Annotated in this window: 55 protein-coding genes (2 of these 55 only partly in view); 34 read left to right on the forward strand and 21 right to left on the reverse strand. The window is 72.6% G+C overall.

The window, feature by feature from the left end:
• Positions 1-386, reverse strand: the 5' end (the start) of a protein-coding gene (locus tag E0493_RS06370; protein ID WP_160936094.1) for an ArnT family glycosyltransferase. It extends 1,288 nt beyond the left edge of the window; only the first 386 of its 1,674 coding nucleotides appear in the window; the start codon lies at positions 384-386; its stop codon lies beyond the left edge, outside the window.
• Between the two features lie 101 nt (positions 387-487).
• Between E0493_RS06370 and E0493_RS06375 the strand changes: the two genes are divergently transcribed.
• The 13 genes from E0493_RS06375 to E0493_RS06435 all read left to right on the forward strand — a co-directional run bounded on the left by E0493_RS06375 (position 488) and on the right by E0493_RS06435 (position 14,013).
• Complete coding sequence (locus E0493_RS06375; RefSeq protein ID WP_160936095.1) at positions 488-1,069, forward strand: chromate transporter; 582 nt, start codon at positions 488-490, stop codon at positions 1,067-1,069.
• Positions 1,069-1,596 (forward strand): chromate transporter, encoded by a 528-nt coding sequence (locus tag E0493_RS06380; RefSeq protein ID WP_160936096.1) that lies wholly within the window; start codon positions 1,069-1,071, stop codon positions 1,594-1,596. Before E0493_RS06375 ends, E0493_RS06380 begins: the two co-directional genes overlap by 1 nt.
• A gap of 68 nt (positions 1,597-1,664) precedes the next feature.
• Complete coding sequence (locus tag E0493_RS06385; RefSeq protein WP_160936097.1) at positions 1,665-2,984, forward strand: RsmB/NOP family class I SAM-dependent RNA methyltransferase; 1,320 nt, start codon at positions 1,665-1,667, stop codon at positions 2,982-2,984.
• Between the two features lie 172 nt (positions 2,985-3,156).
• Positions 3,157-3,819, forward strand: a complete 663-nt coding sequence (rpe, locus tag E0493_RS06390; RefSeq protein WP_160936098.1) for a ribulose-phosphate 3-epimerase — start codon at positions 3,157-3,159, stop codon at positions 3,817-3,819.
• A complete protein-coding gene (locus E0493_RS06395; RefSeq protein WP_202396949.1) occupies positions 3,819-5,462 on the forward strand; it encodes a heparinase II/III family protein in 1,644 nt (547 codons plus the stop codon). The genes rpe and E0493_RS06395 overlap by 1 nt, the downstream gene beginning before the upstream one ends.
• 147 nt (positions 5,463-5,609) lie before the next feature.
• The gene (locus E0493_RS06400; RefSeq protein WP_160936099.1) at positions 5,610-6,719 is read left to right on the forward strand and encodes a glycosyltransferase family 4 protein; all 1,110 of its coding nucleotides are present in this window, start codon (positions 5,610-5,612) and stop codon (positions 6,717-6,719) included.
• A gap of 251 nt (positions 6,720-6,970) precedes the next feature.
• Positions 6,971-7,555, forward strand: a complete 585-nt coding sequence (gene rfbC, locus E0493_RS06405; RefSeq protein ID WP_160936100.1) for a dTDP-4-dehydrorhamnose 3,5-epimerase — start codon at positions 6,971-6,973, stop codon at positions 7,553-7,555.
• A gap of 61 nt (positions 7,556-7,616) precedes the next feature.
• Complete coding sequence (rfbB, locus tag E0493_RS06410) at positions 7,617-8,672, forward strand: dTDP-glucose 4,6-dehydratase (RefSeq protein WP_160936230.1); 1,056 nt, start codon at positions 7,617-7,619, stop codon at positions 8,670-8,672.
• Positions 8,673-8,677: 5 nt separating this feature from the next.
• Positions 8,678-9,556 (forward strand): glucose-1-phosphate thymidylyltransferase RfbA, encoded by an 879-nt coding sequence (gene rfbA / locus E0493_RS06415; RefSeq protein ID WP_202396951.1) that lies wholly within the window; start codon positions 8,678-8,680, stop codon positions 9,554-9,556.
• Positions 9,557-9,570: 14 nt separating this feature from the next.
• Positions 9,571-10,455: a dTDP-4-dehydrorhamnose reductase gene (rfbD, locus tag E0493_RS06420; protein ID WP_160936102.1), complete on the forward strand. Its 885-nt coding sequence runs from the start codon at positions 9,571-9,573 to the stop codon at positions 10,453-10,455.
• Between the two features lie 181 nt (positions 10,456-10,636).
• Positions 10,637-12,478: a transglycosylase domain-containing protein gene (locus E0493_RS06425; RefSeq protein WP_160936103.1), complete on the forward strand. Its 1,842-nt coding sequence runs from the start codon at positions 10,637-10,639 to the stop codon at positions 12,476-12,478.
• Positions 12,475-13,002: a hybrid sensor histidine kinase/response regulator gene (locus tag E0493_RS06430; RefSeq protein WP_160936104.1), complete on the forward strand. Its 528-nt coding sequence runs from the start codon at positions 12,475-12,477 to the stop codon at positions 13,000-13,002. Before E0493_RS06425 ends, E0493_RS06430 begins: the two co-directional genes overlap by 4 nt.
• Positions 13,003-13,251: 249 nt before the next feature.
• Positions 13,252-14,013 carry a trypsin-like serine peptidase gene (locus E0493_RS06435; RefSeq protein WP_160936105.1) on the forward strand — a complete coding sequence of 254 codons (762 nt, stop codon included), beginning with the start codon at positions 13,252-13,254 and terminating at the stop codon, positions 14,011-14,013.
• Positions 14,014-14,128: 115 nt separating this feature from the next.
• Here the strand turns inward: E0493_RS06435 and E0493_RS06440 are convergent, their stop codons facing one another.
• The 3 genes from E0493_RS06440 to E0493_RS06450 all read right to left on the reverse strand — a co-directional run bounded on the left by E0493_RS06440 (position 14,129) and on the right by E0493_RS06450 (position 16,099).
• On the reverse strand, positions 14,129-15,286 hold the full coding sequence (locus E0493_RS06440; protein WP_160936106.1) for an MFS transporter: 1,158 nt from the start codon (positions 15,284-15,286) through the stop codon (positions 14,129-14,131).
• 206 nt (positions 15,287-15,492) lie between these two features.
• Positions 15,493-15,702 (reverse strand): hypothetical protein, encoded by a 210-nt coding sequence (locus tag E0493_RS06445; RefSeq protein ID WP_160936107.1) that lies wholly within the window; start codon positions 15,700-15,702, stop codon positions 15,493-15,495.
• Positions 15,703-15,892: 190 nt separating this feature from the next.
• On the reverse strand, positions 15,893-16,099 hold the full coding sequence (locus E0493_RS06450; protein WP_160936108.1) for a hypothetical protein: 207 nt from the start codon (positions 16,097-16,099) through the stop codon (positions 15,893-15,895).
• Positions 16,100-16,313: 214 nt separating this feature from the next.
• On the opposite strand from E0493_RS06450, the gene E0493_RS06455 reads away from it, so the two are divergent.
• Positions 16,314-17,216, forward strand: a complete 903-nt coding sequence (locus tag E0493_RS06455; protein ID WP_160936109.1) for a YihY/virulence factor BrkB family protein — start codon at positions 16,314-16,316, stop codon at positions 17,214-17,216.
• 67 nt (positions 17,217-17,283) lie between these two features.
• Here E0493_RS06455 and E0493_RS06460 read toward each other — a convergent pair whose 3' ends face one another.
• Together E0493_RS06460 and E0493_RS06465 are read right to left on the reverse strand one after the other, a co-directional pair.
• A complete protein-coding gene (locus tag E0493_RS06460) occupies positions 17,284-17,628 on the reverse strand; it encodes a nuclear transport factor 2-like protein (protein WP_160936110.1) in 345 nt (114 codons plus the stop codon).
• Positions 17,629-17,783: 155 nt separating this feature from the next.
• Positions 17,784-19,343: an FAD-dependent oxidoreductase gene (locus E0493_RS06465; protein WP_160936111.1), complete on the reverse strand. Its 1,560-nt coding sequence runs from the start codon at positions 19,341-19,343 to the stop codon at positions 17,784-17,786.
• Positions 19,344-19,477: 134 nt separating this feature from the next.
• Here E0493_RS06465 and E0493_RS06470 point away from each other — a divergent pair, with 134 nt between their 5' ends.
• The gene (locus E0493_RS06470) at positions 19,478-19,795 is read left to right on the forward strand and encodes a hypothetical protein (protein ID WP_160936112.1); all 318 of its coding nucleotides are present in this window, start codon (positions 19,478-19,480) and stop codon (positions 19,793-19,795) included.
• Positions 19,796-19,883: 88 nt separating this feature from the next.
• Complete coding sequence (locus E0493_RS06475) at positions 19,884-20,441, forward strand: 3-keto-disaccharide hydrolase (RefSeq protein WP_160936113.1); 558 nt, start codon at positions 19,884-19,886, stop codon at positions 20,439-20,441.
• Positions 20,442-20,484: 43 nt separating this feature from the next.
• Here the strand turns inward: E0493_RS06475 and E0493_RS06480 are convergent, their stop codons facing one another.
• The 3 genes from E0493_RS06480 to tsaE form a co-directional block, all read right to left on the reverse strand.
• A complete protein-coding gene (locus E0493_RS06480; RefSeq protein WP_367614462.1) occupies positions 20,485-21,210 on the reverse strand; it encodes a nucleotidyltransferase family protein in 726 nt (241 codons plus the stop codon).
• Entirely contained in the window at positions 21,207-22,262 is a 1,056-nt protein-coding gene (locus E0493_RS06485; RefSeq protein WP_160936114.1) for an aminoglycoside phosphotransferase family protein, read from the reverse strand. Before E0493_RS06485 ends, E0493_RS06480 begins: the two co-directional genes overlap by 4 nt.
• A 61-nt stretch (positions 22,263-22,323) precedes the next feature.
• Positions 22,324-22,785 carry a tRNA (adenosine(37)-N6)-threonylcarbamoyltransferase complex ATPase subunit type 1 TsaE gene (gene tsaE / locus E0493_RS06490; protein WP_160936115.1) on the reverse strand — a complete coding sequence of 154 codons (462 nt, stop codon included), beginning with the start codon at positions 22,783-22,785 and terminating at the stop codon, positions 22,324-22,326.
• A 127-nt stretch (positions 22,786-22,912) separates the two neighbouring features.
• Between tsaE and E0493_RS06495 the strand changes: the two genes are divergently transcribed.
• The 6 genes from E0493_RS06495 to E0493_RS06520 all read left to right on the forward strand — a co-directional run bounded on the left by E0493_RS06495 (position 22,913) and on the right by E0493_RS06520 (position 28,617).
• Positions 22,913-23,929, forward strand: coding sequence for an SDR family oxidoreductase (locus tag E0493_RS06495; protein WP_160936116.1), 1,017 nt, complete (start codon positions 22,913-22,915; stop codon positions 23,927-23,929).
• A 94-nt stretch (positions 23,930-24,023) separates the two neighbouring features.
• Entirely contained in the window at positions 24,024-25,091 is a 1,068-nt protein-coding gene (locus E0493_RS06500) for an NAD(P)/FAD-dependent oxidoreductase (protein ID WP_160936117.1), read from the forward strand.
• A 56-nt stretch (positions 25,092-25,147) separates the two neighbouring features.
• Positions 25,148-25,801: a glutathione S-transferase family protein gene (locus E0493_RS06505; RefSeq protein WP_160936118.1), complete on the forward strand. Its 654-nt coding sequence runs from the start codon at positions 25,148-25,150 to the stop codon at positions 25,799-25,801.
• Positions 25,798-26,649, forward strand: coding sequence for a VOC family protein (locus E0493_RS06510; protein ID WP_160936119.1), 852 nt, complete (start codon positions 25,798-25,800; stop codon positions 26,647-26,649). The genes E0493_RS06505 and E0493_RS06510 overlap by 4 nt, the downstream gene beginning before the upstream one ends.
• Positions 26,646-27,404 (forward strand): FkbM family methyltransferase, encoded by a 759-nt coding sequence (locus E0493_RS06515; RefSeq protein WP_160936120.1) that lies wholly within the window; start codon positions 26,646-26,648, stop codon positions 27,402-27,404. Before E0493_RS06510 ends, E0493_RS06515 begins: the two co-directional genes overlap by 4 nt.
• Before the next feature lie 157 nt (positions 27,405-27,561).
• The gene (locus E0493_RS06520; protein ID WP_160936121.1) at positions 27,562-28,617 is read left to right on the forward strand and encodes a glycosyltransferase family 4 protein; all 1,056 of its coding nucleotides are present in this window, start codon (positions 27,562-27,564) and stop codon (positions 28,615-28,617) included.
• On the opposite strand, the gene E0493_RS06525 is transcribed toward E0493_RS06520, so the two are convergent.
• Positions 28,601-29,230 (reverse strand): YjbF family lipoprotein, encoded by a 630-nt coding sequence (locus tag E0493_RS06525; protein WP_160936122.1) that lies wholly within the window; start codon positions 29,228-29,230, stop codon positions 28,601-28,603. The genes E0493_RS06520 and E0493_RS06525 overlap by 17 nt on opposite strands.
• Positions 29,231-29,366: 136 nt before the next feature.
• Here E0493_RS06525 and E0493_RS06530 point away from each other — a divergent pair, with 136 nt between their 5' ends.
• From E0493_RS06530 to radC, 3 genes are all read left to right on the forward strand, one after another.
• On the forward strand, positions 29,367-30,065 hold the full coding sequence (locus E0493_RS06530) for a CBS domain-containing protein (RefSeq protein ID WP_235913618.1): 699 nt from the start codon (positions 29,367-29,369) through the stop codon (positions 30,063-30,065).
• A 113-nt stretch (positions 30,066-30,178) separates the two neighbouring features.
• Positions 30,179-30,685, forward strand: a complete 507-nt coding sequence (locus E0493_RS06535; protein WP_160936123.1) for a pyridoxamine 5'-phosphate oxidase family protein — start codon at positions 30,179-30,181, stop codon at positions 30,683-30,685.
• 116 nt (positions 30,686-30,801) lie between these two features.
• Entirely contained in the window at positions 30,802-31,686 is an 885-nt protein-coding gene (gene radC / locus E0493_RS06540) for a RadC family protein (RefSeq protein WP_235913619.1), read from the forward strand.
• Positions 31,687-31,875: 189 nt separating this feature from the next.
• Here the strand turns inward: radC and E0493_RS06545 are convergent, their stop codons facing one another.
• The 4 genes from E0493_RS06545 to E0493_RS06560 form a co-directional block, all read right to left on the reverse strand.
• Positions 31,876-32,781, reverse strand: coding sequence for a 3-hydroxybutyryl-CoA dehydrogenase (locus E0493_RS06545; protein ID WP_160936124.1), 906 nt, complete (start codon positions 32,779-32,781; stop codon positions 31,876-31,878).
• 3 nt (positions 32,782-32,784) lie between these two features.
• A complete protein-coding gene (locus E0493_RS06550) occupies positions 32,785-33,711 on the reverse strand; it encodes an electron transfer flavoprotein subunit alpha/FixB family protein (RefSeq protein ID WP_160936125.1) in 927 nt (308 codons plus the stop codon).
• Positions 33,712-33,714: 3 nt separating this feature from the next.
• Positions 33,715-34,461, reverse strand: a complete 747-nt coding sequence (locus E0493_RS06555; RefSeq protein ID WP_160936126.1) for an electron transfer flavoprotein subunit beta/FixA family protein — start codon at positions 34,459-34,461, stop codon at positions 33,715-33,717.
• A 189-nt stretch (positions 34,462-34,650) separates the two neighbouring features.
• On the reverse strand, positions 34,651-34,845 hold the full coding sequence (locus E0493_RS06560; RefSeq protein ID WP_160936127.1) for a twin transmembrane helix small protein: 195 nt from the start codon (positions 34,843-34,845) through the stop codon (positions 34,651-34,653).
• 120 nt (positions 34,846-34,965) lie between these two features.
• Between E0493_RS06560 and E0493_RS06565 the strand changes: the two genes are divergently transcribed.
• Both E0493_RS06565 and E0493_RS06570 read left to right on the forward strand, forming a co-directional pair.
• Positions 34,966-37,260, forward strand: a complete 2,295-nt coding sequence (locus E0493_RS06565; RefSeq protein WP_160936128.1) for a mechanosensitive ion channel family protein — start codon at positions 34,966-34,968, stop codon at positions 37,258-37,260.
• Between the two features lie 206 nt (positions 37,261-37,466).
• Positions 37,467-37,745: a hypothetical protein gene (locus tag E0493_RS06570; RefSeq protein WP_160936129.1), complete on the forward strand. Its 279-nt coding sequence runs from the start codon at positions 37,467-37,469 to the stop codon at positions 37,743-37,745.
• Between the two features lie 60 nt (positions 37,746-37,805).
• On the opposite strand, the gene E0493_RS06575 is transcribed toward E0493_RS06570, so the two are convergent.
• A complete protein-coding gene (locus E0493_RS06575) occupies positions 37,806-38,555 on the reverse strand; it encodes a TSUP family transporter (protein ID WP_160936130.1) in 750 nt (249 codons plus the stop codon).
• 84 nt (positions 38,556-38,639) lie between these two features.
• Here E0493_RS06575 and E0493_RS06580 point away from each other — a divergent pair, with 84 nt between their 5' ends.
• A complete protein-coding gene (locus E0493_RS06580; RefSeq protein WP_160936131.1) occupies positions 38,640-39,521 on the forward strand; it encodes a LysR family transcriptional regulator in 882 nt (293 codons plus the stop codon).
• A gap of 270 nt (positions 39,522-39,791) precedes the next feature.
• Here the strand turns inward: E0493_RS06580 and E0493_RS06585 are convergent, their stop codons facing one another.
• Genes E0493_RS06585 through E0493_RS06595 form a run of 3 tightly spaced genes read right to left on the reverse strand, consistent with a single transcriptional unit; the run spans position 39,792 to position 42,623 of the window.
• Entirely contained in the window at positions 39,792-40,679 is an 888-nt protein-coding gene (locus tag E0493_RS06585) for a prephenate/arogenate dehydrogenase family protein (RefSeq protein WP_160936132.1), read from the reverse strand.
• Positions 40,672-41,745 (reverse strand): histidinol-phosphate transaminase, encoded by a 1,074-nt coding sequence (hisC, locus tag E0493_RS06590; protein ID WP_160936133.1) that lies wholly within the window; start codon positions 41,743-41,745, stop codon positions 40,672-40,674. The genes E0493_RS06585 and hisC overlap by 8 nt, the downstream gene beginning before the upstream one ends.
• 5 nt (positions 41,746-41,750) lie before the next feature.
• Positions 41,751-42,623, reverse strand: coding sequence for a chorismate mutase (locus E0493_RS06595; protein ID WP_160936134.1), 873 nt, complete (start codon positions 42,621-42,623; stop codon positions 41,751-41,753).
• Positions 42,624-42,662: 39 nt separating this feature from the next.
• On the opposite strand from E0493_RS06595, the gene metX reads away from it, so the two are divergent.
• From metX to cysK, 6 genes are all read left to right on the forward strand, one after another.
• Entirely contained in the window at positions 42,663-43,877 is a 1,215-nt protein-coding gene (metX, locus tag E0493_RS06600) for a homoserine O-acetyltransferase MetX (RefSeq protein ID WP_408888553.1), read from the forward strand.
• 390 nt (positions 43,878-44,267) lie between these two features.
• Positions 44,268-45,989 carry an NAD(P)H-dependent oxidoreductase subunit E gene (locus tag E0493_RS06605; protein ID WP_160936135.1) on the forward strand — a complete coding sequence of 574 codons (1,722 nt, stop codon included), beginning with the start codon at positions 44,268-44,270 and terminating at the stop codon, positions 45,987-45,989.
• Positions 45,986-48,751 (forward strand): formate dehydrogenase subunit alpha, encoded by a 2,766-nt coding sequence (fdhF, locus tag E0493_RS06610; RefSeq protein WP_160936136.1) that lies wholly within the window; start codon positions 45,986-45,988, stop codon positions 48,749-48,751. Before E0493_RS06605 ends, fdhF begins: the two co-directional genes overlap by 4 nt.
• A gap of 157 nt (positions 48,752-48,908) precedes the next feature.
• The gene (locus tag E0493_RS06615; RefSeq protein WP_160936137.1) at positions 48,909-49,457 is read left to right on the forward strand and encodes a hypothetical protein; all 549 of its coding nucleotides are present in this window, start codon (positions 48,909-48,911) and stop codon (positions 49,455-49,457) included.
• A gap of 230 nt (positions 49,458-49,687) precedes the next feature.
• The gene (locus E0493_RS06620) at positions 49,688-50,641 is read left to right on the forward strand and encodes a helix-hairpin-helix domain-containing protein (RefSeq protein WP_160936138.1); all 954 of its coding nucleotides are present in this window, start codon (positions 49,688-49,690) and stop codon (positions 50,639-50,641) included.
• Positions 50,642-50,769: 128 nt separating this feature from the next.
• Complete coding sequence (gene cysK / locus E0493_RS06625; RefSeq protein WP_160936139.1) at positions 50,770-51,684, forward strand: cysteine synthase A; 915 nt, start codon at positions 50,770-50,772, stop codon at positions 51,682-51,684.
• 37 nt (positions 51,685-51,721) lie between these two features.
• On the opposite strand, the gene E0493_RS06630 is transcribed toward cysK, so the two are convergent.
• From E0493_RS06630 to E0493_RS06640, 3 genes are all read right to left on the reverse strand, one after another.
• Positions 51,722-52,387 (reverse strand): potassium channel family protein, encoded by a 666-nt coding sequence (locus tag E0493_RS06630; RefSeq protein WP_160936140.1) that lies wholly within the window; start codon positions 52,385-52,387, stop codon positions 51,722-51,724.
• On the reverse strand, positions 52,380-53,711 hold the full coding sequence (locus E0493_RS06635) for a TrkH family potassium uptake protein (protein ID WP_235913620.1): 1,332 nt from the start codon (positions 53,709-53,711) through the stop codon (positions 52,380-52,382). The genes E0493_RS06630 and E0493_RS06635 overlap by 8 nt, the downstream gene beginning before the upstream one ends.
• 88 nt (positions 53,712-53,799) lie before the next feature.
• Positions 53,800-54,386, reverse strand: partial view of a coiled-coil domain-containing protein gene (locus tag E0493_RS06640; RefSeq protein ID WP_160936141.1) — the final stretch only. It continues 859 nt past the right edge of the window; 587 of the gene's 1,446 nt are visible here — the last part of the coding sequence; its start codon lies beyond the right edge, outside the window — the gene reads right to left on this strand; its stop codon occupies positions 53,800-53,802.

Genomic DNA, 54,386 nt, shown 5'->3' on the forward strand with positions numbered 1-54,386 from the left:
GCGCGCCGTCCGACCAGCACCCGCCCCCAGTGGAAGGTGGCCAGCACCGCCAGCCAGGCGCCCAGCAGCGAGGGCAGGCGGTAGGGCCAGATCTCGCCGCGGTGGCCGAGGCCGAGCGCCTCCACCGCCTGCACCGAGGCGGCCTGCGCCCAGTAGATGCCGGCGGGCTTCTTGTTGCGCTCCTCCTGCCCTAAGCGGATGCGGACATAGTCGCCGCTGTCCACCATCTGGCGGCTCGCCTGGGCAAAGCGGCTTTCGTCGCGGTCGCCAGGGGGAAGGGTGAAGAAGCCCGGCAGCCAGAGCGCCAGGCAGAGCAGGGTCAGCCACAGACGCGGCCAGCGGGTTTCCGGCAGCCGGTCAAGTGTGTCGCGCAGGGCAGGCAGCATGCAGGGCGGGCTGTAAAGCCTTTTGGGCTGCGGTGTATAGCAACAAAAAGGGGTCACGCGGCCGTCGTCCGGCGCGGCGGCTCAGGGGGGAGGCGCGGCGCATGGCGGATGGCGAGGCACTGGTGGTGGAGGCGGAGGCACCGGCTCCCGCGGTCCTGGAGATCTTCCTGGCCTTCTCGCGCGTCGGCCTGACCAGCTTCGGTGGCGGGTTGAGCGGCTGGATGATGCGCGAGTTCGTGCAGCGCCGCCGCTGGGTTGACGAGGGCGAGTTCCTCAGCGGCCTGGCCCTGGCGCAGGCGCTGCCCGGCGTGAACGTGGTGAACCTCTCGATCTGGATCGGCTTCCGGCTGCGGGGCGGCCCCGGCGCGCTGGCCGGCGCCCTCGGCATGATCGTGCCGCCGATGCTGCTCGCCGTCGCGCTGGTGGCGCTTTCCGGCACGCTGCTGCAGAGCCCGCTCGCCTACAAGGTGCTGGCGGGGGTGGCGGCGGCGGCGCTCGGCCTCTCGCTGCAGATGGGCCTGCGCGCCGCCCGGCGGGCCGCCCGGGGGGTGGTGCCGGTCGCGGTGATGGCGATCACCTTCCTGGCCATTTTCCAGGCCGGGCTGCCGCTGCTTTGGGTGGTGGCGGCGATGGCGCCGGTCAGCATCGCCTGGTCCGCCTGGCGCCTGCGGCGGGGGGCGTGATGAACGACGGCCCGCTGCTGCGCCTGCTGCTGATCCACCTGCCGCTCTCCTTCCTGACCGTGGGCGGCGGCCAGAGCATCATCTCCGAGTTGCACCGCCAGGTCGTCCCGGTGCAGGGCTGGATGTCGGATGCCGACTTCCTGAACCTGTTCGCGCTTTCGCGCATGACGCCGGGGCCGGGGGCGCTGCTCTCCTCCATGGTCGGCTGGCAGGTGGCGGGCTGGGCCGGGGCGGTGGTCGCCTCCTTCGGCCTTTTCGCGCCCTCCTCGGTGCTGGTGTTCGGGCTGGCGCATCTCTGGCGGCGCTCGCGCGGGGCGGCCTGGACCAAGGCGGTGGAACTGGGGCTGGCGCCGGTGGCGGCGGGCATGATCCTGGCGGCCGGCTTCACCCTGCTGCAGGCCGCCGAGGGCGGGGCGCTGGCCTGGGCGGTCGCCGCCGCCTCCACCGCGCTGCTGATCCTCACCCGCGTCAGCCCCTTCCTGCTTCTCGGGGCGGGCGGGCTGATCTTCGCGCTGGTGCTGGGCTAGGCGGCGGGGAAGGGGGGGAACACGTGGCCCTCGACATCGCCGCACCTTCCGGCCCATAGCACCTCGCGATGAAGCCGCCCGCCCGCCGCCCCCGCCCCGACGCTGCCCGTCCCGACGCTTTCCGTCCCGACGCTGCCCGCGCCGCGCCGCCGCGCCCGCGCAATCCCACCCGCAGTGCCGCGCTGGCGCTGCTGAACGCCGTGCTGCTGCGGCACCGCGGCCTGGAGGAGGCGCTGGACAGCCTTCCGCCGGCCGAGGCGCGGGACCGCGCCGCCGCCCACCGCATCGCCGCCGCCGTGCTGCGCCGGCTGGGCAGCCTGGACGCGGTGCTGGAGCCGCTGCTGCGCCGCGAGCCGCCGCCCGAGGTGCGCCAGGCCCTGCGCATCGGCGCCGCCGAGCTGCTGCTGCTGGAGACGCCGCCGCATGCCGCCGTGGCCAGCGCGGTGGACCTGGTGCCGCGACCCTTCGCCGGGCTGGTGAACGCCGTGCTGCGCCGGGTGGCCGCGCAGGGTCCGGCCGCGCTGGAGGAACTGGACGGCGAACGCCTGGACACGCCGGGCTGGCTCTGGTCCGCCTGGCATGCCGCCTATGGCCCGGCGGTGCGTGCCATCGCCCGCGCGCACCGCGTCCCGGCGCCGCTCGACCTTTCCCTGCTGCCCGGCACCGCGCCGCCCGCCGGGGCGGAGCGCCTGCCCACCGGCACCGCGCGCCTGCCGGCCGGGACGCGCATCACCGAGCTGCCGGAATTCGCCGCCGGGCAGGCCTGGGCGCAGGATGCCGCCGCCGCCCTGCCGGCCCGGCTGCTCGCCGCCGTGCCCGGAATGGCGGTCGCCGACCTGTGCGCCGCGCCGGGCGGCAAGACGGCCCAGCTCGCCGCCACCGGCGCCCGCGTGGTGGCGGTGGAGCGCGACGGCAACCGCATGGGGCGGCTGCGCGAGAACCTCCTCCGCCTGAAGCTGGAGGCCGAGCTGGTGCAGGCCGATGCCGCCGCGTGGAACCCCGGCACGCGCTTCGACGCCGTGCTGCTGGACGCACCCTGCAGCGCCACCGGCACCATCCGCCGCCACCCCGACGTGCCGCACCTGAAGCGCCCGGGCGACATCCCCACCCTGGCGGGGTTGCAGCGCCGGCTGCTGGAGAACGCCGCGCGGCTGCTGGCGCCGGGGGGACGGCTGGTCTTCGCCACCTGCTCGCTGCAGCGCGAAGAAGGGGAAGCGCAGGCCATGGCCGGCATTCCCGGGCTGGTGCCCGACCCCGTCCGGCCGGAGGAAGTGCCCGGGCTCGAGGCGGCGCTCTCGCCCGAGGGCTGGCTGCGGACCCGGCCCGACCTGTGGGCGGAGCAGGGCGGCATGGACGGGTTCTTCATGGCACGCTTCCGCGCGGCCTGACGCCGCAGCCAGGGCGCCACGAGATCGCCGTTCTGTGAAGGCCGGAGCCCTTCCGCCGGCGAAGCCGGTTCGGGACAACGCCGCTTCTTGCGGGCAGGCGCCGAAGGTAAACCCCTGGACTTCTTCCTCTCGCGCCTTGTCCCCTTCCGGCCCTGAAGGCATAACGTTTCCTGTGACACGCCCGGTGAAAATCGCCCCGTCCCTGCTGGCCGCCGATTTCGCGCGGCTTGGCGAGGAAGTTGCCGCCATCGAAGCCGCCGGCGCCGACTGGCTGCACCTCGACATCATGGACGGGCATTTCGTGCCCAACATCAGCTATGGCCCCGCCGTGCTGAAGGCGTTGCGCCAGCACACGCGCATGCCCTTCGACGTGCACCTGATGATCGCGCCGGCCGATCCCTACCTGCCCGCCTTCGCGGAGGCGGGGGCGCAGCGCATCAGCCTGCACCCGGAGGCGGGCCCGCACCTGCACCGCTCGCTGCAGAGCATCCGGGCGCTGGGCTGCTCGCCCGGCGTGGTGCTCAACCCGGCGACGCCGCTTTCCGCCATCGAGCATGTGATGGACATGCTGGACCTGATCCTGGTGATGACGGTGAACCCCGGCTTCGGCGGCCAGGGCTTCATCGAGAGCCAGCTGCCGAAGATCGCCACGCTGCGCCGGATGATCGACGCCACCGGGCGGGAGATCGCCCTGCAGGTGGATGGCGGGGTGACGGCCAGGACGGCGCCGCGCTGCATCGAGGCGGGGGCCGACGTGCTGGTGGCCGGCACCGCCGTGTTCGGCGCGCCGGATTATGCCGCCGCCATCGCCGCCCTGCGGGGGGACAGCGCCTGATGTCGGATTGGCTGCGCGGCGCCCGCCGCATGGTGGCTGGGCTCAAGCCGGTGAAGGTGCCCGACGCACCCGCCCGTGCCTTCCGGGACCTCTGGCCGGGCGACGCCACCCGCGGCCATCGCCTGTTGCGCGGCGAGTGCGAGGTGGGGGGCACCGTCCGCCCGCTGACCACGGCCGAGGAGGGTGGCCAGGGCTGGGGCGAAGGCGCCGGCTCACCGACCTGGCGTTCCGCCGTGCACGGCTTCGCCTGGCTGCGCGACCTGCGGGCGCTGGGCACCGATGGGGCCCGGCTGCGCGCGCGTGACCTCGCCGCCGACTGGCTGGAGCGCGGTTCCGCCGAGCCGATCGCCGCGGCGCCGGAGGTGACGGGCGCGCGCCTTTCGGCCTGGCTCGGTCACTGGGACTTCCTGGCGGCCACCGCCGAGGACGCCTTCCGCCACGCGCTGATGGTGCGGATGGCGCAGGACGCGCGCGGGCTGGTGGCCTCGCTGCCGGCGGAAAGCCGCCACCGTGGCGCGCTGGCGGCGTTGAAGGGCGCGCTCGCCGCCTCGATCGCGCTGGGCGACGAGGGCTGGATCTCCCGCTGCCTCCGCGTGCTGCCGCAGGAGATCGAGCGGCAGATCCTGCCCGATGGCGCGCATGTCGAGCGCAGCCCCGGCCAGCTCCTGCTGGCGGTACAGGACCTCATCGAGATCCGCAACCTGATCCATGGCGCCGGGCTGGAGGCGCCGCCGCACCTCGCCCTGGCGCTGGACCGCGCCGCGCCGGCGCTGCGGCTGTTTCGCCATGGCGACGGCGGCCTGGCGCTGTTCAACGGCACGCGGGACGAGGGCGCGGCGCTCGTGGACCTGGTGCTGACGCAGGGCCAGGCGCGCGGCCGGGCGCCGCTGATCCTGGCCGAGGCGGGCTTCCAGCGGCTGCAGGCCGGCCGCACCCTGGTGATCGTCGACTGCGGCCCGCCGCCGGAGGGCAGGGTGTCGCCCGGCCCCTCCGGCCTGTCGCGCCAGGCCGACCGCTTCCACCATGCCGGCACGCTCTCCTTCGAGATGTCGGTCGGGCGGGACCGGCTGATCGTGAACTGCGGCGCCGTCACCGCGGCCGAGGGAGCCTGGCGCGACGCGCTGCGCGCCACCGCCGCGCATTCCACCCTGACGCTGGCCGACACCAACAGCAGCGAACTGCGCGAGGAGGGCCTCGGCCGCCGCCCCGAGACGGTGGAGGCCGAGCGGCAGGAGGCCAATGGCGCGCAGTGGCTGGATGCCAGCCATGACGGATACCGCCGCGGCTTCGGCGCGGTGCACCGCCGCCGCCTCTACCTCTCCGAGTCGGGCGACGACCTGCGCGGCGAGGACGCGGTGGATGGCGAGAACCTGCCCGGCTATGCCGTGCGCTTCCACCTGCACCCCGGCGTGGTGGCCAGCCTGCAGGAGGAGGACAACGCGGTGCTGCTGCGCCTGCCCTCCGGGGCGAGCTGGCGGCTGCGCGCGAGCCGGGCGAAGCTTGGCGTCGAGGAAAGCGTGTTCATGGCCGGCGAGCCGCGCCGCACCTCCCAGGTGGTGCTGACCGCCGAGGCGGGCACGCCCTCGGTGCAATGGGCGCTGAGCCGGGTGAACCTGCCGAACCCGGTCAAGGGAGAAGACTGAAGGGCGGAGGGGGGAAGGAATTCGCCCCCGACCCCTCCTTCTTTTCGCCGCTCTGGCGCCGCGCGGGCCGCAGGTGCCGGAAACGCGACGAAAAAAGATGGAGGGCCCGGGGGAATTCATTCCCCACGGCCTTTCTCTGGTCGCCGGATGAAGATCGCCGAGGTTTGCAACGTCGATTTCGCGCTGCGCCATTTCGTGCTGCCGCTGATGCGGGGCGCGCGGGCGCGCGGACATGAGGTGGTGGGCCTTTGCGCGGAGGGGCCGCTGCTCGACCTTCCCCGCGCCGAGGGTTTCCGCATCATCCCCGTGCCGATGGCGCGCAGCCTGAACCCGGTCGCCCAGGCGCGTGCCTTCCGCGCGCTGGTGGAGGTGTTCCGCGCGGAGAAGTTCGACCTCGTGCACGCGCATATGCCGATTTCTGGCCTGCTGGCGCGGGCGGCGGCCAGGGCCACGGGCGTGCCCCGCATCGCCTATACCGGGCATGGCTTCCTGTTCAACCAGCCCGGCCCATCCTGGCGGCGGGGCCTGTCGTTCGGCCTGGAGTGGCTTGGTGGCCGCGCGACCGACGTGTTCCTGACCGTCAGCGAGGAGGAGGCGGCGGATGCGCGGCGCCTCGGGATCGCGCGCGGGGCAGTGGGCATCGGCAATGGGCGCGACCCGGCGCGCTTCCAACCCGACCCGGCGGCGCGTGCCGCCCTGCGCGCCGAGCTGGGCGCCGGCGAGGCGGATTGCGTGGTGGTGATCGTCTCGCGGCTGGTGCGCCACAAGGGCCATCCCGAGCTGCTGCGGGCGATGGAGCAGGTGCCGGGCGCCACGCTCTGGGTGGTGGGCGAGCGCCTGCCCACCGACCACGGCCCCGACATGGCGGAGGATTTCGCGCGCGCCGGGCGGTTGCTCGGCCCGCGCCTGAAGCGTCTCGGCTATCGCGAGGACGTGGCCCGCATCCTGGCGGCGGCGGATGTGTTCTGCCTGCCCAGCCATTTCGAGGGGCTGCCGATGTCGGTGATCGAGGCGATGCTGACCGGCCTGCCGGTGGTGGCGACCGATACCCGTGGCCCGCGCGAGCAGGTGCGGGATGGCGAGACCGGCTTCCTGGTGCCGCCCGGCGCGGTGGCGCCGCTGGCGGCCGCCCTCGGCCGCCTGGCCGGCGACCCCGCCATGCGCGCCCGCATGGGCGCGGCCGGCCGCGCCCATGCGCTGGAGCGGTTCGACGAGGCCCGGGTGGTCGGGCGGACGCTGGACCTGCTGGGCCTCTAGCGGCTTGCCGCCCCGCGCGCTGGCCCGGCAGGGGGCTTTGCGTCTATAGGACCGCGCCATGATTGCCCCTGCCTTCGTGCCGGCCATGGCCGCGGCCTGTTCCGCTGCCGCCACGCCTGCGCGGGGTTCCGGCCGGGCTGCCTTCATCCGGCCATGCTGATTGCCTATCGGCCCCGCACGGTCGGTTCTTCTTCTTTCGACACCTGGTGCCCGCGGCGGCTTTCGTCCGCGGGAGAGAGGCGAGCATCACGATGAGTTCCAACCCTGTGCAACTGATCCGCCCCCGGCGTTTCGGTGATGACCGCGGATGGTTTGTCGAGTCCTGGAACCGCGACCGCTTCGCGGCGCTCGGCATCCGTTGCGAGTTCGTGCAGGACAACCACTCGATGTCCGCCGCGGTGGGGACGCTGCGCGGCCTGCACTTCCAGCGCCCCCCTCATGCGCAGGCCAAGCTGGTGCGCTGCCTGCGCGGGCGCATCTTCGATGTCGCCGTGGACCTGCGGAAGGGCTCGCCCACCTACGGCCACTGGGTGGGCGCCACGCTGACCGGCGAGGGCGGCGAGCAGCTCTTCGTGCCGGTGGGGTTCGCGCATGGCTTCGTGACGCTCGAGCCGGGAAGCGAGGTCGCCTACAAGACCTCCGCCGCCTATGCGCCGGACTGCGATGCCGGCATCCGCTGGGATGATCCGACGATCGGGGTGGAGTGGCCGCTGCCGGCCCATGGGCCGACCCTCTCCGCCAAGGACCAGCGGCAGCCCGCGCTGGCCGGCTTCGATACCCCCTTTGCCTATGACGGCCGGCCGCTTCAACCGCTCGGCGAAGCCCTGGTTCCCTGATAAAGTTCCCCATCGCCTTGCCTGCTCGCAGAAGGATGGCCTGTCCTTGCAATCCCGCTCGCTGAATGTCCTGGTCACCGGCGGCGCCGGCTTCATCGGCTCCGCCCTGGTCCGCCGCCTGGTGGCCGAGGGACGGCACCAGGTGCTCACCCTGGACAAGCTGACCTATGCGGGGACGCTGACCTCGCTCGCGCCGGTCGCGGAGGCGCCGAACCACCGCTTCGTGCGGGGCGACATCGCCGATGTCGCGCTGCTGGAGCCGCTGTTCGCCGAGTTCGACCCGGACGTGGTGGTGCACCTCGCCGCCGAGAGCCATGTGGACCGCTCGATCGACGGGCCCGGCGCCTTCATCCAGACCAACCTGGTCGGCACCTTCACCCTGCTGCAGGCGGCGCTGCGCCACTGGCGCGGGCTGGCGGAGCCGCGCAAGGCGGCCTTCCGCTTCCACCACGTCTCCACCGACGAGGTGTATGGCTCGCTCGGCGCCGAGGGGCTGTTCACCGAGACCACGCCCTACGACCCGCGCTCGCCCTATTCGGCCAGCAAGGCGGGCTCCGACCATCTGGTCAGCGCCTGGCACCACACCTACGGCCTGCCCACGCTGATCACCAACTGCTCGAACAACTACGGCCCCTACCACTTCCCGGAGAAGCTGATCCCGCTGGTCACGCTCAAGGCGCTGCATGGCGAGCCGCTGCCGGTCTACGGCAAGGGCGAGAACGTGCGCGACTGGCTCTTCGTCGAGGACCACGCGCGCGCGCTGCAGACGGTGTTCGAGCGCGGCACGCCGGGCGAGACCTACAATGTCGGCGGCAATGCCGAGCGGCAGAACATCGCGGTGGTCCGGCAGATCTGCGCCGTGCTCGACCGCCTGCGCCCGCGCGAGGACGGCCGCTCCCACGCCGAGCAGATCCGCTTCGTCACCGACCGGCCCGGCCATGACCTGCGCTACGCGATCGACGCCACCAAGCTGCGCGACACGCTCGGCTGGCAGCCGCGGGAGAGCTTCGAGAGCGGGCTGGAGAAGACCATCCGCTGGTATCTCGACAACGAGGCCTGGTGGCGGCCGCTGCTGGAGCGCAGCGATGCCGGCGAGCGGCTCGGGCTGAAGGGCTGAAGGGGATGGCGATGAAGGGCATCGTGCTCGCCGGCGGCTCCGGCACCCGCCTCCATCCGGCGACGCTGGCGGTCAACAAGCAGCTGCTGCCGGTCTACGACAAGCCGATGATCTACTATCCGATCTCGGTGCTGATGCTGGCCGGCATCCGCGAGATCCTGGTGATCTCCTCGCCCGAGTTCCTCGACTCCTACCAGCGCCTGCTGGGCGACGGCAGCCACTACGGCGTTTCCTTCAGCTACGCGGTGCAGCCGAAGCCGGAGGGGCTGGCGCAGGCCTTCATCATCGGCCGCGACTTCGTCGGCGACGAGCGCGTCGCACTGGTGCTGGGCGACAACATCTTCTACGGCGCGCACCTTTCGGACATGCTGCGGCAGGCCACCGAGCGCGAGACGGGCGCGACGATCTTCGCCTACTACGTCGAGGATCCGGAGCGCTACGGCGTGGTGGAGTTCGATGCCCGGGGCCGCGCGCTGTCGATCGTCGAGAAGCCGCCGCAGCCGCGCTCGCACTGGGCGGTGACGGGACTCTACTTCTACGACAACACGGTGCTCGACGTCGCCGCCGCGGTGCAGCCCTCGGCGCGCGGCGAGCTGGAGATCACCGACGTCAACCGGCACTACCTGGAGGCCGGCACGCTGCATGTCGAGCAGATGGGGCGCGGCTATGCCTGGCTCGACACCGGCACGCATGATTCGCTGCTCGATGCCGGCGAGTTCGTGCGCACCCTGCAGCAGCGCCAGGGCCTGCCGATCGCCTGCCTGGAGGAGATCGCCTTCCTCAACGGCTTCATCGATGCCGGGCAGCTGCGGGCGCGCGGCAAGCTCTTCGCCAAGACCGGCTACGGCCAGCGCCTGCTGCGCCTGGCCGACGGCGCCGCCTGAAAGGACCCCGGCCCATGCGCATCCTGGTCGCCGGCCGCACCGGCCAGCTCGCCCTCGAACTCGCCGACCGCCTGCCGCGCGACGGCCATGCCGTCACCGCGCTGGAGGCGCCGGAGCTTGACCTGACCCAGCCCGACAGCCTCGACCGGGTGGTGCGCGAGGTGGCGCCGGAGGCGATCATCAACGCCGCCGCCTACACGGCGGTGGACCGCGCGGAGGACCAGCCGGATGTGGCGGAGGCGATCAACGCCACCGGCGCCGGGCTGCTCGCCGCGGCGGCGGCCGAGCGTGGCCTCCCCTTCGTGCATGTCTCCACCGACTACGTCTTCGACGGCCGCAAGGGCAGCCCCTATGCGGAAACTGACCCGCCCTCGCCGATCGGCGTCTATGGCCGCACCAAGCTGGCGGGGGAGCGCGCGGTGACGGCCGCCAACCCGCGCTCGGTGGTGCTTCGCACGGCCTGGGTCTGCAGCCCGCACAGCAACAACTTCCTCAGGACGATGCTGCGGCTTGGGGCGGAGCGCGAGAGCCTGTCGGTGGTGGCCGACCAGCACGGCGCGCCCACCTTCGCCGCCGACCTCGCCGACGCCATCGCCCGCATGCTGCCGCGCCTCCAGGCGGCGCCGGCCGGCAGCGAGGCCTTCGGGGTGTTCCACCTTACCGGCCAGCCCTGGACCACCTGGCACGGCTTCGCGGCGGAGATCTTCCGGCAGGCCGCAGCACGGGGCCATCGGGTGCCGCAGCTCAAGGCGATCGCCACCAGCGAGTACCCGACGCGCGCGCAGCGCCCGGCCGACGGGCGGCTGGATTGCCGCCGCATCGCCGCCATCCACGGCATCCAGCCGGCCGACTGGCGGGACTCCCTGGCGCGCTGCCTGGATGTGCTGAGCCGCGGCTGAAAAGGCCAGGGGAAGGAATTCCCCCGAACCCCCATCGTCTTTCCGCCGGCTTGGCGCGCTGCCTGCCGCCGAGGCTCCACAGGAGAAAGAGCAGCGGGAAAGTTCCGTTTCTCGGGTTTCCTGTCGTGATGGTTGCGGATCCTTTGCCGCCGTGCGCGCATCTCGTGGTAAGGCCATGCGCATGCCTCGTTCCCCGGTGCGCGCCAGCCAGGCCGCGCCGCTCACCTCCAGCCGCACCGGCCCGGCCCGGGTGACCGCCCCGAAGGCGCCGCGCCGGCTGTTCGGCCGGCTGCTGCACGGGGTGCTGCTGCTCGGGATCTGGGGCAGCGTTGCGCTTGCCGTGCTGCTGCTCTGGTTCGCCTGGGACCTGCCACGCCCCGGGGATGCGCTGCTCGCGACGCGCCGCCCGTCGGTGACGCTGGAAACCTCGGACGGCCATCTGCTCGCCACCAGCGGCGACCTTTATGGCGAGCGGGTGCGCCTTTCCGAGCTGCCGCCCTACCTGCCGGGCGCGCTGATCGCGGTGGAGGACCGGCGCTTCCGCGCGCATTTCGGCGTGGACCCGGTCGGCCTGCTGCGCGCGGCGGTGAGCAACCTGCGCGCCGGCGGGGTGGTGCAGGGCGGCTCCACGCTGACGCAGCAGCTCGCCAAGAACCTGTTCCTGACGCCCGAGCGCAGCCTGCGCCGAAAGGTGCAGGAGGCGTTGCTGGCGCTCTGGCTGGAGCACCACTTCAGCAAGGACCAGTTGCTGGAGATCTACCTCAACCGGGTTTATCTCGGCAGCGGCGCCTATGGCGTCGATGCGGCGGCGCGGCTCTATTTCGGGGTGCCGGCGAAGCGCGTCACGCTCTGGCAGGCGGCGGTGCTGGCCGGGCTGCCCAAGGCGCCCTCCCGCCTCAACCCGCGCGCCGCGCCCGAGGCGGCGATGCGGCGCGCCGCGGACGTGCTGGCGGCAATGGCCGATGTGGGCCTGATCACGCCGCAGCGCGCCACGCTGGAGGCCGAGCGAATGGCGCTGCCGCCACGGCCCAGCGGCGATGCCGGCTGGTTCGCCGAATGGGTGCAGGGCGACCTGGCGGAGGATTACCCCACCGCCATCGGGGCGGACCTGACGCTGCGCACCACCCTCGACCGCAAGGCGCAGGCGGCGGTGGAGCACCGGCTGGAGGCGCTGCTCGCCGGGCCGGGTGCCGCGGCGCATGTCGGGCAGGGCGCGGTGGTGGTGCTGGACGCGCGGGATGGGGCGGTGCGGGCCATGGCCGGCGGCCGCTCCTACCGCCAGAGCCCCTTCAACCGCGCCACCATGGCGCGGCGGCAGCCGGGCTCGGCCTTCAAGCCATTCGTCTGGCTGGCCGCGCTGGAGAAGGGCGCCAGCCCCGGCGACGCGGTGTCCGACGCGCCGCTGACGCTCGGCCGCTGGTCGCCCGGAAACGGGCATTGGCGCTCGCGCGGCGCCATCACGCTGCAGGAGGCGCTGGCGCACAGCGTCAACACCGCCGCCGTGCGCCTGCTGCTGCAGGCCGGCGGACCCGAACCGGTGGCGAAGGTGGCGCGGCGCCTCGGCGTGCAGGGCCGCTTCACCAGGGATGCCTCGCTGGCGCTGGGCACGGCGGAGGTGACGCTGCTGGACCTCACGGCCGGCTATGCACCCTTCGCCAATGGCGGCTTCCGCGTTATGCCCTATGGCGTCGCGCGCGCCGAGTCGGCCGAGCGCCTGCTGGCCGTGCCGCGTACCGCGCCGCAGCGGGTGATTCCGGCGGGGGAGGCCGCGGCGATGCGCCAGATGCTGGCGGCGGTGGTACAGGGCGGCACCGGCCGTGCCGCCGCCGTGCCGGGCCGCGCCGTCGGCGGCAAGACCGGCACCACGCAGGATTCCCGCGATGCCTGGTTCGTCGGCATCGCCGAGCCCCTGGTCATCGGAGTCTGGCTGGGCAATGACGACGCCAGCCCGATGGACGAAGTCAGTGGCGGCACGTTGCCGGCACGGTTGTTCCACGAGATCCTGGAGGACCTTTCGCCTTGACCGACGCGCCCGACAGGATGGCTGGCCTCGCCAGGCCGATGCAGCACGCGGTGAACAACCTGATCATGGTGCTGAACGCGAACCTCGACTCGGTGGCCGCCAGCCTGCCCGCGGAGGACCGCAGCACGTTGCGGGTGAAGCGTGCCCTGCAGGGCGCGAAGGACCTGGAGGCGCTGCTGCGCGCCTATCTCCGGCTGGGCCGTCCGGCGGAACAGAGCCCGGTGGACTCCGGCCGCTTCCTGGAGGCGGTGCGGCCGGTGCTGGCCCTCGCGGTGGGCAAGCCGCTCAAGGTGGAGGTGCTCTCCACCACCACCATCACCCCGCCGCGGCCGGAAGTGGATCTCGCGCTGCTGGACCTGATCGTCGGTGCCCGCGACATGCCGCCCGGCACGCCCCGCCTGACGCTGGACGGCGACATCATCACCGTGAACTGGGCGCCGCCCGAAGGCGCGGAGGACGTGCTGAAGGCCGCCGGCCTCGCCGTCACGGTGGAGGCGGAAGCGACGCGGGTGGCGCTGGGCTGAGGAGGCTTTCCTCCGCCTCAGCGCCGCCCGGAGCCGCGCATGTAGTGGCGCTCGGGGCGGTATTGCTCGCCCCGCAGCCAGCGCCAGAAGCGGCGCAGGGTTCGACGGCCGCATGCTGGCAGGGCATGCAGGGGAGGCATCTTGGATTTCGGCATCGTGGACTGGGTTCTGCTGTGAGAAGCCTTTTCTTCTCCGACAATACTTAATGCATCATTAATGCGACACGGCCAGTGGCTCAGAAGAGGCAGAATGCGGGTATTCTCGGCGTTGTGTCTTGCCGTGCTGGTGGTGGCGGTCGCGTGCGCCGCTGCCCCAGCGCGCGCGCAGCCGCTGCGCCTGCCGGGCCTCGGCGCCAGCGACCCGCGGCAGGCGGTGGAGGGCGGGGCTGCGCCCTGGAGCGCGCCGGGACGGGTGCAGACCGAGCTGGGCGGCCGCTGCACCGGGGCGCTGATCGGCCCGCGCACGGTGTTGACGGCGGCGCACTGCCTGGTGGCGCCGCGCACCGGCCGCCTGGTGCAGCCGCGATCCGTGCATTTCCTGCGGGGCTACCATCTCGGCCGCTGGGAAGCGGCGGGCCGGGCGGCTGCTCTGCGGACCGGTCCCGGCTTCGACCCCGCCCGTCGCGGACCGCCCGAGGCCGACTGGGCGCTGCTGACGCTCGACGGGGACGTGGCGGGCGGCGTGCGTCCGCTTCCCCTGCGGCGCGCGCTGCCGCCGCCGGGCACGCCGCTGATGCTGGGCGGCTACCAGCAGGACCGTCCGGAGCTGATCCTCGCCGACCGCGAATGCCACCTGCTGGGCCTGGTTCGCCACGGCGCGGCGCCGCTGTTCGTGCATGACTGCGCGGGAACCCGTGGTGCCAGCGGCGCGCCCGTGCTGGCGCAGGACGCGGCAGGGGCGTGGTCCGTCATCGGCATCGCCGTGGCCGGCGCGAAGGGGGCTGCGAGAGGGCTGGCCCTTCCTGTTTCGGCCGTGGCCGCGGAGCCGTCGCGGAAAGGTGGGAGGGAATGAATCCCCTCCCAAGCGCCCATCTTCTCCGGGTTCCCGCGCGGGCGGCCCGCGGGCGCGAAACCGGCAGAAGGGGAATGGGGGTTCGGGAAATCCCTCCCCCGACCTGGTCCAGGCCTCAGGCGGAGACCGGCAGCGGCGCCGAGACGCGGCGCTGCCGCACGCAGAGATAGAGCACCGCCACCCCCAGCATTCCCGGCAGGACGGCGAGCGAGGGCGTCATGGCCAGCCAGGCCACCGCCGCGGCGGCGAGGCAGCCCGAGGCCGCCCCCACATCCCAGCCCGCCTCGGTGGCGAAGTGGAAGCGGTAGGCGGCGCCGGACTGCTTGGCACGGTCGTAGACCACGCTCATCAGCACCGGCATGTAGAGGCTCATGATGGCGGCGCCGGTGGCATTGGCCATGGCGGCTGCGAGGGGCGACCAGCCCGCGCCCGCACGCAGCAGGAAGCCGGCGCCGAGCGCCACGCAGGCGCCGGCGAGATAGCGCTCGCGCTGGCCGCGGTCGATGGCCCGGCCACACAGCACGCCCGCAACCGCACCCGCCAGGCCGGCCACCGCATTGGCCAGCCCGAAGGCCTCATAGCGGGCGCCGAGCGCGGCGAAGAGCACCATCGGCCAGGCCAGCAACAGGCCGGAGGCGATCCAGCCATCGGCCGCAAAGGCGGCGAGGCCGAGCCGGTCCATGCCACGCATCGACTCGCGCAGGGCAGGAACCGGGCCGGCCGGCAGTTCCGCCATGTGCAGGAAAGGGGGAATGGAAAGCAGCGCCAGCAGCCCGGCGATGGCGAAGTCGGCGGCGGGCCCGGCATGCTCCAGCAGCAGCCCGCCGGCCAGCGGGCCGAGCACGCCGATCACCGCGGCAATGGCGGTGCGCAGGCCAAGCTCCCGCCCGCGGCGGCTGGCTTCGCCGGTGACGGCCATGGCGGCGTGATAGACCGGCCAGTATAGCGACTCGGCCGCCGCCACGATCGCCACCCAAGCGGCGAACCAGAAGGGCGTGTCGGCATTCAGCAGCGGCACGAACTGGGCGGCGCCCAGAAGCACGCCGCCTGTCAGCGCCCCCTTGAAGCCGAAGCGGCGGGTGATGCCCAGCGCGACGAAGCGCAGGCCGAAGCGCAGCATGAGCAACCCGGCATAGGAGGCCAGCGCCGCAGGCAGGCTGAAGCCGAGCTTGAGGAGATAGGCGCCCACGAACCCCCCCGCGAGCGTGGCCGCAAGGTGGAACAGGCTGAAATGCAGGGTCAGCAGGCGAAACTGGGCGGAGCCGGGAGGCATGGCGGGTCCTGGAGGATGGGAGCGTGCCGGATCAGCATCTCGCCTGTCGGGAGATGATGATCAAGAAGCTGCGAGCAGGAGCCTCATCTTCTTGGGCCGGCGTTGCTGCGGTGCCGCATGACGGTCCTGTGGCGTCTGCTCCGACGGGCGAAAAGCCGTTCCGGCAAGGGGTCCCGCGGCGCCTGCCGCAAGGCCTGCGGCGCGGTTCACCGGTGGCGGCCCCGCTCCAGGATCTCGAGCGTGTATTCGCGGTAGGTCATGCCGTTGGCCTCGGCACGCTCCAGCCGGCGCAGGGCGATCTCGCGGGGCGGCGTCTTCCAGGCGCGCTTGTGCGCGCGGCGCCAGCACCAGGCGTGCCAGGAAGGGTCCGGCTCAGGATCGAGCGCCGGGCCGCCGTTATGGCCGATTCCGCTCATGCGCTGCGACGCCGGCGGGCCGGGCAGGAGGTGTGCCGGGAGGGCATCATGGAGGCGGGCCTCCCATCCAGGGGCTCGTGGTGGTGCGCATTATGCGCCAAGCCAGATGGGTGCCAAATCAAAACGGCCGGGCCGGAGGTCGCCCCCGCCCGGCCGCCGCGCTTGCGCGGACCCAGGGTCCGCCGGGCTTTCAGGAGCGGTTGTCGCGCCGCGCCTCGGCTCCGTTGCGGCCGTTCAGCTCCAGCGCCTCGTCGAGGCCGGCGATCATGCGCTGCAAGCCCGGAAGCCGTGCCCTGGCGGAAGAATCATGCGTCTTGCCCAGGGTCCCGGCGATGTGGGTGCGGCGTGCCGCATAGGCTTGCTGCCGCAGGACGCGCAGGTTGTCGGTCGCGGTCATGATGATTCCCTCCGTTTCGGCATCTGTCGTGCCGGTTTTGATGATTCGCCTCCGCCGGGGGCAAGACAAGGCGTGCGCCGCCCGCATTGCCGCCCGGACAGGCTGAAAGCACGGAAACTCCCGGCTTCTTGAGGGGTTGGCGGCCTGTGGCGGGAGCATGGCCAAGGCATCGGGGGAGTGTGCCGCCTGCTCCGCCCCGGCGGAGGAGCAGCGCATGGCCGACCCGCGACGCGAAACCCGCGAGGCGCCCTGGCGGCATCCGTTTCGCGCCTTCATCGCCGAGGTGCTGAGCGACCATACGCAGACCGTTGCCGCGGCCCTCGCTTTCCACGCGATGTTCGGCGTGCTGCCCGCGCTGGCCGGCGCGGCGGCGCTGCTGAGCAAGGTGGCCGGCCCGGCGGTGCTGCGCGGCCCGGTGCAGGCCGGCGCGGAGCGGCTGCTGGGGGACAGGGCGGCGGTTTCCGTGCTGGTCGAGTTCGTGACGACGGTGCCGGAAGGCTTCGGCCTTGGCCTCGGGCTGGCGCTCAACCTGGTGGTGGCGCTCTGGGCCGCGCAGCGGGCCGCCAGCGGCCTGCTGACCGCGCTCAACATCGTCTATGACCAGACGGAGCGGCGCAGCTGGCTGCAGCGCGAGGGCATCGCCGTGGTCATCGCGCTGGTCGTCTTTCTGCTGCTGACCGTGGCCCTGCTGCTGCTCGCCCTGCCGCCGCTGCTGTCCGGGCATGTGGAGAGCAGCCTGCTGGGCATCGTCAGCCTCGCCCGCTGGCCGGCGCTGGTGCTGCTGTTCGCCCTGGCGGCCGGGGCGCTCTACACCTATGCGCCGAGCCGGGCGCGGCCGCAGCGGGACTGGGCCTCCTGGGGCACCGTCGCCGCCACGCTGCTCTGGGTGGTCGCCTCGATCGGCCTTTCCGTCTACGTCTCGCACGCGCAGAGCTTCGGCGTCTTCTACGGCTCGCTGGGGGGGGCCGTGGTGCTGATGCTGTGGTTCTACCTGACCGCCCTGGCGCTGCTGGCGGGCGCCGAGGTCAACGGGCTGCGCCTCGAATGGGCGGAACGCCGCCAGGACCCGGTGAAGCAGGCGCTGCACGACCGGGAGCGGCGGCCGGACGACGGCTGAGCGGGTGTCGCCCCGCAGGGCGGCGGGCTCTCGGGGAGGTTCCGCGCGACGGCCGCTCCCGGCCCCCTCAGGCGTCCCAGACCTGCACGTTGGTCTGCCGCTTGATCTTGCCCTCCAACAGTTCGGCCATGGCGGAGCAGAAGACCCGGGTCCCATCCGGATAGGCGCAGGCCTCGGTGAAGGCGAGATGGGAGTCGTCCGCCACGCCGGCGACCAGCTCGTGCTTCATGTCGCGGCGGCAGACCTCGTCGTAGTAGGCGCTGATCGCCGTGCGCCCGGAGATCGTTCGCGGGCTGCGCGGCGGGCTGTCCTTGCTCATGACGATGAGGGTGGCGTCGTCGGCGTAGAACTCCGAAAGGGCGCGGTTGTCGCGCCCTTCGAGTGCGCGCTTCAGGGTCTCGATGGCGAGCATGGGTATGGTCCTCCCGGTGCGGGCGCCCACCGCGGAGGCAGCCGGGCCGGTTTGCAGGGCGCGCCCTGCGGCCGACCTCTCTGGGGCCATGCCTCCCTGGGGAGTGTTCCCCCGTCACCGGGGCCGATCTTAGCAGCGCGCAGCCCGGGCGGCCGTCAACTTCCCCGGCGATCGGCCGCGCGGACCTGCGGCCGCATGCCGCCGGGCAGCCGCGCTTCCATCGCCGCCTCCTCCGCCAGGCATTCGAGGTCCCGGTCCACCGTGGCGACGGCCAGGTCGCGGCCCCCCTTGCGGTAGCGCAGCAGCGCCTTGCCCTCCTCCACGCGGCCCTCGGCAATGATCGCGTCCCATTCCTCCGCATGGCCGAGATAGTCGATGTTGAGGTCGTGGTAGTGCCGGTTCCAGAAAAAGGGCACGGCATCGAAGCGCCGCCGGCGGCCCAGCATGTTGAGCGCCGCCACCTGGCCCATCCGCCCGGCCACCACCCAGTGCTCGACGCGGATGCGCCCGCCGCTGTGCGGGTCGGGCCAGCGCGCCACGTCGCCGGCGGCGAAGATGCCGGGGGCGCTGGTCTGCAGGTGCGCGTCCACCAGGATGCCGTTCTCCACCGCGAGGCCGGCCGCCTCGGCGAGCGCCGTGCGCGGCCTCACCCCGGTGCCGAGCAGCACCAGGTCCGCCGCCACCGCCGTGCCGTCCTTCAGCCGCAGGCCGCCCGGCCCGATGGCGGCGACCTCCTGGCCGAGCCGGAAGGCGACGCCCTTCTCCTCGTGGAGCTGCCGCACCGCCTGGGCGAGCTGCGGCCCCAAGGTCTTCTCCAGCGGCCGCCTGTCCGGAGCGACAACCGTGACCGCCAGGCCGCGCTGGCGCAGCGCCGCCGCCACCTCCAGGGCGATGAAGCTGGCGCCCACCAGCACGGCGTGCCGCGCGCTCGCCGCCTGCCGGATGATCCGGCGGCTGTCGCGCCAGGAGCGCAGGGTGAGCACCTCCGGCGCCTCCGCGCCGGGGATGGGGGGGCGCACCGGCTCCGCGCCGGTGGCGATCAGCAGGCGATCGAAGGGCAGGCTCTCGCCGCCCTCCAGCTGGACCTGGCGCGCGGTGGCATCGATGCGGGTGACGGCCGCGCCGAGCCGCAGGGCGATGCCTTGATCGGCATAGAAGCGCTCGGGGAAGAGCGGCAGGTCCTGCTCTCCCGCCTCGCCGGACAGGAAGTCCTTCGACAGGCTGGGGCGGTCATAAGGCGGGTCGGCGTCGTCGCTGAGCAGGGTCAGGCTGCCGGCATAGCCCTCGCGCCGCAGCCGCTCCGCCGCGGCGAGGCCCGCCGCGCCGCCGCCGAGGATGAGAATGCGCCCCGGCGCGCCGAGCGGCGGCGGCCGGGCCGGCGCGGGCGCCGCCTTTTCGCGCACCACCAGGCGCGAACCATGCCGCTCGACCTTCCAGCGGGCGGCCGGGGCCAGGGCGGGCGCGCGCAGGGCCTCGCCGCTGCGCAGGCTGAAGCAGGCGTGGTGCCAGGGGCATCGCACCGTCTCGCCGACCATCAGCCCCTCGGCCAGCGGAGCGCCGTAATGCGTGCATTTCGCGCCGATGGCGAAGACCGACTCGCCGCGCCGCGCCAGCAGCACCATCTCCTCGCCGACGCGGCCGGCGAGCATGCCGCCATCCGGCAGCGCCGAGAGCGGAACGCCTTGCGTCAGATCCGGCTCCTTGGCCCTGGCCATCTGCGCTCCTCCGTCATGGGTCCACCGGAAGCCGGTGCGCCTCTGGAGCGGAACGGAAGAGCGCGGGCGGCGTTGCCAGGAAACGCCGGTGCGCAGGCTTTCCGCCGCCCGGCCGCGCAACACGGAGACCGACCATGCCTGAGCTGCGACTGCCTGACGAACTCCTGGAGGCGGCGCGCGGCGCCTTCGAGCGTGGCGCTGCCTCCGCGCCCCGGACGATGCCGCTGGAGCCGACGGCCATCGCGGCGGTGCGCGCCGCGCTGGAGCGGGCGCTTGAGGCCGGAGCGGGAAAGGGCCATGCCATCACGCTGGCGCCGGAGGAACTGGAGACCTTCAGGGCCTGCTTCCTGGCGGGCGGCGAACATGCCGCCGGGCTGCAGGAGGCGGAGTGGCGTGCCATCCTGGCCGCGACCGACGCGGCGGAGGGCATGCGCCGCCCCGACATCGCCTGACGGCGGCGGCGAGCGGATTTTCAGCCGGCCCGTCCGGCCTGCGGGGCGGGATGCCGCCGTGGCCACGCGTGAAGGAGATGCCCGGAACATGGAAGACTTCAGGCCGTTGCTGACCGCCGATCTCTCGGGCTGGCGCATGGCGGGGAAGGGCGGCTTCCGCTGGGCGGAGCCGGGGGTGCTGGAGAGCTTCGGCGGCTCCGGCCTGTTCTGGTTCGCCGATTCCGCCTTCGAGGATTTCATGCTCCGGGTGGAGTGGCGCATCCAGCGGCCGGACGACAATTCGGGCGTCTTCATCCGCTGCCCGCCGCTGCAGGACAGTCCCGGCCCGGCGATCGAGCGCGGCTACGAGATCCAGATCGACGACCGCGGCTACGACCCGCAGGCGAAGCGGCTGGACAGCCCGCTGCACCTGACCGGCGCGATCTACCGGCTGGCGCCGGCCAGCGGGCACCTCTCGCATCCCTGCGGCGAGTGGAACGCGTTCGTCATCCGCGCCCAGCGGGACAGCCTGGCGGTCTGGCTGAACGGCACGGCCGTGGCGCATCTTTCCCCGGCGACGCGGGAGCCGCGCGGGCACATCGCCCTGCAGAGCCACCACGAGGGCTCGGCGGTGCAGTTCCGCCGCCTGGAGGTGATGCCCCTCTGACGGCGGCGGGCGAGGTCCGATAGAGGGCAGCGCCCCCTGGCGCTCAGAACAGCGGCCGCGTCAGCCCGGTGGCGAGCGCCGCCTCGGCCCGCCGCAGGTCCACGGGCGTGGAGAGGTGGAACCAGGCGCCGTCATGCACCAGCCCGAAGAGCCGCCCGCCCTCGATGGCGCGGTTCCAGAGCAGGTTCATGCTGAAGGAGCCTTCCGGCGCGCCCTCGAAGAGCCGCGGATGCACCACCTGCAGCCCGGCGTAGAAGTAGGGCGCGATCTCGCGCTCCTTGGGGCGGCGGACGCGGCCGAGCGGGTCGAGCAGGAAGTCGCCGCGGCCGACCTCGCCTTCCACCGCGGTGGCGCGCACCACCAGCAGCAGCGCGTCCATCGCCGCCTCGTCGAAGCGGCCGGCCAGGCGCTCGATGGTGGGCGTGGGGCCGTCCAGCCAATAGGCGTCGCCGTTCACCACCAGGAAAGGGGCGGGGCCGAGATGCGGCAGGGCGTCGCGCACGCCGCCGCCGGTCTCCTGCACCGGCTCCTCGCGCAGCACCGCGGGCGGGCTGGGGCGCGCCTTGCAGACCGCCTCCACCTGCTCCGGGAACCAGTGGGCGTTCACCACCACCTGGCCGATGCCGACGGCGTCGATCCGGTCCAGCGCATGGTCGAGCAGGCTGCGCCCGGCCAGGGGCAGTAGGGGCTTGGGCTTCGCCTCGGTCAGCGGCCGCATGCGGGTGCCCAGGCCGGCGGCCAGCACCATGGCGGAGTTCAGGGTGGTCACGCGGCGTCGTCCTTGGTGGGGCTGGCAGGGGCAGGGGCAGGGGCAGGGGCAGAAGCAGGGGCGGGGTTGCGCCGCAGGGCGGCGGGCACGTGGCGGTCGAGAAAGGCGGCGAGCGGGGCGGCGGCGGGGTGGCGCAGCGCCTCCGCCAGCAGCGCCCAGCAGCGCGGGCCGTGGCGGAGGTAGTGCGGCTTGCCGTCGCGCCGGTCCAGCCGCACCCAGAGGGCGGCCACGCGCAGGTGGCGCTGCGCCGCCATCGCCGCCATGGCGGCGCGGAAGGCGGCCGGGTCCAGCCCCGGCCGGGCGGCGAGATAGGCGGCGAGGGCGGCCGCGCGCACCTCCGGGGCCACGTCGCGCCGGGCATCCTCCGTCAGGCTGACCATGTCATAGGCGGGGTGGCCAAGGGCGGCATCCTGGAAGTCGAGAATGCCGACCCGGCGCGGGCCCTGGCGGTCCGGCAGGTGCATCAGGTTGGCCGGGAAGTAGTCGCGGTGCACCAGGCAGCCGGCGCCGGCGTAAGGGGCGAGCATGGCGTGCATCGTGTCCATGAACTCGGCCCGCAGGGGCTCGGCGGGGGCGGCGCCGAAGGCGGCGGGCCACCACCAGTCCAGAAAGGTCTGCGCCACCGTGGCGGCCATGCGCGGCGCCTCCCACCGCGGCAGGCCGGGCGGCGGCGGGGCGGCGTGCAGGGCGGCGAGCGCCTCGGCGGCCGCCTCGTAGAGCGGCTGCGGCGGGGCGCCGGCATCGAGCAGCATGGCGTGGGTCTCGCGGCCCAGGTCCTCCACCAGGAGCAGGCCGTTCGGCGCGTCCTCGGCCAGGATGGCGGGAGCGGAAAGGCCGATGCCGGCGATGTGCCGCGCCAGCTTCAGGAAGGGGAGCAGGTCCTCCTCCGGGGTCAGCCCGACCCTGGGCGCGTCGGTGCAGTCCATCAGCAGGGCGGGGCGCGGCCCGCCGGTCAGGCGGGTGTAGCGGCGGTGGCCGGCATCCTGGGGCAGCGGGGCGCGTGCCGCCGCCGCGTAGCCATGGGCCGCCAGAAAGGAGTCCGTGGGGGTCATGCTGCGGCCAGGAGGTGCCGCACGCGGCGGCGATTGCCAAGTGCGGAATGCGCGGGCCGCGTCAAAGTCCGGCCAGGGCCGCGAGGCGCGCATCCCAGCCCCGCAGCATGGCGTGGCGCGCCTCGCCCGCCGGGTCGGGGCGGAGGGCCAGGCGCAGCGCGTCGGGCGGGGCCAGCCAGCCCAGCCGGTCCGGCCATTCCACCAGCACGATGCCCTCGCGCGCTTCCTCCCAGCCCAGCTCCTCCAGCTCCTCCGGCCCGGCGAGGCGGTAAAGGTCGAAATGATGCGCCGGGCCGCGCGGCAGGTCGTAGCCCTGCACCAGGGTGAAGCTGGGGGAGGGCACTTCCAGCGCCGGGTTGCGGGCGGCGGCGCGCAGAAAGGCGCGGCAGAAGGCGGATTTCCCGGCGCCAAGCGGCCCCTCCAGCAGGATGGCGTCGCCCGGGCGCACCAAGGCGGCGGCGCGCGCGGCAAGCGCCTCGGTGGCGGCGAGGTCGGGCAGGAGGAGGTGCAGCGTCTCGGGCATGGGTGCGGGCCAATCTGCCTCCGGGCCGGCGGGGCTTTCAAGGCTGCGTTGGGCGGGCGGGCGGCGCTGAACCGTTGGCCGCCGCCGCTGTTCAGGTCGGGACACTCCAATCGAGAGGCATGACGCCATGACCGACGACACCTCCCCCTCCCGCCGCGACGTCTTCCGCGGCATGGCCGCCGGGGGAATCGCTTCAGGGATCGCCTCCATGGTCGCCGCTCCGGCCGTGGCGCAGGCGGTGCCGGGCCAGATCGGCGCGGCGCCGGTGCTGTCCAACCCGCAGGACCGCTTCCCCAAGCCGCCCTTCGAGATGCAGTCGCAACCCTGGCCGGCGCTGCAGTCGAAGATGACGCCGGTGCCGGATTGCGGCGAGCAGAGCTACAAGGGATCGGGCCGGCTCACCGGCCGCAAGGCGCTGATCACCGGCGGCGACTCCGGCATCGGCCGGGCGGCAGCCATTGCCTATGCGCGCGAGGGCGCGGACGTCACCATCAACTATTACCCTTCCGAGGAGCCGGATGCGCAGGATGTCGCGGACCTCATCCGCAAGGCCGGGCGCAAGGCGGTGCTGATCCCCGGCGACATCCGCGAGGAGAGCTTCTGCAAGAGCCTGGTGGAGCAGGCGGCGCGGCAGCTCGGCGGGCTCGACATCCTGGTCAGCAACGCGGCCTACCAGCACGCGCAGAAGTCCATCCTGGACATCTCCACCGAGCAGCTCGACCAGACCATGAAGACCAACGTCTATGCCATGTTCTGGATCGTGAAGGCGGCGCTGCCGCACATGCCGGCGGGCGCGGCGATCGTCTGCACCAGCTCGATCAACGCCCAGCGGCCCTCCGAGTCCATCCTCGACTACGCCTGCACCAAGGCAGCCATCGCGATCTTCGTGCGCGGCCTCGCCAAGCAGGTGATCGGGCAGGGCATCCGCGTGAACGGCGTGGCGCCGGGCCCGTTCTGGACGCCGCTGCAGGTCGGCGGCGGGCAGACCGCCGAGGGGCTGAAGCATTTCGGCGAACAGACGCCCATGGGGCGCCCCGGCCAGCCGGTGGAACTCGCCTCGGTCTATGTGGAGCTGGCGGCGGCCACCTCCAGCTACACCACGGGCCAGATCTATGGGGAAACCGGCGGCGTCGGCTGGCCCTGAGCCGCGCCGCCGGGGAAGGGGCGGCGGGCGCCCCTTTGCCGTCATGGGCCAAAGCCTCTATGCACGGCAGCCGGACGCGGAGGTACTGTTCCCCATGCTCGACCATTCCCCGGATCATGCCCCCCATCATTCTCCGGGGACGGCGCATGTCGCGGTGGAGGCTGACGTCGCCGTCATCGGCGCCGGCCCCACCGGCCTGTTCGCGGTGTTCGAATGCGGCATGCTGCGGATGAAATGCGTGGTGATCGACACGCTGGAGGCAATCGGCGGGCAGTGCGCCGCGCTTTATCCGGAGAAGCCGATCTACGACATCCCCGCCCATCCGGCGATCGCCGGCGGCGAGCTGATCGAGCGGCTGGAGGCGCAGGCGGCGCCGTTTGCGCCGGTCTACCTGCTCGGCCGACGGGTGGAGGCGCTGCAGGAGAAGGATGGCGGCCTGTTCGAGCTGCGCACCAGCAAGAACGAGATCGTGCGCGTCAGGGCGGTGATCCTGGCCGCCGGGGCCGGCGCCTTCGGCCCCAACCGCCCGCCGCTGAACGACCTGGCCGCCTTCGAGGCGACCGGGGCGGTGCGCTACATGGTGGCGCGGCGGGAGGAGTTCCGGAACAAGCGGGTGGTGATCGCCGGCGGCGGCGATTCGGCGGTGGACTGGGCGCTCAGCCTGAAGGACATCGCGGCGCGGGTGACGGTGGTGCATCGCCGCCCGAAGTTCCGCGCCGCGCCGGAAAGCGTGGCGCAGATGGAGGCCGCCGCCGGGCGCGGCGAGATCGAGCTGGCCATCCCCTACCAGCTGCACGGGCTGCGCGGCGGCCAGGGCGAGCTGGACCACGTGGTGCTGGCGACGCTGAAGGGCGAGGAGAAGGCGGTGCCGGCCGACCACCTGCTGGCCTTCTTCGGCCTCTCCATGGAACTCGGCCCGATCGCCGAATGGGGCCTGGGGCTGGAGCGCAGCCATGTGACGGTGGAGCCCGCCACCTGCGCGACCAACATCCCGGGCGTCCATGCCATTGGCGACATCGCCACCTACCCCGGCAAGCTGAAGCTGATCCTGCAGGGCTTCTCGGAGGCGGCGATGGCGGCGCATGCCATCCACCCCCGCATCTTCCCGGGCGAGGCGCTGCATTTCGAGTACAGCACGTCGAAGGGCGTGCCGCTGGGATGAGGACGGTTCCGGAGGGGGCGGCGCCTCCTCCGGCCGAAGCGGAAGGAGAAGCGCCGATGGCCGAGGGTCGCCTTTTCATCGGAACCAAGATGTATTCCTCCTGGTCGCTGCGCGGCTGGCTGGCCGTGCGCCTGGCCGGGCTGGAGGTGGAGGAGGTGGTGATCCCGCTGGCCGGCGGCGCCACCGCGGCGGTCAAGGAAGCCACGCCTTCCGGCACGGTGCCCTACCTGGAGCATCGCGGCGCCCGCATCTGGGAGAGCCTGGCGATCATCGAGTACTGCGCCGAGATCGCGCCCGCCCTCTGGCCGGCGGACCCGGCGGTGCGGGCGCATGCGCGCAGCATCGCGGCGGAGATGCATGCCGGCTTCCGCGGCCTGCGCATGGCCATGCCGATGACCCTCCTGAACCGCTTCCCCGGCCAGGGGCGCACCGCGGAGGCGCTGGCCGACATCGCCCGCATCGAGGCGATCTGGCGCGAGGCGCTGCTGGCCTCGGGCGGTCCTTTCCTGTTCGGCACGGAATTCGGTGCGGCGGACGCGATGTTCGCGCCGGTCGCGTTCCGCTTCCTGACCTGGGAACCGGAGATCTCCGAGCGCAGCCGGGCCTATGTGGAGGCGGTGCGCGCGCATCCGCTGGTGCAGCGCTGGTACGAGGAGGCGGCGGCGGAGCCCGCGGAGTGGCGCCTGCCGAAATACGAGCAGCAGCCGTGAGCGGCGCCACCAGCCTCGACCATGTCGGGCTCGGCACGCAGGATGGGGCGGGGCTCTGGGCGGCCTATGAGCGGCTGGGCTTCCGGCTGACCCCCGTGGCCCGCCAGTCCGGGCGGCGGGCGCCGGGCGCGCCGGTGGAGATGCTGGCCACCGGCAACCGCTGCGCCATGCTGCGCGAGGGCTACCTGGAGCTGCTCGCCATCTTGGAGCCGGAGCGGTTCGACAACGGGCTGGCCGGCTTCCTCGGCCGCTACGCCGGGATGCACATCGTCGCCTTCGGCATCGCGGATGCCGAGGCCGAGCTGGCCCGGCTGCGCCGTGCGGGGCTGGAGATCCCCGGCGTGGCGCATCTGGAGCGGCCGGTGGATGCGCCGGACGGGCCGCGCGCCCGCTTCTCGCGCCTTCCGCTGCCGGACGCGCCGGAGGGGCGGCTGCAACTGATCCAGCACCACACGCCGGAGCTGCTCTGGCAGGAGCGCTGGATGGAGCACCCGAACCGCGCCGTGGCGCTGGAGAGCGTGGTGCTGGCGGCGCCGGAGCCGGCCGCCACCGCCGCCGCGCTGTCGCGCCTGACCGGGCATCCGCTGGAGCCCGACCCGGTGGGCGGCTATGCGCTGCCCCTGCCGCGCGGGCGGGTGCGCATCCTGCCGCCGGAGGCGCTCGGCGAGGTGCTGCCCGGCGTCGTCGCGCCCGCCCTGCCTTTCCTGGCGGGCTTCACGGTGCGGACGGAGGACGGCAATGCCGCCGTGCGCCGGCTGCTTGCCGGCCTGCCGCTGCGCGAGGCGCCGGAAGGCCTGATGGTGCCGCCGGAGCTGGCGGGCGGCGCCGCGCTGGTGTTCCGCCCATGACCAGCCTCGCCCCGAACGCGCGTGCCATCGGCCGCTCGCTGCGCACCTACTACGCGCCCGGGCGGGCGGAGAAGCTGGATGCCTTCCTGGGCCGCTTCGTGGCGCCAGGGGAGCTGGCCTTCGACATCGGTGCCCATGTCGGCGACCGCACCGCCAGCCTGCGCCGGCTTGGCGCACGGGTGGTGGCGGTGGAGCCGCAACCGCGGCTGGGCCGCGTCCTGCAGCGGCTGTTCGGGCGGGATGCGCAGGTGACCCTTCTCGGCAGCCTGATCGGCAGCCAGCAGGGCCAGGGCCGGCTGCACCTGAACAGCGCCAACCCCACTGTCGCCACCGCTTCGAAGGCCTTCATGGCGGCGGCGGAAAAGGCGCCGGGATGGGAAGGGCAGGTCTGGGATGGCGCCATCGCCGCGGCCGTCACCACGCTGGACGCGCTGATCGAGGAGCATGGCCAGCCGGCCTTCATCAAGCTCGACATCGAGGGTTTCGAGGCGGCCGCGCTGGCCGGCCTGGGGAAGCCGGTGCGCAGCCTGTCCTTCGAGTTCACCACCCTCCAGCGGCAGGTCGCGCTCGACTGCATCGACGCGCTGGAGGCCCTGGGCGACTACAGCTTCAACGCCTGCCTGGGCGAGGAGATGCGCTTCGCGCTGGAGAGCCCCGTGCATGCCGGCACCATGGCGCGCTGGCTGGAGGCGCTGCCCGCTTCCGCGAATTCCGGCGACATCTATGCCAGCCTGGAGGAGGCGCGGGTGACATAGCGCCTCCAAGGGGGGCTGCCCCCCTCTGGACACCCCCGGCAGGAGCCCTTCCCGGGCTTCTGCGCTTCCCGCAGGGAAGGCCCGGGAAACCCGGTTTCCTGGTGGGGGAGCTTGAGGGGGCGAAGCTCCCTCGATCCCTTTGCCTGGGCTTTGTTCGATGACCTTCCACGCCTTTCTGCAGCACCTGACCTTCGCGGCCGGGCTGGCGGTGCTTTCCGCCGTGCTGGTGCGGCTGATGATCGCCTTTCCCATCCTCGACCACCCCGACCACCGCAAGGCGCACAGCCGTCCCACCCCCAAGGGCGGCGGTGTCGGCATTGTTTGCGCCTTCATCCTGGGCATGCTGGTGCTCTACCAGGTGGCCGATTTCGCGCGCATGGCGGATCGGCGCTTCATCGGCGTCATTCTGGCGGCGGTGGCGATCGCGGTGGTGGCGCTGCTGGACGATGTCCGCGACTTCCGCTTCGTGGTGAAGCTGAGCGCGCAGGCCCTCGCCGCCCTGGTGGCGGTGGGAAGCGGCCTGGTGGTGGATCGCCTGGCGCTGCCCTGGTACGGCATTCTCGAACTGGGCCCGCTCGGGGCGGTGCTGACGGTGTTCTGGATCGTCGCCTGCACCAACGCGGTGAACTTCATGGATGGGCTGGACGGGTTGATCGGCGGCACGGTGCTGATCGCCTGCGTCGGCCTCGGCGCCGTGGCGGAGCTGCAGGGCGGCTGGTTCATCTACGCCGCCTGCCTGATCCTGGGCGCCGGCATCCTTGGCTTTCTGCCCTTCAACCTGAGCCCGGCCCGCATCTTCATGGGGGATGTCGGCAGCCAGTTCCTGGGCTTCATGCTGGCCGTGCTCGGGGTGGCGGCGGCACGGCTCGACGTGGCGCAGCTTTCGTTTCTGCTGGTTCCGCTGCTGCTGTTCGCGCTGCTCTTCGACACCGGCTTCACCCTGCTGCGCCGCGCCGTGATGGGGGAGGCGCTGAGCGCGCCGCACCGCACCCACCTCTACCAGATGGCGCAACGGAGCGGCGTGCCGGCCCTCGCGGTGGCGGCGGCGCATTGGGGCTTCGCCGCCTTTCATGGGGCGCTGGCCCTGCTGTTCCTGCGCCTCGCGCCGGATGTGAAGCCGCTGATCATCCTGCCGCCGCTGGCGGTGCAGGTGCTGTGGCTGGCCTATGTCGCGGCGCGGGTGCGGCGCGCCGGGCTCAGCTGGGGGGGCTGACCACCTCCAGCCGCATCATCCCGGCCGCGCCGACCCACTGCTCGGAGCGGTAGATGCCGCCCGTCTGCGGGTCGGCCCAGTAGCGGTTGGTGAAGCTTGCGTCGCCACGGCGGCGGCAGCGCTCCAGCACCAGGATCGCCGGCCCCTCGGCGCGGGCCGTCAGGCGGCAGGTCAGGGCCAGGCCGAAGCGCATGCTGTCGGGGGAGCGGTCGTTCCGCATGAGGTCCACCTGCCGCCGCAGGGTGGTGGACTGGCCAACCAGCGCCAGCGGCTCGTCCAGCGGATCGGGACCGTCGAGGCGGGTGCTGGCGATCCATTCCCGCAGCCCGGCCGTGGCGACGATGCGGGCGCCGTCGGTGGCCACCGCCAGCCCGCCGGCGCTGCGCCAGAGGCGGTTCTCGCCGTTCTGCTGGATCAGCAGCGCCAATGCCCGGCTGCCGCCCCAGGTGAGCCGGATGGACGGCGTGTCCTCCGGCGGCCGCAGTCCCGCCTGCGGCGGGTCGGGTTCCGCTTCAGGCGGACCCTCCTCCCAGAGGGTGGAGATATCCGGCAGGGCGGGGAGGCCGATGCAGCCGGGCAGCAGCAGAAGGAGGCCGAGCAGGGCAGCGCGCATGGCCGCAGCCTAGAGCATCACGGCGCCGTGATCATCCGCTTTGTGCGCCAGGAAAGCCCGGTGGCTGATTGATCCGGATCAAGGCGGCCCTTTCGGGCACGGCGCATCCTTGCCGCACACAAGAGGAGCCGGAGCCATGGCCATCCTGACCGCCAAGGACATCATGACGCCCGGCGTCGTCACCGTGCCGCCGGAGACGCCGTTCCTGGCCATTGCCCATCTGCTGGCGGAGCGCGGCATCTCGGCCGCGCCGGTGGTGGGGCCGAACGGGGCGCTGCTCGGCATCGTCACCGAGGCGGACCTGATCCGCCGCCTGGCAGGCGCCGACAAGCCACCGATGGGCCTGTTGCGCCAGCTTTTCGCCAACATGAACCGGCTGGCCGACCGCTATGCCTGCAGCCACGGCACCACGGCCGCCGAGGTGATGACCACCGACGTCATCACCATCGCGCCCGAAACCGGGGTCGGCGCCATCGCCGAGACGATGGAGGCGCACAACATCCGCCGGGTGCTGGTGGTGGAGCAGGGCAAGCTGCGGGGCGTGGTCAGCCGCGCCGACCTGCTGCGCGTGCTGGTGGCACCACAGGCCGAGGCCGGCGACTATCCCGACGAGCGGGTGCGCCGCGCCGTGCTGGCGGCGATGAGGCGCGAGCCCTGGGCCGATACCTTCTACACCCTCGTGGACGTGCGGGATGGCATCGTGGAACTGCACGGCTTCAGCCGCAGCCCCTCCGTGCAGCGCGCCCTGAAGGTGCTCGCCGAGCAGGTGCCCGGCGTGAAGGGCGTGGTGGACAAGACCCAGCCCATGCCGCCCTACCTGTTCGCCGGCAACTGACGGCAGGGCCGGGAGAGGGGAGCCTGCCCTCCCCCGCCTCCTTCCCCCGCCTGGCGCGGGCAACCCCGGCGGGGGCGGCGGGTTCATCCCGGCAGACAGCCAGGGAGCGACCCATGCCGACCGATCGCAACGAAGACGAGATGCGGATGAAGGTGCGGGAGATGATCGCCGACATCGCCACCGCGACCTTTGTCACCCTTGACGAGCAGGGCCGCCTGCGCGGCCGTCCGATGCGCACCCAAAAGCCGGACCCTGATGGCCATACCCTTTGGTTCTTCACCCGCAAGGACAGCCCCAAGGTCGCCGAGCTGGCGCATGACTCGCGCGTGCTGCTTGGCTATGCCGACACCAAGAGCCAGGACTACGTCTCGCTCTTCGGCCGCGGCCGGGTGGTGACCGAGGCGGCCAAGAAGAAGGAACTCTGGACCGAAGGTCTGCGCAGCTGGCTGCCGCAGGGGCCGGAAAGCGACGAGGTGGCGCTGATCGCGGTGACGGTGGAAGGCGCGGAATACTGGGACGGCATTTCGTCCAACCTGCGCTACGCCTATGGCTACGCGCAGGCGCTGGTCAGCGGAAAATCGGACAGCAGCGAGAACGCCAAGGTTCGCTTCAGCGGCTGAGGCAAGCCCGCATCAATTCCGCTTGAAGAACCAGGAAATTGATGAAAGGCTAATGGCCGCCACCAGAAGGGTGGTGCTCAAGGCGGGCGAGTACCATGGCGGCGTGGCTATCCAGGATGTTCGACTCGCGGGGCAAAACCGAGGCCGACCCGCCGCCCCCCAAGACCATGTCGCCAGGCTTGCCAGCGCGTCCCGCGGCTCCTCCGGGCTTCGCGGAGGGGCCGCTCCGGGCCGACTTCGAAACGCTTTCCGGCGCCACGCCGGTGACGCCGGCCGCCGATCCGGCCTGCCTCCCCGAGCCGCCCGAGGCCGCCCAGGCTCCTTTTGCCAGCACCGGCCCCTCGGGCCACCGGGGCCGGATGCGGGAAAAGCTGCTGGAGCGTGGCCCGGATGCGCTGGCCGACTACGAACTGCTGGAGATGCTGCTCTTCTTCGCCTTCAAGCAAGGCGACACCAAGCCGCTGGCGAAGGCCCTCATCAACCGCTTCGGCAGCTTCGCCGGCGTGCTGGCCGCACCGCAGAAGGTGCTGCTGGAGACGCGCGGGCTGGGCCCGCACAGCGTCGCCGCCATCAAGCTGGTGCAGGCCGCGGCGCTGCGGCTGGCCAAGGCGGAGGTGATGGAAGCGCCGGTGCTGAACAACTGGGAACGGCTGATCACCTACCTGAACGCCGCCATCTCGCGCGAGAAGATCGAGCAGTTCCGCATCCTCTTCCTCGACAGCAAGAATCGCCTGATCGCCGACGAGCCGCAGGCCAGGGGCACGGTGAACCACACGCCGGTCTACCCGCGCGAGGTGATCAAGCGGGCGCTGGAGCTGCACGCGACGGCGCTGATCCTGGTGCACAACCATCCGAGCGGCGACCCTACGCCCAGCCGCGCGGATGTGGAGATGACGCAGGAGATTAAGCAGGCCGCCACCTTTTTCGCGGTGGTGGTGCACGACCATCTGATCGTCGGCAATGGCCGGTATTTCAGCTTCCGGCGCGAAGGCCTGCTGTAAGGCGGCGGGCGGGCGCGCTCGGGGAGCTGAGCGGCGGCCGCATGCGGCTGGCCGCCGCTGCGAGCGGACAGGGCTTCGGCAGCAGGCGCGTGCCGCGCCCTCCCTTCCCGATTTTTCTTTCGGTGGTCCGGGCTCCGGGGGAACCCCTTCCCACGGAGCCTGGGAGGCGTTGCCCCGGGGCTTGCCTTGTCAGCGCGTCGCCTTCGGCGGATCCTGGGAATAGTCGTAGAACCCCCGTCCCGCCTTGCGGCCGAGCCAGCCGGCCTCGACATACTTCACCAGCAGCGGGGAGGGGCGGTACTTGCTGTCGCCCATGCCCTCATGCAGCACGCGCATGATGGCGAGGCAGGTGTCGAGCCCGATGAAGTCGGCCAGTTCCAGCGGCCCCATCGGGTGGTTGGCGCCGAGCTTCAGGGCGGTGTCGATCGAGCGGACGTCGCCCACGCCCTCCTGCAGCGCCTGCACCGCCTCGTTGATCATCGGGATCAGGATGCGGTTGACGATGAAGGCCGGGTAGTCCTGCGAGACCGCCGTGACCTTGCCGAGCCGGCCGGCCAGCGCCAGCACGGCATCGAAGGTGGGCTCGTCGGTGGCGATGCCGCGGATCACCTCGACCAGCTTCATGACCGGCACCGGGTTCATGAAGTGCATGCCGATGACGCGCTCCGGCCGGTCGGTGGCGGCGGCGAGGCGGGTGATCGGAATGGAGGAGGTGTTGGAGGCGAGGATGGCCGCCGGCTTCAGCAGCGGGCAGGCCGCCTTGAAGATGGCGAGCTTGAGCGCCTCGCGCTCGGTCGCCGCCTCGATCACGATGTCGCTCTCGCCGAGCAGGGCCATCTCGGTGCCGGTGCGGATGCGGCCGAGAGCGGCCTCCTTCGCCTCGGCGGTGAGGGCGCCCTTGGCCTGCTGGCGGTCCATGTTCCTGCGGATGGTCGCCAGCGCCTTGTCCAGCGCCTCGGCCTTCACGTCCACCAGCACGACGGGCAGCCCGGCCAGCGCCGCCACATGGGCGATGCCGTTGCCCATCTGCCCGGCGCCGATCACGCCGACGGACGTAATCTCGGGAATGCCCAGGGAATGGCCCGTCGCCGCCATGGCTCAGCCGAGCTCCTTTTCCAGCTCGGGGATCAGGGTGAAGAGGTCGCCCACCAGGCCGTAGTCGGCCACCTGGAAGATCGGCGCCTCCTCGTCCTTGTTGATGGCGACAATCACCTTGCTGTCCTTCATGCCGGCCAGGTGCTGGATGGCGCCCGAGATGCCGACGGCGATGTAGAGCTCCGGCGCGACGATCTTGCCGGTCTGGCCGACCTGGTGGTCGTTCGGCGCGTAGCCCGCGTCCACCGCCGCGCGGGAGGCGCCGACGGCGGCGCCGAGCTTGTCGGCCACCTTGTCCAGGATGGCGAAGTTCTCCGCCGAGCCGAGCGCGCGGCCGCCGGAGATGACCACGCGGGCGGCGGTCAGCTCCGGCCGCTCGCTCTGCGCGATCTGCGCGCCGACGAAGGAGGAGAGGCCCGGGTCATCGGCGCCCGGCGCCGGCTCGACGGCGGCGCTGCCGCCCTCGGCGGGGACGGGGTCGAAGGAGGCGGCGCGGACGGTCAGCACCTTCTTCGCATCCGCGGTCTTCACCGTGGCCAGCGCGTTGCCGGCATAGATGAAGCGGCGGAAGGTGTCGGGGCTCTCGACGCCGGAGATGTCGGAGAGGATCTGCACGTCGAGCAGCGCGGCGACGCGGGGCATGATGTTCTTGCCCATGGCGCTGCCGGGGGCCAGCAGGTGCGTGTAGTTCGGCGCCAGCGCCACCAGCAGGGCGGCGGCCGGCTCGGCCAGGCCATGTTCGTAGGCCGGGCCGTCCGCCTGGATTACCTTGGTGACGCCGGGCAGCCTGGCGGCGGCCTGCGCGGCCGCGGCGTCGCCCAGCACCAGGACGTGCACGTCGGGATCGATCTGCGCGGCGGCCGCCAAGGCGGACCGGGTCGGGTTGCTGACGGTGGTGCCGCTGCGGTCGGCGAGAACGAGAACGGCCATGGCTCAGATCACCTTCGCTTCGTTGCGCAGCTTGTCCACCAGCTCGGCAGCCGAGGCCACCTTGACGCCGGCCTGCCGCTTCGGCGGGTCCTCGACCTTGAGCGTGGTCAGGCGCGGGGTGACGTCCACGCCCAGATCGGCGGGCTTCAGCGCCTCGATCGGCTTCTTGCGCGCCTTCATGATGTTGGGCAGCGAGGCGTAGCGCGGCTCGTTGAGGCGCAGGTCGGTGGTGACGATGGCCGGCAGCTTCAGGCTGACCGTTTCCAGGCCGCCATCCACCTCGCGCGTCACCTTCGCCTCGCCCTCGGCCATCTCGACCTTGCTGGCGAAGGTGCCCTGGCTCCAGCCGAGCAGCGCCGCCAGCATCTGGCCGGTGGCGTTCATGTCGTCGTCGATCGCCTGCTTGCCCATGATGACGAGGCCGGGCTGCTCGCGCTCGACCAGCGCCTTCAGCAGCTTGGCGACGCCGAGCGGCTCGGTGCCCTCGGCCTCGACCAGGATGCCGCGGTCGGCGCCCATGGCCAGCGCGGTGCGGATCTGCTCCTGCGCCTGCGCCGGGCCGATGGAGACGGCGACGATCTCGGTCGCCACGCCCTTCTCCTTCAGCCGCACCGCTTCCTCGACGGCAATCTCGTCGAAGGGGTTCATCGACATCTTCACGTTCGCCGTCTCGACGCCCGTGCCGTCCGCCTTGACGCGGACCTTCACGTTGTAATCGACCACCCGCTTGATGGGTACGAGGAGCTTCATCGCCGGGCCGTGTCCTGCTGTTCCTACCTGGGTTTCCGAAGGCCATGCCGGGGCCGCGCCGCCCGGGGAGGGGCAGCGCAAGCGGCAGGCCGCCGCCCCTCGCGGGGCGGTCTTGGCGCTGTTGCGGCGCGAAGCCTATGCGCCAGCCTCACCCGAGGCAAGGTGAGGGCCGCAACGAAGCCGTGGGGTTCAGCGCCCCAAGCTGAGCATCAGCGCCAGGAACAGCAGGATGGACAGGGCCTGCAGCCCGATGCGCCAGCGCATCAGCCGGTTGGAGCGGGCACCGTCCGCCCCGCCGCGCACCGCGCCGAGCACGCCGGCCATCATGACGCCGAAGGTGGCGAGCATGGCGACGCCGAGCAGGACGGAGAGGAAGGTTTGCATCGTCCGCAGATAGCGCCGTTTCGCTTCCGTGCAAGCACCGGCGGCGGGCGGGGTGCGGCGCGCCGCCGCTTCCATCACAAGGCTTGACCTCCTCTGCCGTATCGGCTTCGCCCTTCCGCCATGCGCCTTCTGCCCGTTCTGCTGCTGCTCTGCGGCATTGCGCTGCCGGCCCTGGCCCAGGCCCCGGCCGCCCCTGCCAGCCCCGCGCCCGCCGTTTCCGCCGCTGGCCTGCAGCCGGGGGAGGCGCAGCGCCTGCTCAGCCTGCTGCGGGACGAGAGGCGCCGCGCCGAGCTGGCCCGCACCCTGGAGGCGCTGGCGGCGGCCGAGGCGCGGATCGCTCCGGCCCCGGCGGCGCCCGGAGCGGGGGCTCCGGCGGCCGCGCCCGCCGAGGCGGACGCCCCGGCAAGGCCGGAGGCGCCGCTGCTCGCTCCCAACACCCTGGGGGGACAGATCCTGATCGGCGCCTCGCAGCGCCTCGCCTGGCTGTCCGACCAGGCCGTCGCCGCCGCGCAGGCGATCACCGACCTGCCGGGCCTGCTCTCCTGGTTCTCCTCTCTGGCGCACGACCCGGTGACGCAGGCGCGGGTGATCGACGCCTCCTGGAAGCTGGCGCTGCTGTTCGGCCTCGGCGTCTGGGCCGAATGGGTGGTGCAGCGCGCCCTGGCCCGGCAGCGGGTGCGGCTGGACCGCCTGGCGCCCCGCGCCGCGCAGGGCTGGCGCTGGCTGTGGCGGGTGCCGCTGGTGCTGGGCCGGCTGCTGCTCGACCTGCTGCCGGTCGCCGCCTTCGGGCTGGTTTCCTACGGGCTGATCGGGGCGGTGCGGCCGCTGCCGACCACCGAGCTGGTGCTGCTGACGGCGAACAACGCCTACCTGGCCTGCCGCCTGATGATGGCGCTGAGCCGGATGCTGCTCTCGCCGGCCTCGCGCGCGCTGCGGCTGCTGCCCTGCTCCGACCTGACGGCCGCCTATGTCACGCTCTGGCTGGAGCGGATCACCGTGGTGCTGGTCGGCGGCTATGCGATGGCCGAGGCGGGGCTGCTGCTGGGCCTGCCCTGGGGGGCCTACGACGCCATCCTGCGGCTGGTGCTGCTGGTGGTCTCCTTCTTCTGCGGCATCATCGTGCTGCAGAACCGGGTGCCGGTGGCGCGGTTCCTGCGGGCACCCCCGCTGAAGCCCGGCGACACGCCGCACCGCGCGCGCGCCGCGCTGCGCCGCCTCCGCGACTGGCTGGCCGAGGTCTGGCACGTGCTGGCCATCCTCTACCTGCTGGCGCTCTGGGCGGTCTGGGCGCTGCAGATCGAGGAGGGCTTCACCCGCCTGCTGCGGGCCAGCCTGCTGACCCTGCTGGTGCTGGCCGCCGCCAAGGGCCTGGATGTGGGGCTGCGCCGGGTGCTGGCCGGGAGCTTCCGCGTGGCGCCGGACCTGGCGCAGCGCTATCCCGGCCTGGAGGCGCGGGCCAACCACTACCTGCCGCTGCTCAAGGGCGGCGTCTCGGCCACGCTGACGGTGCTGACCCTGCTGGTGCTGCTGGAGGTCTGGGGCATCAGCTCCTTCGCCTGGTTCGCGCCCGGCGAGCTGGGCAGCCGGGTGGTCGGCTCCGGCATTTCCTTCGCGCTGACCGTGCTGGCCGCCGTGGTGGTCTGGGAGGTGGCCAATGCCGCGCTGCGGCGGCACCTGGAGCGCCTTTCGCGCGATGCCGAGGCGGCGCGCAGCGCCCGCGTGCGCACCCTGCTGCCGATGCTGCGCACCAGCCTGCTGGTGGTGATCCTGCTGTTTGTCGGCTTCAACCTGCTGACGCAGATCGGCGTGAACGTGGCGCCGCTGCTGGCCGGCGCCGGCGTGGTCGGCCTGGCCCTCGGCTTCGGCTCGCAGAAGCTGGTGCAGGACGTCATCACGGGCATCTTCCTGCTGTTCGAGGACGCCATGGCGGTGGGCGACGTGGTCACTCTGGGCGACAAGGCGGGGGTGGTGGAGCAGCTTTCCATCCGTTCCATCAAGCTGCGCGACCTGGACGGCAGCGTGCACATCATTCCCTTCAGCACCGTCACCAGCGTCACCAACATGACGCGGGACTTCTCCTTCGCGCTGCTCGACGTGCAGGTGAGCTACCGGGAGAGCACCGACCGCGTCGTCGAGCTGCTGCAGGGGCTCTGCCAGGAGATGCGCAGCGAGGCGAAGTGGAGCCAGGCCATCCGGGACGAGCTGGAGGTGCTGGGGGTGGACAGCCTGCAGACCAACGGCCCGGTGGTGCGGGTGCGGATCAAGACCGAGCCGATCAAGCGCTGGGAGGTGAAGCGGGAGATGAACCGGCGCATCCGGCAGCGCTTCGACGAACTGGGCATCGAGATTCCGGCGCACCGGCAGCAGGTGGTCTTCACGCCGGCCGCGCCGCCGCCCGTCGGCACCGCCTCCTGAGCCGCCGGAGAGGCTTGTCTCTGGCGATGCTTGTCTCTGGCGACGCTTGTCTGGGGCCGGTGGAGCGCCTATCCTCCGTTCATGGACCGCATTCGGACCTTCCGGATCATGATTAGCGGCCCGGCCGCCTGAGCGCCCTGCGGGGGGCAGCGGCCGGGATGACCCCGCGCTGCCTCTGCCAACCGCTCGATCCGGAACCTTTTCCGATGTCCGATTGCTCCGCTGCTCTGACGGCCGCCCGCTTCACCGTTGTCGCCGAGGCTTCGCCCGGCCTGCTTTCCCGTGTGCTGGAGCCTTTCGCCAAGCGCGACCTGACGCCCGACCGCGTCCGCTCGCAGCGCGAGGGCACGCTGCTGCGGACCGAGATCGCGCTCGACGCCATGCCGGTCGAGATGCTGCACCTGGTGGCCGGGAACCTCGGCCAGATCATCGGCGTGCTGCGCGTGGAGGCGATGGAAGGCCGCCACATCCGCCTGGCGGCCTGAGGGCGCCAGATCGGCGGAAAAAGGATGGAGGTCCGGGGGAATTCTTCCTCCGGGCTTTTTTCACCCCCTGGCGGCCAGCGCCAGATGCGCGCCCAGCAGCAGCAGGGACAGAAAGAACACCCTCCGGAACAGCAGGGGTGGCAGGCGCAGCCGCTGGCCAAGCGCCATGCCGAGCAGGGTTGGTGCAAGGGCGAGGGCCGAGGTGCCGAGCTGCGCCGCGCCCAGTGCCGCATGGCCGGACAGCGTCAGGGCCAGGGCGAGGGTCGAGGCGCTGAAGGAAAGGCCCATGCCTTGCAGCAGCGCCTGGCGCTCCAGCCCCAACGCCTGCAGGTAGGGCACCGCCGGCAGCACGAAGACGCCCGTGGCGGCGGTCAGGAGGCCGGTGGCGGCACCGCATGCCCCGCCGGCCCAGCCGGCGGCGCGGGGCGGCAGGGTGAGGCGCCGCTCGCTCAGGCCAAGCAGGCCGTAGAGCAGCAGGGCCAGGCCCAGGGCCTGCCGGGCCGCCTGAACGCCGCCCGCGCCGAGTCCCAGCCCCGCCAGCGCCGCCGCCGCCGCGCCCGCCAGGATGCCTAGCAGCAGCGGCGCCAGCCGGCGCAGCAACAGGGGCAGCGCACCGCCCCAGGCAGCCTGCCACAGGTTCGTCAGCAGCGAAGGCAGGACCAGCAGCGTCGCCGCCTCGGCGGGCGGCAGGAACAGGCCGAGCAGCCCGATGGCGATGCTGGGAAGGCCCAGGCCGATCACCCCCTTCACCAGCCCCGCCAGAAGGAACACGCCGGCCACGGCCAGCAGCATGAGGGGATCGCTCGTCATGGCGCGCAGCTTGCCGGGGCCGGCGGGGTGGGCACAATGCGCCGTTCGGCGAGGCCGGCTTCGCCAGGGACGAAGGCACAGGCCATGCATCTGGGATTGACCGACCTGCGGCTGTTCCTGGCCGTCGCGGAAGCGGGCAGCATCACCGCCGGCGCGGCACGGATGAACCTGGCGCTGGCGGCGGCCAGCACGCGCATCCGTGCGCTGGAGGCGAGGGCAGGCGTGACGCTGCTGGAGCGTGGGCGGCGAGGCGTGCGGCCCACGCCGGCGGGGCTGGCGCTGCTGCACCACGCGCGCGCCGTGCAGGCGCAGGTGGCGCGGCTGGAGGCGGAGCTGAGGGACCATGCCGGCGGGGTTCGTGGACTGGTGCGCCTGCCGGCCAATGGCGCCGCCTGCGCCGAGTTTCTTCCGGAGGCGCTCCCTGCCTTTCTGGCCGCGAACCCGCTGATCGACGTGCTGCCGGAGGAGAGGCCGAGCCATGCCGTGCTGGACGCCGTGGCGACCGGCGCGGCCGAGCTTGGGATCGCCGCGGCCTGGGCGCTGGAAGGGCGTTCCGACCTGCTCGGCAACCCGTTCCGCACCGATCGCCTGGTGCTGGTGGCGCCGCGCGGGCATCCGCTCGCCAGCGGGCCGGCGCTGCGGCTCGGGGAGGCGCTCGCGGCGGAGTTCGTGGGGCTTGGCGCGGGGAGCGCATTGCAGGTCCACCTGGTGGCGCAGGCGGCGCGCTCCGGAGGGCTGTTGCGGCTGAGAACGCATGCGCCAAGTTTCGACGCCGCCTGCCGCATGGTGGCGGCGGGGGCGGGAGTGGCCATCCTGCCGGAAGTTGCCGCCCGCCGGCACCGGCGCAGCCTCGCCATCCGCCGGCTGGCAGAGCCCTGGGCGGTGCGCCGGCTGCTGCTCTGCACAAGGGCGGGAGGCACGCTGACGCCACAGGCGCGCTCCCTTTTCGGCCATCTCATGAACTGAAGGGCGGGAGGGACGCCGCCCTCCCCGTGCCCCTTTCGCCGGGGGAGGGTGTCCCCCCGGCCCCGCCCTCACGGAAGCGCGCTCCACGCGGGCGAACCCGCCAGGGCGCCGCGGCGTCCTGCTGCCGGTGCCGGCGCGCAACTGCCGCAACCGCAGGAATGGTGGAGCATGGCGGGGTCCGGGGTGGCGTTGCCATCCTGGCGAGGGCGTCCCGCGGGGGCTTCACTCCCTGGGGGCTTCACTCCCTGGGGGCTTCACTCCCTGGGGGCTTCAGGCCTGCTTCCGCTCGATCAGCCCGTGGCGGATCTTGCGGCCCCGGCGGATGCGGTCCTCGATGAACTCCGCCTCCCCCCAGCGCACCGCGCGCCCGAGCGCGTGCGCGTCCTCCGAGAAGCGCGCCAGCATCTCCAGCAGCGCCTCGCGGTTGTTGAGGAAGACGTCGCGCCACATGTCCACGTCGCTGGCGGCGATGCGGGTGAAGTCGCGGAACCCGGAGGCGGCGAATTTCAGCACCTGTTCGCGGGTTTCCTGCGCCAGGTCGTCGGCGGTCGAGCAGATGGTGAAGGCGATCAGGTGCGGCAGGTGGGAGACGATGGCCACCACCTTGTCATGGGTGGCTGCGTCCATCGTCTCGATCATCGCCCCGGCGCGGCGCCACAGCTCGGCGATCTTTTCCACCGCCGCCGGGTCGGCGCCCTCCGGCGGGGTGAGGATGGTGTAGCGGCCCTGGAACAGGCTGGCGAAGCCGGCGTCGGGCCCGGAATGCTCGGTGCCCGCCATCGGGTGGCCGGGCACGAGGTGCACGCCCTCGGGCAGCAGCGGCAGGAGGTCGCGCAGCACCGAGCCCTTGGTGGAGCCGACGTCGCTCAGCACGGTGCCGGGGGCCAGATGCGGCGCGATGTGCTGCATGACGCGGCCGAAGGTGCCGACCGGGGTGCAGAGGATGACGCCGTCGCAGCCCTCGACGGCGCGGGTGGCCTCCACCTCCACCACGTCGGCGAGGTCGAGCTGCTTCACGCGCGCCGCCACGCCCACGCCGGTGTCGCAGGCGACGAGGGTGCGGGCGATGTCGCCGCGTTCCCGCGCCACGCGGGCGATGGAGGAGCCGATCAGCCCCAGCCCGACCAGGCAGAGGCGGTTGAAGACCGGCTCAGCCATGAAGCAGCGCGTCGAGCACCATCTGGCACTCCTCGGCGGTGCCGATGGTGATGCGCAGGCAGGCCGGCAGGCCGTAGCCGCCCATGGCGCGCACGATCAGGCCGCGCGACTTCAGCTTGGCGTCGGCGGCCTGGGCGCCCTCGGGGGTGGCGAAATCCACCAGCAGGAAGTTGGTGTGGCTCGGCCAGACCTTGATCCCGGCCCGCTCCAGCGCCGCCGCCATGCGGGTGCGCCACTCGCCGTTATGGGCGACGCACTTCTCCACCCAGCCCGGCTCGGAGAGGGCGGCGGTGGCGGCGGCCTGCGAGGCGGCGGCGACGTTGAAGGGGCCGCGCACGCGGTTCAGCGTCTCGATGATCCCGGGCGCGCCATAGCCCCAGCCGATGCGCATGCCGCCCAGGCCAAAGATCTTGCTGAAGGTGCGCAGCATGATGGTGCTGGGGGCGGCGTCCACCAGCTTCGCGCCGGCGTCGTAGTCCGGCTCGGTGACGTATTCGGCATAGGCGCTGTCCAGCACCAGCAGGATGTCGTCGCGCAGGCCGGCGCGCAGGCGCGCCACCTCGGAGGTGGGCAGCAGGGCGCCGGTCGGATTGTTGGGGTTGGCCAGGAAGACGATGCGGGTGCGCGGGCCGGCGGCGGCGAGCATGCCGTCGATGTCGGCCAGCATGTTCCGCTCCGGCACCTTGATGACGCGGCTGCCGGCGTAGCGGCCGGCGATGTCGTACATCAGGAAGCCGTAGGCGGACATGATGATCTCCGTCCCCTCGCCGCCATAGGCGAGGCAGAGATGGGAGATCAGCTCGTCCGAGCCGTTGCCGCAGACGATGCGGGCCGGGTCCAGGCCCCAGCGCCGGCCGAGGGCGTCGCGCAGGGCGGTGGCGCCGCCATCGGGGTAGCGGTGGGCCTCGCGCGCCGCCTCGGTGATCGCGGCGATCGCCGCCGGCGGCGGGCCGAAGGCGCCCTCGTTGGAGGAGAGCTTGATGATCCGGTTCACCCCCGGGATCTTCGACTCGCCGCCGACATAGGGCTCGATCGAGAGGATGGAGGGGCGCGGCTGCACGGTCATCGGCGTTATTCTTCCGGCTCGGGCTCGGCATAGGCGCCGAGGATCTGCATGCGGGGGAAGGGCAGGGCGGCGAGGCGCGGGTCCTGCTCGGTGAGGAAGCCGTCCAGCTCGGCCAGGGCCATCGGGGTGGGCGTCTCCTGGCGCAGCAGCCAGCGCGGCGTCAGCCCCGCGGCGGTGAGGGCGGCCTGGATGCGCGCGCGGGAATGCTCCGGCCCCGGCTCCAGGCGCAGCAGGCTGCGGTCGCGCCCGGTCGGCTCCGGCGCCAGCGGCGCCACGGCATAGGCCGGCGCGCCGCCATTCCCGTTCGGCGCTCCGTTCGGCGCCAGGAAGGGCAGGGCCAGCACCACGCGCAGGCGCGAAGGCTCCATCTGCGCCCACCAGGCGGCCTCGGGGCGATCGCCCTCCTGCGGGGCGGGCAGCACGGCCACGGCGGCCTCGCCATCGGCGACGCTGGCCAGGGTGCGGGAGGGGGTGGCATGCAGCTTCAGCGGCGTGGGCAGGCCGAAATGCGCCCGCGCCAGCCGGACCAGCGGCGAGTCGGCTGCCGCCTCGCCCGGCACCGCCACGCTGAAGGCGCCCTGCTGCGCCAGGGACGAGGCGATGATCTCGCGCCACAGCCGCACCACCGTGCCGCGCGCCAGGGCGCCCTGGTTGCGCTCCAGCAGGCGGCGCAGGATCTGCGCCTCCCGTCCCGGGCGGAAGCTGGGCGCGCCGGCCTTCACCCGGCTGGCCGCCATCTGCGCCACGATGTCGGCCCGGCGCATCAGCAGGTCGTGCAGGGCGTCGTCGATCCGGTCGATCTCGACGCGCAGGGAGGCCAGGTCGGGTTGGGTCTGGTCGGGCATGGCGGCAGGCCAGCAATAGAGCGGGTCAGCCATTACGCCAAGCCACCCGCCAATCGGTGGACCTGCGGGCCCATGGCTCCTATTGATCGGGACGCGATGAACGAGGCCACGCCCCCCCAGACCGTGCCCACCGCCCCCAAGCTCCCCCCGGACCTCCCGGCGGAGATCGGGCACCAGCATGTCCGCTTCCCCGAGGGGCTGGCGCTGGACTGCGGCGCCGTGGTGGCGCCGCTCGACGTGGCCTACCGCACTTATGGCCGGCTGAACGCCACCCGCAGCAACGCCGTGCTGGTCTGCCACGCCCTGACCGGGGACCAGTACCTGGCCGAGCGGCACCCGATCACCGGCAAGCCGGGCTGGTGGGAGGCGATCGTCGGCCCGGGCAAGCCGATCGACACCGACCGCTTCTTCGTCATCTGCGCCAACGTGCTCGGCGGCTGCATGGGCTCCACCGGCCCGCGCTCGCCGATGACCGACAGCACCGGCGAGACCCGCCCCTGGGGCACCGACTTCCCCAGCATCACCATCCGCGACATGGTGCGGGCGCAGTGCAAGCTGGTGGAGCATTTCGGCATCGCCCGGCTGCTCGCCGTGGTGGGCGGCTCGATGGGCGGCATGCAGGTGCTGGAATGGGCCGCCACCTATCCGGACATGGTCCATGCGGCGGCGCCGATCGCCACCGCCAGCTACCACAGCGCGCAGAACATCGCCTTCGACGAGGTCGGCCGCGCCGCCATCCACGCCGACCCGGACTGGCGCGGCGGGCGCTACTGGGAGGAGCCGGGGCTGGTGCCGGCCAAGGGACTCTCGGTGGCGCGCATGATCGCGCACATCACCTATCTCTCGGAGGAGGCGCTGGCGCGCAAGTTCGGTCGCCGGCTGCGCGGCGCCTCGGCGCTGACCTTCCTGGAGGACGTCTTCGAGGTGGAAAGCTACCTCCGCCATCAGGGCAGCACCTTTGTCCGCCGCTTCGACGCCAACGCCTACCTGACCATCACCCGCGCCATGGACTACTTCGACCTGGCCGAGGAGCATGGCGGCGACCTGGCGGCCGCCTTCCGCGGCACCCGCACGCGCTTCTTCGTCGCCAGCTTCAGCTCGGACTGGCTGTTCCCCACCAGCGAGAGCCGCGCCCTGGTGCGGGCGCTGAACGCCGCCGCCGCCAACGTCTCCTTTGTCGAGATCGCCTCCGACAAGGGGCATGACGCCTTCCTGCTGCACGAGCCCGAGTTCCACGCGGCGCTCGGCGGGTTCCTGCGTGGCGCGGCGGAGCGCATCGGCGTCTGAGGGCCATGGGGCCGCCGCGAAAAATGGCTGGGGGAGTGAACTTCCCCAGGCCCCCATCATTTTCCGTCGGTTTCCGGCGGCAGCCTGGCAGGGAGCGCCTCTCGCACGCGAAAGGTTGCGGGCGCCGGGGCTGAAGCTGCCCCGGCGCCCGCGCGTTCGGCCAGGACGGGCAGAAGAAGGAAGAAGTCGGGGTGTGGGGGAGAATTCTTTCTCCCCCACTTCTGCTCTTTGCCAGCCTCGCGGCTGGACCCGGATTCCCTCTGGGCCTCGCCGTTGAATGCGGCGGCATCGGGGACCCCTTCCGGCTCCGGCGGGCGGATTGGGTGCTGCCGCCGGCCCCGACAGACGCTAGGCTGGCCCCCAGAACAACAAGCGGGAGGAAAGGGCGCCATGCGAGCCAGGGCTGCCGGAGATCAGTCGTCCGCAGGGCCGGCGAGTGCCGCAGGCCATCCGGGCGCCGGCCGCCGCCGCGCCGCCGACACGCCCAAGGGCCGGCAGCCCGATCCGCAGGCGCTCGCCGAGGTGGAGGCGCTGCTCGGCGACCGCCCCCGCCGCCGCGACCTGCTGATCGAGCACCTTCATCTCATCCAGGACAACTACGGGCAGATCCCGGCCGCGCACCTGGCGGCACTGGCCGAGCTGATGCGCCTCTCCCAGGCCGAGGTCTATGAGGTCGCCACCTTCTACGCGCATTTCGACGTGGTGAAGGAGGGCGCGCCACCCCTGCCGCCGCTCACGGTGCGCGTCTGCGACAGCCTGACCTGCGCCATGCATGGGGCGGAAGGGCTGATGGCCGGGCTGGGGGCGCAGGCGGGGCCGGCGGCGCGGGTGGTGCGCGCGCCCTGCCTCGGCCTCTGCGACCAGGCGCCGGTGGTGGAGGTCGGGCATCATTTCCTGCACCGGGCGACAGCGCCCGATGTGCTGGAAGCGATCCGCGCCGGCGACGCCCATCCGCACATGGCGGACTACGTCGATCACGACCGCTACCGCGCCGCCGGCGGCTATGCCCTGCTGGAGCGGGTGCGCGCCGGCGCGCCGGATGCGGAGGCGGTGATCGCGGCCCTGGAGCATGGCGGGTTGCGCGGGTTGGGCGGGGCGGGCTTCCCGACCGGCCGCAAGTGGCGCGCGGTGCGCGGCGAGCCCGGCCCGCGCCTGATGGCGGTGAACGGCGACGAGGGCGAGCCCGGCACCTTCAAGGACCGGCACTACCTCAACACCGACCCGCACCGCTTCCTGGAGGGCACGCTGATCGGCGCGCATGTGGTCGAGGCCACGGACGTCTACCTCTACATCCGCGACGAATACCCGCTGGCGCGCGAGATCCTGCGGCGCGAGATCGCCAAGCTGCCGGCGGGCGGGCCGCGCCTGCATCTGCGGCGCGGCGCCGGGGCCTATATCTGCGGCGAGGAATCCGCGCTGCTGGAAAGCCTGGAGGGCAGGCGCGGCCTGCCGCGCCACAAGCCGCCCTATCCGTTCCAGCGCGGGCTGTTCGGCCGCCCGACGCTGATCAACAACGTCGAGACGCTGTACTGGGTGCGCGACATCCTGGAGCGCGGGCCGGACTGGTGGGCGGGGCAGGGGCGGCATGGCGGCAAGGGTCTGCGCTCCTTCTCCGTCTCCGGCCGGGTGCGGCAGCCGGGGGTGAAGCTCGCCCCCGCCGGCATCACGCTGCGCGAGCTGGTCGAGGAGTTCTGCGGCGGCATGGCGGAGGGGCACCGCCTCGCCGCCTATCTGCCCGGCGGCGCCTCGGGCGGCATCCTGCCCGCCGCGCTGGCCGACCTGCCGCTGGATTTCGGCACGCTGGAGGAGCATGGCTGCTTCATCGGCTCGGCCGCGGTGATCGTGCTCTCCGACCGCGACGACCTGCGCGCCGCCGCGCTGAACCTGATGCGCTTCTTCGAGGATGAGAGCTGCGGCCAGTGCACGCCCTGCCGCGCCGGCACGCAGAAGGCACGCATGCTGATGGAGCGCGCCGACTGGGACGGGGAGTTGCTCGCCGAGCTTTCGGCGGTGATGCGCGACGCCTCGATCTGCGGCCTCGGCCAGGCGGCGAGCAACCCGCTCGCCAGCCTGATGCGGCACTTCCCCGAACTGCTGGAGGGCGCGCGATGAGCGAGGGGGTCGCCTTCGAGCTGGATGGCGTCGCCGTCGAGGCGCTGCCGGGCGAAAGCATCTGGGAGGCGGCGCGGCGGCTCGGCACCGAAATCCCGCATCTCTGCCACGCGCCGGAGCCGGGCTACCGGCCGGACGGCAACTGCCGCGCCTGCATGGTGGAGATCGAGGGCGAGCGCGTGCTGGCCGCCTCCTGCATGCGGCAGCCCAGCCCGGGGATGAAGGTGCGCAGCGCCAGCGCGCGCGCCGCCGCCGCCCGCCGCATGGTGATGGAGCTGCTGGTGGCCGACCAGCCGCCGCGCACCGTGGCGCACGACCCGGATTCGCGCTTCTGGGCCTTGGCGGAGCGTATGGAGGTGCGGGAGAGCCGCTTCCCGGCCGCCGGGCGTTGGGAGACGGATGCCAGCCACCCGGCGATGCGCGTCAACCTCGACGCCTGCATCCAGTGCAATCTCTGCGTCCGCGCCTGCCGCGAGGTGCAGGTGAACGACGTCATCGGCATGGCCTATCGCAATGCGGCGGCGAAGGTGGTGTTCGACTTCGACGACCCGATGGGCGCCTCCACCTGCGTGGCCTGCGGCGAATGCGTGCAGGCCTGCCCGACCGGCGCGCTGATGCCCGCCGCCTATCTCGACGACGAACAGAAGCGCGCCGTCTGGCCGGACCGCAGCGTGGATTCGCTCTGCCCCTATTGCGGCGTCGGCTGCCAGGTCACCTACCGGGTGAAGGAGGATCGCATCGTCCATGCGGATGGGCGGGACGGGCCGGCCAACCACCAGCGGCTCTGCGTGAAGGGGCGCTTCGGCTTTGACTACACGCGCCACCCGCACCGGCTGACGCAGCCGCTGATCCGCCTGCCCGGCCTGCCGAAGCGGGCGGACGACGTGGTTGATCCCGCCAATCCCTGGACGCATTTCCGCGCCGCGAGCTGGGAGGAGGCGCTGGACGTGGCCGCCGGCGGGCTGCGCCGGCTGCGCGACGAGCACGGGCCGAAGGCGCTGGCCGGCTTCGGCTCCGCCAAGGGTTCGAACGAGGAGGCCTACCTGTTCCAGAAGCTGGTGCGCACCGGCTTCGGCAGCAACAACGTCGATCACTGTACGCGGCTCTGCCACGCCTCCTCCGTGGCGGCGCTGATGGAGGGGCTGAACTCGGCGGCGGTGACGGCGCCCTTCGCGGCGGCGCTCGATGCCGAGGTGATCCTGGTGATCGGCGCCAACCCGGCGGTGAACCACCCCGTCGCCGCGACCTTCATCAAGAACGCGGTGAAGCAGCGCGGCGCGAAGCTGGTGGTGATGGACCCGCGCGGGCAGAGCCTGTCGCGGCTGGCCACCCACAGCCTGGCCTTCAGGCCGGGCAGCGACGTCGCGCTGCTGAACGCGCTGCTGCACACCATCATCGAGGAAGGGCTGACGGACGAGCAGTATATCCGCGGCTACACCGAGGACTTCGAGGAACTGCGCGCGCGCATCCGCGATTTCCCGCCGGAGCGGATGGAAGCGGTCTGCGGCATTCCCGCCGCCACGCTGCGGGAGGTGGCGCGGCTTTACGCGCGCTCGCGGGCCTCGATCATCTTCTGGGGCATGGGCATCAGCCAGCACGTGCACGGCACCGACAATGCGCGCTGCCTGATCGCGCTGGCGCTGGTCACCGGGCAGATCGGCCGGCCCGGCACCGGGCTGCACCCGCTGCGCGGCCAGAACAACGTGCAGGGCGCCTCGGATGCCGGGCTGATCCCGATGGTGCTGCCGGACTACCAGCCGGTGGCGAAGCCGGAGATCCGCACCGCTTTCGAGCGCTACTGGGGCACGGTGCTGGACCCCGAGCCCGGGCTGACCGTCGTGGAGATCATGCACGCCATCCAGGCCGGCACGATCCGCGGCATGTACATCGAGGGCGAGAACCCGGCCATGTCGGACCCGGACCTGCACCACGCGCGCAGCGCCCTGGCGAAGCTGGAGCACCTGGTGGTGCAGGACCTCTTCCTGACCGAGACCGCCTTCCACGCCGACGTGGTGCTGCCCGCCTCCGCCTTCGCCGAGAAGGCCGGCACCTTCACCAACACCGACCGCCGTGTGCAGATGGCGCGCCCGGTGGTGCCGCTGCCCGGCGAGGCCCGGCAGGACTGGTGGATCATCCAGGAGGTTGCGCGGCGGATCGGGCTGGACTGGGACCATGCCGGCCCGCGCGAGGTGTTTGCCGAGATGGCGGCGGTGATGCCTTCCTTCGCCAACATCACCTGGGCGCGGCTGGAGCGGGAAGGGGCGGTGACCTACCCCGTGGACGCGCCTGACCGGCCAGGCAACGAGATCCTCTTCGCGCGCGGCTTCCCCACCGCCAGCGGGCGGGCGCGGCTGGTGCCGGCGCAGGTGGAGCCGCCGGACGAGGTGCCGGATGCCGAATACCCGATGGTGCTCTCCACCGGCCGCGTTCTGGAGCACTGGCACACCGGCTCGATGACCCGCCGCTCCGACGTGCTGGACCTGCTGGAGCCGGAGGCGGTGGCGCTGCTCGCCCCGGCCGAGCTGCGCCGCCTCGGGCTGCCGCCCGGCGCGCGCGTGCGGCTGGAGACGCGGCGCGGCGCGGTGGAGCTGAAGGCGCGGGCCGACCGCGACGTGCCGCCGGGCATGGTGTTCCTGCCCTTCTGCTATGCCGAGGCGGCCGCCAACCTGCTGACCAACCCCGCGCTTGATCCCTTCGGCAAGATTCCGGAGTTCAAGTTCTGCGCGGTGCGGGTTTCGGCCCCCATGATGGCAGGTTCCTGACCGGTCGCGGGGTCCGGGGTGGCTGTTGTCATCCCGGCGGAGGGTCTGGGAGGCGGAGCCTCCCAGGGCGGCACAAAGTGGTGCGGCCTGATGCCGATCAGTGTGGCCGCCTTTCCTGCGCCTAGACTGCCGGCGCACAGAAAGGGGGCCAAGCGTCATGACATGCATTCTGATCGGCCTTTTCGACCGCGACGCGGATGCGGACCGGGCGGTGGCCAGCCTGCTGCGGATCGCCGGCGACGATCTCCAGGCCGTGGAACTCTACACCAGCCGCCCTGACGCGGAACCGGAGGGCGTGGGGAAGGCTTCCGTCGCCCTGGGGCGCCTCGCTTTGCCGGCGGAGGATGATCTTCTTTTCCAGGAAGGCGTCCGCCGGGGCGGCGTGGTGCTGGCGGCCTGGATGACCGAGCGTCACCTGCAACAGGCGCTGGCCGTGTTCGAGGCCTGCGGGGCCGTTGATCTCGACAGGCGGGAGGCGGAGCCGGCGGATGAGCGCGCGGGCCAGCAGGGCTATACAGGGCATGACGAGGATATCGGCTTCGCCACCTTTGGCGGGGATGCGGTGCTTGGCCATATTCCGCGAAACCACCATGACGATACGCCCGCCGGCCTGGCGGGGCGGCTGGAGATGGCGGCCACGCGCCGCGACCCGGAGCGCAGCCGGGCGCAGGTGCGGGTTTTTGTGCGCGAGACACAGCGGCCATGAGCCTTCGCCGGAGGCTCCGGCGACCCGAGCGGCTTGCGAGTCGAGCCGCTCGCGAATGCCGCCGTTCGAGACGCCGATGATGTCGCGGCCTCGCCGGAAATCGGCAACCATGACGCTGCCGGCGCCGGGCACGCCCTGTTCGCAGGCATGGTCGCCGCCGATCAGGGTATTGTCATTCCGCGCCCGGGCATAGGTTGCGGAGCCTGCAGCCGGTAGAATGCAACATGGCCATGCCGCCGAGCGATGACGCCACGCGCGACGCGGAGCCGTCGCCCGCCCGGGCGCTTCCACCGAAGGGACCGCCATCCGTGGCCACCCGCAACGCCTCCATCGTGGAGCGGCTGCGCGAGGCGGCCGACCTCCTGCTGGCGCAGGGAGACGGCCCTTTCCGGGCGGCGGCCTACCGTCGGGCGGCGGATGCCATCCTGGCGCTGCCCGACGAGCTCAGCGCGATCGCCAGGCAGGGCGGGCGGGCGGCGCTGGAGGAAATGGCCGGCATCGGCCCCTCCACCGCCGGCGCCATCGCGGAGATGCTGACGACCGGGCGATGGGCCTATCTGGAGCGGCTGCGCGGCGTGGCGGAGCCGGAGCAGCTGTTCTGCCTGGTGCCTGGCATCGGCCCGGCGCTGGCGCGGCGCATCCACGAGACGTTGCACCTGGAGACGCTGGAGGCGCTGGAGGTGGCGGCTTATGACGGGCGCCTCTCCAGCCTGGCCGGCTGCGGCCCGCGCCGCGCCGCGGCGGTCCGCGCTGCGCTGGGCGGGTTGCTGGGCCGCCTGCGGCCGATGGAGGCGCCGCGAGGCAAGGGCGAGCCGCCGGTTCCGCTGCTGCTCGAGGTGGACCGGGAGTATCGCAGACGCGGCGCCTTGGGCGAGCTGCCGTGCATCGCGCCGAAGCGGTTCAACGCCGCGGGCGAGGCCTGGCTGCCCGTGCTGCATACGCGGCGGGACGACTGGCACTTCACCGCCCTGTTCTCGAACAGCACCCTTGCGCACCGGCTCGGCAAGGAGCGGGACTGGGTGGTCGTCTACTTCCACCGGGACGGCCTGCCGGACGGGCGGCGCACGATTGTCACGGAAGGCGGGGGTGCCGCACGCGGCCAGCGCGTCGTGCGCGGCCGTGAGGCCGAGTGCGCGGCGGCCGCTCCGGAACAGCCCAGCCCCGCCGGCCCGCCGCGCGGCTGAGGGAGCTGCCGCGTGCCTCGCCGGAGTGCTGGCTCGCGGGCGGCTTCGCGGGCCGTGCCGCCGCGCGGGGGCTTGCATTGGCGCGGCACCCATGCGTCCCATCCCGTCAGCTTCAGGGAGTCATCCAGATGAAGGCCGCGAACGTTCTCGCCACCATCGGCAACACCCCGCATATCCGCTTCGGCCGGCTGTTCCCCGGCGCCGAGGTCTGGGTGAAGTCGGAGCGCGCCAATCCCGGCGGCTCCATCAAGGACCGCATCGGCCTCGCGATGATCGAGGCGGCGGAAGCCGACGGCACGCTCAAGCCCGGCGGCACCATCATCGAGCCGACCTCGGGCAACACCGGCATCGGCCTGGCGATGGCGGCGGCGGTGAAGGGCTATGCGCTGGTCCTGGTCATGCCGGAGAGCATGTCGGTGGAGCGCCGCCGGCTGATGCAGGCCTATGGCGCCAGGTTCGACCTGACGCCGCGCGAGCAGGGCATGAAGGGCGCCATCGCCAGGGCCCAGGAGCTGGTGGCCTCGACGCCAGGCGCCTGGATGCCGCAGCAGTTCGAGAACCCGGCCAACATCGCCATCCATGCCCGCACCACGGCGCAGGAAATCCTGGCCGACTTCCCCGACAGGCTCGACGTGCTGATCACCGGCGTCGGCACCGGAGGCCACATCACCGGCTGCGCCCAGGTGCTCAAGGAGAAGTGGCCGGGGCTGAAGGTGTTCGCGGTGGAGCCCAAGGCCTCGCCGGTGATCTCCGGCGGCTCTCCGGCGCCGCATCCGATCCAGGGCATCGGCGCCGGCTTCGTGCCGGCCAACCTGCACACGGCGCTGCTGGACGGCGTCATCCAGGTCGAGGCCGACGAGGCGAAGGACTATGCCCGGCGCTCGGCGCGGGAGGAGGGGCTGCTGGTCGGCATCTCCTCGGGCGCGACGCTGGCGGCGATCGCCCGCAAGCTGCCGGAATTGCCGGCCGGGGCGCGGGTGCTCGGCTTCAACTACGACACCGGCGAGCGCTACCTCTCGGTGCCCGACTTCCTGCCGGAATGACCGGCGGGGCGGCGGCGGAAGGGCCGCCGCCCGGTGCTCAGGTGATGGCGGCGAAGGTTTCGCAGCGCTTGGTGGGGCCGGAGACGATCAGCAGGTCGCCAGGCTGGACGACCGTCTCCGGCCGCGCATAGGTGAAGTCCTCGCGCGGCCGCTTCACGCCCACCACCGTGACGCCGTAGCGGCTGCGCAGGGCGCAATCGGCCAGCGTCTTGCCGAAGGCCTCGCGCGGGGCGCGCGTCTTGACGATGGCGAAGCCGTCGTCGAACTCGATGAAGTCGATCATCTTGCCGGTGACGAGGTGGGCGACGCGCTCGCCCATCGCCGCCTCGGGGTAGATGACGTGGTGCGCCCCGGTGCGTTCCAGGATGCGCCCATGCTTGGGGCCGAGCGCCTTGGCCCAGATGTCGCGCATCCCCAGCTCGCTGAGCGCGAGCACGGTGAGCACGCTGGCCTCGATGTCCGTGCCGATGCCGACCACGGCGCGGCCGAATTCGTGCACGCCGAGCCGGCGCAGCGTGTCGCCCTCCGTGGTGTCGGCCTGCACCACATGGGTGAGGCGGTGGGCCCAGGACTGCACCAGCTCGGCATCCTCGTCGATGGCGAGGACCTCATGGCCGAGCTGCACCAGGGATTCGGCCACGGCGCCGCCGAAGCGGCCAAGGCCGATGATGACGACGCCGTCCTCATGTGCGGGGCTAGCCAACGATGGGGCGCTCCTCTGGATAGCGGTAGGGCCGCTGGTGGCTGCGCAGGGCAAGGCCGACGGCGACGGTGGTGGTGCCGACACGGCCCAGAAACATCAGCGATATGACGATGGCCTGGCCGGCAGGCGGCAGATCGCCGGTGATGCCGGTGGAGAGGCCGACCGTCGCCGAGGCTGAGATGACCTCGAACAGCACGTCCCGCAGCGGGAAGGCGGTGACGCTCAGCAGCGCCAGGGCGGCGACGCCAACCAGGATTGCCGTCAGCAGCACCACCGTCAGCGCCTGCCGCTGCACCTCGCGGGAGACACGGCGGCCGAAGGCGGTGGCGTCCGGCTCGCCGCGGATCTCCGCCCAGACGACCAGGGCAAGCACCAGGAGCGTCGTCACCTTCACGCCGCCCGCCGTGCTGGCGCTGCCGCCGCCGATCAGCATCAGCGCATAGCTGATGAGGAAGGTCTCCTGCCGCATCGCGCCGGGATCCAGTGCGTTGAACCCGGCGGTACGCAGGATGGTGGCATGGAAGGCGGCGTTGAGCAGCCGCCCCGCCAGGCCGAAGGAGCCGAGCGTGGCCGGGTTGCTCCATTCATAGGCCAGGATCGCCGCCGTGCCGCCGAGCAGCAGGACGGCCGTGCCCCAAAGCGTAAGCTTGCTGTGGAGGGACCAGCGGGCCGGCCACAGCGGTGCGCGCCGCAGCTCATGCAGAACCGGGAAGCCGATGCCGCCCAGGATGACCGCCGCCATGATCGGGCCGAGGATCAGCGGGTCGAGCGCGAAGCGCATCACGCTGTCGGAGTACACGGAGAAGCCGGCGTTGTTGAAGGCCGAGACGGCGAGGAACAGCCCGTGCCAAACGGCCTCCCCCGCGGCCTCGCCATAGGTGAGGTGCAGCCGTGCCGCGAGCGCGGCGCCGGTGGCCAGCTCCATGCCGACCGTCACCACCAGGACCAGCCGCAGCACGGTGACGACATCGCCCAGTTCAAGGCTGCGGGTCTCCGCCTGCGCGATCAGCCGGGTGCCCAGCCGCAACCGCCGGGTGACCAGCAGGCCGAGCAGGGTGGCGCCGCTCATGATACCGAAGCCGCCGATCTGGAACAGTCCCAGGATCACCGCCTGGCCGAAGCCGGACCAGTATGTTGGCGTGTCCTGCACCACCAGTCCGGTGACGCAGACGGCCGAGGTGGCGGTGAACAGGGCGGTCAGGAAGGGCGCGCCGCTGCCGGCAGCCCGGGCGGCCGGCAGCATCAGCAGGGCCGTGCCCAGCAGGATGACCAGGAGAAAAGCCAGCGGCACCAGCCGGGCCGGGTGCTGCAAGGTGCGGGGCAAGGCGGATCTCATCGCCATCGGGGGGCGGAAGGGAAGGGCGGCATCGCACCGCCCCTCCTGCCAGGTCGGGCAGGTCGCCTGCGCAAGCCTATCGCGGCGTGGTTCCGCCGGCCGGCGTGGTGGCCTCGCCGGCCGGCGAGCCGCCGGTGCCGTCGCCATTCGGTGCCTGGGAGGGCGCGTCCGTCGCCGGCGCGGCGGCAGAGGTGCCGGCAGGGGATGCCTCGGGGCGGCTTTCCGCCGGGGCGCTGCTGCTGCTGGCGGCCCTCGCCGAGGCTTCCAGCGCGGCCAGCCGCTGCTCGGCCGACTGCACCTGGGTGACCAGCCGCTGGCGGCGTTGGTCAAGCTCGCCATTCTCCCGCTGCAGGGCCTGGTTGGCGGTGGTGAGCTGGTCGGCCTGCTGGCGCAGGTTCTGCAGGTCGGCGGTGGCCTGCTCGGCCTCCCGGCGCGCCTGCGCCACCCGCGCCTCGGCCTCGGAGACGGCCTTGTTGCGGTCCGCCAGGCTCGCCTCGGCCTTCCGCAGATCCTCCTGCACGGCGCTGAGGCGGCGCTCGGCCTCCTCCCGCTGCTGCTGCCGCTGCTCGGCGGTGCGCTGCGCCTCCTCGGCGTTGCTGCGGATGCCGTCGAGGTTGCGCTGGGCGGCCTCGGCCTGCTGCTGCAGCCCGGCGAGGCGCGTCT

The sequence above is a fragment of the Teichococcus coralli genome (assembly GCF_009829925.1).
Lineage (GTDB): Bacteria > Pseudomonadota > Alphaproteobacteria > Acetobacterales > Acetobacteraceae > Pseudoroseomonas > Pseudoroseomonas coralli.

What these genes read in the sequence shown, in the direction of transcription:
- E0493_RS06375 (WP_160936095.1), top strand. Translation starts at nt 488, where the DNA reads ATGGCGGATGGCGAGGCACTGGTGGTGGAGGCGGAGGCACCGGCTCCC.
- E0493_RS06380 (WP_160936096.1), top strand. Translation starts at nt 1,069, where the DNA reads ATGAACGACGGCCCGCTGCTGCGCCTGCTGCTGATCCACCTGCCGCTC.
- E0493_RS06385 (WP_160936097.1), top strand. Translation starts at nt 1,665, where the DNA reads ATGAAGCCGCCCGCCCGCCGCCCCCGCCCCGACGCTGCCCGTCCCGAC.
- E0493_RS06395 (WP_202396949.1), top strand. Translation starts at nt 3,819, where the DNA reads ATGTCGGATTGGCTGCGCGGCGCCCGCCGCATGGTGGCTGGGCTCAAG.
- E0493_RS06400 (WP_160936099.1), top strand. Translation starts at nt 5,610, where the DNA reads ATGAAGATCGCCGAGGTTTGCAACGTCGATTTCGCGCTGCGCCATTTC.
- rfbC (WP_160936100.1), top strand. Translation starts at nt 6,971, where the DNA reads ATGAGTTCCAACCCTGTGCAACTGATCCGCCCCCGGCGTTTCGGTGAT.
- rfbA (WP_202396951.1), top strand. Translation starts at nt 8,678, where the DNA reads ATGGCGATGAAGGGCATCGTGCTCGCCGGCGGCTCCGGCACCCGCCTC.
- rfbD (WP_160936102.1), top strand. Translation starts at nt 9,571, where the DNA reads ATGCGCATCCTGGTCGCCGGCCGCACCGGCCAGCTCGCCCTCGAACTC.
- E0493_RS06425 (WP_160936103.1), top strand. Translation starts at nt 10,637, where the DNA reads ATGCCTCGTTCCCCGGTGCGCGCCAGCCAGGCCGCGCCGCTCACCTCC.
- E0493_RS06435 (WP_160936105.1), top strand. Translation starts at nt 13,252, where the DNA reads ATGCGGGTATTCTCGGCGTTGTGTCTTGCCGTGCTGGTGGTGGCGGTC.
- E0493_RS06440 (WP_160936106.1), bottom strand. Translation starts at nt 15,286, where the DNA reads ATGCCTCCCGGCTCCGCCCAGTTTCGCCTGCTGACCCTGCATTTCAGC.
- E0493_RS06445 (WP_160936107.1), bottom strand. Translation starts at nt 15,702, where the DNA reads ATGAGCGGAATCGGCCATAACGGCGGCCCGGCGCTCGATCCTGAGCCG.
- E0493_RS06450 (WP_160936108.1), bottom strand. Translation starts at nt 16,099, where the DNA reads ATGACCGCGACCGACAACCTGCGCGTCCTGCGGCAGCAAGCCTATGCG.
- E0493_RS06455 (WP_160936109.1), top strand. Translation starts at nt 16,314, where the DNA reads ATGGCCGACCCGCGACGCGAAACCCGCGAGGCGCCCTGGCGGCATCCG.
- E0493_RS06460 (WP_160936110.1), bottom strand. Translation starts at nt 17,628, where the DNA reads ATGCTCGCCATCGAGACCCTGAAGCGCGCACTCGAAGGGCGCGACAAC.
- E0493_RS06465 (WP_160936111.1), bottom strand. Translation starts at nt 19,343, where the DNA reads ATGGCCAGGGCCAAGGAGCCGGATCTGACGCAAGGCGTTCCGCTCTCG.
- E0493_RS06470 (WP_160936112.1), top strand. Translation starts at nt 19,478, where the DNA reads ATGCCTGAGCTGCGACTGCCTGACGAACTCCTGGAGGCGGCGCGCGGC.
- E0493_RS06475 (WP_160936113.1), top strand. Translation starts at nt 19,884, where the DNA reads ATGGAAGACTTCAGGCCGTTGCTGACCGCCGATCTCTCGGGCTGGCGC.
- E0493_RS06485 (WP_160936114.1), bottom strand. Translation starts at nt 22,262, where the DNA reads ATGACCCCCACGGACTCCTTTCTGGCGGCCCATGGCTACGCGGCGGCG.
- tsaE (WP_160936115.1), bottom strand. Translation starts at nt 22,785, where the DNA reads ATGCCCGAGACGCTGCACCTCCTCCTGCCCGACCTCGCCGCCACCGAG.
- E0493_RS06495 (WP_160936116.1), top strand. Translation starts at nt 22,913, where the DNA reads ATGACCGACGACACCTCCCCCTCCCGCCGCGACGTCTTCCGCGGCATG.
- E0493_RS06500 (WP_160936117.1), top strand. Translation starts at nt 24,024, where the DNA reads ATGCTCGACCATTCCCCGGATCATGCCCCCCATCATTCTCCGGGGACG.
- E0493_RS06505 (WP_160936118.1), top strand. Translation starts at nt 25,148, where the DNA reads ATGGCCGAGGGTCGCCTTTTCATCGGAACCAAGATGTATTCCTCCTGG.
- E0493_RS06515 (WP_160936120.1), top strand. Translation starts at nt 26,646, where the DNA reads ATGACCAGCCTCGCCCCGAACGCGCGTGCCATCGGCCGCTCGCTGCGC.
- E0493_RS06520 (WP_160936121.1), top strand. Translation starts at nt 27,562, where the DNA reads ATGACCTTCCACGCCTTTCTGCAGCACCTGACCTTCGCGGCCGGGCTG.
- E0493_RS06525 (WP_160936122.1), bottom strand. Translation starts at nt 29,230, where the DNA reads ATGCGCGCTGCCCTGCTCGGCCTCCTTCTGCTGCTGCCCGGCTGCATC.
- E0493_RS06530 (WP_235913618.1), top strand. Translation starts at nt 29,367, where the DNA reads ATGGCCATCCTGACCGCCAAGGACATCATGACGCCCGGCGTCGTCACC.
- E0493_RS06535 (WP_160936123.1), top strand. Translation starts at nt 30,179, where the DNA reads ATGCCGACCGATCGCAACGAAGACGAGATGCGGATGAAGGTGCGGGAG.
- radC (WP_235913619.1), top strand. Translation starts at nt 30,802, where the DNA reads ATGTTCGACTCGCGGGGCAAAACCGAGGCCGACCCGCCGCCCCCCAAG.
- E0493_RS06545 (WP_160936124.1), bottom strand. Translation starts at nt 32,781, where the DNA reads ATGGCGGCGACGGGCCATTCCCTGGGCATTCCCGAGATTACGTCCGTC.
- E0493_RS06550 (WP_160936125.1), bottom strand. Translation starts at nt 33,711, where the DNA reads ATGGCCGTTCTCGTTCTCGCCGACCGCAGCGGCACCACCGTCAGCAAC.
- E0493_RS06555 (WP_160936126.1), bottom strand. Translation starts at nt 34,461, where the DNA reads ATGAAGCTCCTCGTACCCATCAAGCGGGTGGTCGATTACAACGTGAAG.
- E0493_RS06560 (WP_160936127.1), bottom strand. Translation starts at nt 34,845, where the DNA reads ATGCAAACCTTCCTCTCCGTCCTGCTCGGCGTCGCCATGCTCGCCACC.
- E0493_RS06565 (WP_160936128.1), top strand. Translation starts at nt 34,966, where the DNA reads ATGCGCCTTCTGCCCGTTCTGCTGCTGCTCTGCGGCATTGCGCTGCCG.
- E0493_RS06570 (WP_160936129.1), top strand. Translation starts at nt 37,467, where the DNA reads ATGTCCGATTGCTCCGCTGCTCTGACGGCCGCCCGCTTCACCGTTGTC.
- E0493_RS06575 (WP_160936130.1), bottom strand. Translation starts at nt 38,555, where the DNA reads ATGACGAGCGATCCCCTCATGCTGCTGGCCGTGGCCGGCGTGTTCCTT.
- E0493_RS06580 (WP_160936131.1), top strand. Translation starts at nt 38,640, where the DNA reads ATGCATCTGGGATTGACCGACCTGCGGCTGTTCCTGGCCGTCGCGGAA.
- E0493_RS06585 (WP_160936132.1), bottom strand. Translation starts at nt 40,679, where the DNA reads ATGGCTGAGCCGGTCTTCAACCGCCTCTGCCTGGTCGGGCTGGGGCTG.
- hisC (WP_160936133.1), bottom strand. Translation starts at nt 41,745, where the DNA reads ATGACCGTGCAGCCGCGCCCCTCCATCCTCTCGATCGAGCCCTATGTC.
- E0493_RS06595 (WP_160936134.1), bottom strand. Translation starts at nt 42,623, where the DNA reads ATGGCTGACCCGCTCTATTGCTGGCCTGCCGCCATGCCCGACCAGACC.
- metX (WP_408888553.1), top strand. Translation starts at nt 42,663, where the DNA reads ATGGCTCCTATTGATCGGGACGCGATGAACGAGGCCACGCCCCCCCAG.
- E0493_RS06605 (WP_160936135.1), top strand. Translation starts at nt 44,268, where the DNA reads ATGCGAGCCAGGGCTGCCGGAGATCAGTCGTCCGCAGGGCCGGCGAGT.
- fdhF (WP_160936136.1), top strand. Translation starts at nt 45,986, where the DNA reads ATGAGCGAGGGGGTCGCCTTCGAGCTGGATGGCGTCGCCGTCGAGGCG.
- E0493_RS06615 (WP_160936137.1), top strand. Translation starts at nt 48,909, where the DNA reads ATGACATGCATTCTGATCGGCCTTTTCGACCGCGACGCGGATGCGGAC.
- E0493_RS06620 (WP_160936138.1), top strand. Translation starts at nt 49,688, where the DNA reads ATGCCGCCGAGCGATGACGCCACGCGCGACGCGGAGCCGTCGCCCGCC.
- cysK (WP_160936139.1), top strand. Translation starts at nt 50,770, where the DNA reads ATGAAGGCCGCGAACGTTCTCGCCACCATCGGCAACACCCCGCATATC.